The 57,671-nt window shown below is 41.2% G+C and carries 53 protein-coding genes (1 of these 53 running past the window's edge); 31 read left to right on the plus strand and 22 right to left on the minus strand.

Annotated elements, in window-relative coordinates; translation table 11 throughout:
• The first annotated feature begins 389 nt into the window (after positions 1-389).
• Positions 390-1,142 carry an ABC transporter substrate-binding protein gene (locus tag AN394_RS14100; protein ID WP_054563247.1) on the plus strand — a complete coding sequence of 251 codons (753 nt, stop codon included), beginning with the start codon at positions 390-392 and terminating at the stop codon, positions 1,140-1,142.
• An 18-nt stretch (positions 1,143-1,160) separates the two neighbouring features.
• Here AN394_RS14100 and AN394_RS14105 read toward each other — a convergent pair whose 3' ends face one another.
• The 3 genes from AN394_RS14105 to AN394_RS14115 all read right to left on the minus strand — a co-directional run bounded on the left by AN394_RS14105 (position 1,161) and on the right by AN394_RS14115 (position 7,317).
• Positions 1,161-2,666, minus strand: a complete 1,506-nt coding sequence (locus AN394_RS14105; RefSeq protein WP_055021824.1) for a DUF2235 domain-containing protein — start codon at positions 2,664-2,666, stop codon at positions 1,161-1,163.
• A 126-nt stretch (positions 2,667-2,792) separates the two neighbouring features.
• Entirely contained in the window at positions 2,793-6,314 is a 3,522-nt protein-coding gene (locus AN394_RS14110; RefSeq protein WP_055021825.1) for an ATP-binding protein, read from the minus strand.
• A gap of 52 nt (positions 6,315-6,366) precedes the next feature.
• On the minus strand, positions 6,367-7,317 hold the full coding sequence (locus AN394_RS14115; RefSeq protein WP_235575503.1) for a diguanylate cyclase: 951 nt from the start codon (positions 7,315-7,317) through the stop codon (positions 6,367-6,369).
• Between the two features lie 146 nt (positions 7,318-7,463).
• On the opposite strand from AN394_RS14115, the gene AN394_RS14120 reads away from it, so the two are divergent.
• The gene (locus tag AN394_RS14120) at positions 7,464-9,911 is read left to right on the plus strand and encodes an EAL domain-containing protein (RefSeq protein WP_054563297.1); all 2,448 of its coding nucleotides are present in this window, start codon (positions 7,464-7,466) and stop codon (positions 9,909-9,911) included.
• Here the strand turns inward: AN394_RS14120 and AN394_RS14125 are convergent.
• From AN394_RS14125 to AN394_RS14135, 3 genes are all read right to left on the minus strand, one after another.
• Positions 9,908-10,480 (minus strand): manganese efflux pump MntP family protein, encoded by a 573-nt coding sequence (locus tag AN394_RS14125; RefSeq protein ID WP_054563298.1) that lies wholly within the window; start codon positions 10,478-10,480, stop codon positions 9,908-9,910. The genes AN394_RS14120 and AN394_RS14125 overlap by 4 nt on opposite strands.
• A gap of 85 nt (positions 10,481-10,565) precedes the next feature.
• Entirely contained in the window at positions 10,566-12,695 is a 2,130-nt protein-coding gene (locus AN394_RS14130; protein ID WP_055021826.1) for a hypothetical protein, read from the minus strand.
• 120 nt (positions 12,696-12,815) lie between these two features.
• The gene (locus AN394_RS14135; protein ID WP_054563253.1) at positions 12,816-14,120 is read right to left on the minus strand and encodes an NAD(P)/FAD-dependent oxidoreductase; all 1,305 of its coding nucleotides are present in this window, start codon (positions 14,118-14,120) and stop codon (positions 12,816-12,818) included.
• Between the two features lie 259 nt (positions 14,121-14,379).
• Here AN394_RS14135 and AN394_RS14140 point away from each other — a divergent pair, with 259 nt between their 5' ends.
• Positions 14,380-16,314, plus strand: a complete 1,935-nt coding sequence (locus tag AN394_RS14140) for an ATP-dependent DNA helicase RecQ (RefSeq protein WP_054563254.1) — start codon at positions 14,380-14,382, stop codon at positions 16,312-16,314.
• A 51-nt stretch (positions 16,315-16,365) separates the two neighbouring features.
• Here the strand turns inward: AN394_RS14140 and AN394_RS14145 are convergent, their stop codons facing one another.
• Positions 16,366-17,733 carry a TrkH family potassium uptake protein gene (locus tag AN394_RS14145; protein WP_054563255.1) on the minus strand — a complete coding sequence of 456 codons (1,368 nt, stop codon included), beginning with the start codon at positions 17,731-17,733 and terminating at the stop codon, positions 16,366-16,368.
• A complete protein-coding gene (locus tag AN394_RS14150) occupies positions 17,730-18,389 on the minus strand; it encodes a TrkA family potassium uptake protein (protein WP_054553462.1) in 660 nt (219 codons plus the stop codon). The genes AN394_RS14145 and AN394_RS14150 overlap by 4 nt, the downstream gene beginning before the upstream one ends.
• A 177-nt stretch (positions 18,390-18,566) precedes the next feature.
• Between AN394_RS14150 and AN394_RS14155 the strand changes: the two genes are divergently transcribed.
• The 3 genes from AN394_RS14155 to AN394_RS21715 all read left to right on the plus strand — a co-directional run bounded on the left by AN394_RS14155 (position 18,567) and on the right by AN394_RS21715 (position 21,530).
• Positions 18,567-19,871: a DUF4118 domain-containing protein gene (locus AN394_RS14155; protein WP_054563257.1), complete on the plus strand. Its 1,305-nt coding sequence runs from the start codon at positions 18,567-18,569 to the stop codon at positions 19,869-19,871.
• On the plus strand, positions 19,864-20,532 hold the full coding sequence (locus AN394_RS14160) for a response regulator (RefSeq protein ID WP_054563258.1): 669 nt from the start codon (positions 19,864-19,866) through the stop codon (positions 20,530-20,532). The genes AN394_RS14155 and AN394_RS14160 overlap by 8 nt, the downstream gene beginning before the upstream one ends.
• Before the next feature lie 95 nt (positions 20,533-20,627).
• Positions 20,628-21,530, plus strand: a complete 903-nt coding sequence (locus AN394_RS21715) for a diguanylate cyclase (protein WP_082401700.1) — start codon at positions 20,628-20,630, stop codon at positions 21,528-21,530.
• A gap of 73 nt (positions 21,531-21,603) precedes the next feature.
• On the opposite strand, the gene AN394_RS14170 is transcribed toward AN394_RS21715, so the two are convergent.
• Positions 21,604-22,221, minus strand: coding sequence for a glutathione S-transferase family protein (locus tag AN394_RS14170; RefSeq protein ID WP_054563259.1), 618 nt, complete (start codon positions 22,219-22,221; stop codon positions 21,604-21,606).
• Between the two features lie 48 nt (positions 22,222-22,269).
• Positions 22,270-23,301 carry an NADP-dependent oxidoreductase gene (locus AN394_RS14175; RefSeq protein ID WP_054563260.1) on the minus strand — a complete coding sequence of 344 codons (1,032 nt, stop codon included), beginning with the start codon at positions 23,299-23,301 and terminating at the stop codon, positions 22,270-22,272.
• A 186-nt stretch (positions 23,302-23,487) separates the two neighbouring features.
• Between AN394_RS14175 and AN394_RS14180 the strand changes: the two genes are divergently transcribed.
• Together AN394_RS14180 and AN394_RS14185 are read left to right on the plus strand one after the other, a co-directional pair.
• Positions 23,488-23,895 carry a hypothetical protein gene (locus AN394_RS14180; RefSeq protein ID WP_054563261.1) on the plus strand — a complete coding sequence of 136 codons (408 nt, stop codon included), beginning with the start codon at positions 23,488-23,490 and terminating at the stop codon, positions 23,893-23,895.
• Between the two features lie 11 nt (positions 23,896-23,906).
• Positions 23,907-24,749, plus strand: a complete 843-nt coding sequence (locus AN394_RS14185; RefSeq protein ID WP_055021827.1) for an SMP-30/gluconolactonase/LRE family protein — start codon at positions 23,907-23,909, stop codon at positions 24,747-24,749.
• On the opposite strand, the gene AN394_RS14190 is transcribed toward AN394_RS14185, so the two are convergent.
• Together AN394_RS14190 and AN394_RS14195 are read right to left on the minus strand one after the other, a co-directional pair.
• Positions 24,746-24,979, minus strand: a complete 234-nt coding sequence (locus AN394_RS14190; protein WP_054563262.1) for a helix-hairpin-helix domain-containing protein — start codon at positions 24,977-24,979, stop codon at positions 24,746-24,748. The genes AN394_RS14185 and AN394_RS14190 overlap by 4 nt on opposite strands.
• 143 nt (positions 24,980-25,122) lie before the next feature.
• Positions 25,123-27,858, minus strand: coding sequence for a TonB-dependent receptor domain-containing protein (locus AN394_RS14195; RefSeq protein ID WP_054563263.1), 2,736 nt, complete (start codon positions 27,856-27,858; stop codon positions 25,123-25,125).
• 259 nt (positions 27,859-28,117) lie between these two features.
• Between AN394_RS14195 and AN394_RS14200 the strand changes: the two genes are divergently transcribed.
• Complete coding sequence (locus tag AN394_RS14200; RefSeq protein WP_055021828.1) at positions 28,118-29,323, plus strand: anhydro-N-acetylmuramic acid kinase; 1,206 nt, start codon at positions 28,118-28,120, stop codon at positions 29,321-29,323.
• An 11-nt stretch (positions 29,324-29,334) separates the two neighbouring features.
• On the opposite strand, the gene AN394_RS14205 is transcribed toward AN394_RS14200, so the two are convergent.
• On the minus strand, positions 29,335-29,811 hold the full coding sequence (locus tag AN394_RS14205; protein WP_055021829.1) for a hypothetical protein: 477 nt from the start codon (positions 29,809-29,811) through the stop codon (positions 29,335-29,337).
• Between the two features lie 180 nt (positions 29,812-29,991).
• Positions 29,992-31,824, minus strand: a complete 1,833-nt coding sequence (locus tag AN394_RS14210) for a GGDEF domain-containing protein (RefSeq protein WP_082423000.1) — start codon at positions 31,822-31,824, stop codon at positions 29,992-29,994.
• Between the two features lie 248 nt (positions 31,825-32,072).
• Between AN394_RS14210 and AN394_RS14215 the strand changes: the two genes are divergently transcribed.
• Together AN394_RS14215 and AN394_RS14220 are read left to right on the plus strand one after the other, a co-directional pair.
• Complete coding sequence (locus tag AN394_RS14215; RefSeq protein ID WP_235576269.1) at positions 32,073-32,894, plus strand: hypothetical protein; 822 nt, start codon at positions 32,073-32,075, stop codon at positions 32,892-32,894.
• Positions 32,895-32,934: 40 nt separating this feature from the next.
• Positions 32,935-33,411: a hypothetical protein gene (locus AN394_RS14220; RefSeq protein WP_055021831.1), complete on the plus strand. Its 477-nt coding sequence runs from the start codon at positions 32,935-32,937 to the stop codon at positions 33,409-33,411.
• A gap of 34 nt (positions 33,412-33,445) precedes the next feature.
• Here the strand turns inward: AN394_RS14220 and AN394_RS14225 are convergent, their stop codons facing one another.
• From AN394_RS14225 to AN394_RS14235, 3 genes are all read right to left on the minus strand, one after another.
• Complete coding sequence (locus AN394_RS14225; protein WP_055021832.1) at positions 33,446-33,781, minus strand: hypothetical protein; 336 nt, start codon at positions 33,779-33,781, stop codon at positions 33,446-33,448.
• A 497-nt stretch (positions 33,782-34,278) separates the two neighbouring features.
• Positions 34,279-35,307, minus strand: coding sequence for a methionine synthase (locus AN394_RS14230; protein WP_054563269.1), 1,029 nt, complete (start codon positions 35,305-35,307; stop codon positions 34,279-34,281).
• Between the two features lie 11 nt (positions 35,308-35,318).
• Positions 35,319-36,296, minus strand: a complete 978-nt coding sequence (locus AN394_RS14235; protein ID WP_054563270.1) for a DUF1852 domain-containing protein — start codon at positions 36,294-36,296, stop codon at positions 35,319-35,321.
• A 387-nt stretch (positions 36,297-36,683) separates the two neighbouring features.
• Here AN394_RS14235 and AN394_RS14240 point away from each other — a divergent pair, with 387 nt between their 5' ends.
• Positions 36,684-37,493: a sulfite exporter TauE/SafE family protein gene (locus AN394_RS14240; protein WP_054563271.1), complete on the plus strand. Its 810-nt coding sequence runs from the start codon at positions 36,684-36,686 to the stop codon at positions 37,491-37,493.
• Between the two features lie 37 nt (positions 37,494-37,530).
• On the opposite strand, the gene AN394_RS14245 is transcribed toward AN394_RS14240, so the two are convergent.
• Entirely contained in the window at positions 37,531-38,445 is a 915-nt protein-coding gene (locus AN394_RS14245) for a LysR family transcriptional regulator (RefSeq protein ID WP_200910016.1), read from the minus strand.
• 97 nt (positions 38,446-38,542) lie between these two features.
• Here AN394_RS14245 and AN394_RS14250 point away from each other — a divergent pair, with 97 nt between their 5' ends.
• The 13 genes from AN394_RS14250 to rsgA all read left to right on the plus strand — a co-directional run bounded on the left by AN394_RS14250 (position 38,543) and on the right by rsgA (position 50,186).
• The gene (locus AN394_RS14250) at positions 38,543-38,959 is read left to right on the plus strand and encodes a hypothetical protein (protein WP_054563273.1); all 417 of its coding nucleotides are present in this window, start codon (positions 38,543-38,545) and stop codon (positions 38,957-38,959) included.
• Between the two features lie 11 nt (positions 38,960-38,970).
• A complete protein-coding gene (locus AN394_RS14255) occupies positions 38,971-40,074 on the plus strand; it encodes an alkene reductase (protein WP_054563274.1) in 1,104 nt (367 codons plus the stop codon).
• Complete coding sequence (locus AN394_RS14260; RefSeq protein ID WP_235575506.1) at positions 40,071-41,018, plus strand: polysaccharide deacetylase family protein; 948 nt, start codon at positions 40,071-40,073, stop codon at positions 41,016-41,018. The genes AN394_RS14255 and AN394_RS14260 overlap by 4 nt, the downstream gene beginning before the upstream one ends.
• Complete coding sequence (locus AN394_RS14265) at positions 41,015-41,260, plus strand: hypothetical protein (protein ID WP_054563275.1); 246 nt, start codon at positions 41,015-41,017, stop codon at positions 41,258-41,260. Before AN394_RS14260 ends, AN394_RS14265 begins: the two co-directional genes overlap by 4 nt.
• A gap of 186 nt (positions 41,261-41,446) precedes the next feature.
• Positions 41,447-42,592, plus strand: coding sequence for a serine hydrolase (locus tag AN394_RS14270; protein ID WP_054563276.1), 1,146 nt, complete (start codon positions 41,447-41,449; stop codon positions 42,590-42,592).
• Positions 42,593-42,734: 142 nt separating this feature from the next.
• Complete coding sequence (locus AN394_RS14275; protein ID WP_054563277.1) at positions 42,735-43,499, plus strand: metalloregulator ArsR/SmtB family transcription factor; 765 nt, start codon at positions 42,735-42,737, stop codon at positions 43,497-43,499.
• 9 nt (positions 43,500-43,508) lie between these two features.
• Entirely contained in the window at positions 43,509-44,531 is a 1,023-nt protein-coding gene (arsB, locus tag AN394_RS14280; RefSeq protein WP_054563278.1) for an ACR3 family arsenite efflux transporter, read from the plus strand.
• 13 nt (positions 44,532-44,544) lie between these two features.
• Entirely contained in the window at positions 44,545-45,045 is a 501-nt protein-coding gene (locus AN394_RS14285; RefSeq protein WP_054563279.1) for a dual specificity protein phosphatase family protein, read from the plus strand.
• 2 nt (positions 45,046-45,047) lie between these two features.
• Positions 45,048-46,058 carry an ArsJ-associated glyceraldehyde-3-phosphate dehydrogenase gene (locus tag AN394_RS14290; protein ID WP_055021834.1) on the plus strand — a complete coding sequence of 337 codons (1,011 nt, stop codon included), beginning with the start codon at positions 45,048-45,050 and terminating at the stop codon, positions 46,056-46,058.
• A gap of 5 nt (positions 46,059-46,063) precedes the next feature.
• Positions 46,064-47,272: an organoarsenical effux MFS transporter ArsJ gene (arsJ, locus tag AN394_RS14295; protein ID WP_055021835.1), complete on the plus strand. Its 1,209-nt coding sequence runs from the start codon at positions 46,064-46,066 to the stop codon at positions 47,270-47,272.
• A gap of 144 nt (positions 47,273-47,416) precedes the next feature.
• Positions 47,417-48,598 carry a MerR family transcriptional regulator gene (locus AN394_RS14300; RefSeq protein WP_055021836.1) on the plus strand — a complete coding sequence of 394 codons (1,182 nt, stop codon included), beginning with the start codon at positions 47,417-47,419 and terminating at the stop codon, positions 48,596-48,598.
• Positions 48,595-49,134, plus strand: a complete 540-nt coding sequence (locus AN394_RS14305) for a GNAT family N-acetyltransferase (RefSeq protein ID WP_055021837.1) — start codon at positions 48,595-48,597, stop codon at positions 49,132-49,134. Before AN394_RS14300 ends, AN394_RS14305 begins: the two co-directional genes overlap by 4 nt.
• Positions 49,135-49,139: 5 nt before the next feature.
• Positions 49,140-50,186, plus strand: a complete 1,047-nt coding sequence (gene rsgA, locus AN394_RS14310; protein ID WP_055021838.1) for a ribosome small subunit-dependent GTPase A — start codon at positions 49,140-49,142, stop codon at positions 50,184-50,186.
• 161 nt (positions 50,187-50,347) lie between these two features.
• On the opposite strand, the gene AN394_RS14315 is transcribed toward rsgA, so the two are convergent.
• On the minus strand, positions 50,348-51,106 hold the full coding sequence (locus tag AN394_RS14315; RefSeq protein ID WP_054563285.1) for an AAA family ATPase: 759 nt from the start codon (positions 51,104-51,106) through the stop codon (positions 50,348-50,350).
• A 76-nt stretch (positions 51,107-51,182) separates the two neighbouring features.
• Between AN394_RS14315 and AN394_RS22050 the strand changes: the two genes are divergently transcribed.
• Together AN394_RS22050 and AN394_RS14320 are read left to right on the plus strand one after the other, a co-directional pair.
• Entirely contained in the window at positions 51,183-51,344 is a 162-nt protein-coding gene (locus AN394_RS22050) for a hypothetical protein (RefSeq protein ID WP_161805758.1), read from the plus strand.
• A 37-nt stretch (positions 51,345-51,381) separates the two neighbouring features.
• The gene (locus AN394_RS14320) at positions 51,382-51,789 is read left to right on the plus strand and encodes a hypothetical protein (RefSeq protein WP_152968937.1); all 408 of its coding nucleotides are present in this window, start codon (positions 51,382-51,384) and stop codon (positions 51,787-51,789) included.
• A 66-nt stretch (positions 51,790-51,855) separates the two neighbouring features.
• Here the strand turns inward: AN394_RS14320 and AN394_RS14325 are convergent, their stop codons facing one another.
• Positions 51,856-52,191, minus strand: coding sequence for a zinc ribbon domain-containing protein YjdM (locus AN394_RS14325; RefSeq protein WP_054553514.1), 336 nt, complete (start codon positions 52,189-52,191; stop codon positions 51,856-51,858).
• 75 nt (positions 52,192-52,266) lie between these two features.
• The gene (locus tag AN394_RS14330) at positions 52,267-52,833 is read right to left on the minus strand and encodes a DUF3365 domain-containing protein (protein WP_055021840.1); all 567 of its coding nucleotides are present in this window, start codon (positions 52,831-52,833) and stop codon (positions 52,267-52,269) included.
• A 155-nt stretch (positions 52,834-52,988) separates the two neighbouring features.
• On the opposite strand from AN394_RS14330, the gene AN394_RS14335 reads away from it, so the two are divergent.
• The gene (locus tag AN394_RS14335; RefSeq protein WP_054563289.1) at positions 52,989-53,453 is read left to right on the plus strand and encodes a thioredoxin; all 465 of its coding nucleotides are present in this window, start codon (positions 52,989-52,991) and stop codon (positions 53,451-53,453) included.
• Here AN394_RS14335 and AN394_RS14340 read toward each other — a convergent pair.
• On the minus strand, positions 53,428-55,857 hold the full coding sequence (locus tag AN394_RS14340; protein ID WP_152968938.1) for an EAL domain-containing protein: 2,430 nt from the start codon (positions 55,855-55,857) through the stop codon (positions 53,428-53,430). The genes AN394_RS14335 and AN394_RS14340 overlap by 26 nt on opposite strands.
• Before the next feature lie 255 nt (positions 55,858-56,112).
• Here AN394_RS14340 and AN394_RS14345 point away from each other — a divergent pair, with 255 nt between their 5' ends.
• The 3 genes from AN394_RS14345 to AN394_RS14355 all read left to right on the plus strand — a co-directional run.
• Entirely contained in the window at positions 56,113-56,700 is a 588-nt protein-coding gene (locus AN394_RS14345; protein WP_055021842.1) for a DUF4202 domain-containing protein, read from the plus strand.
• A 20-nt stretch (positions 56,701-56,720) separates the two neighbouring features.
• Positions 56,721-57,236, plus strand: a complete 516-nt coding sequence (locus AN394_RS14350) for a zf-TFIIB domain-containing protein (protein ID WP_055021843.1) — start codon at positions 56,721-56,723, stop codon at positions 57,234-57,236.
• 188 nt (positions 57,237-57,424) lie between these two features.
• Positions 57,425-57,671 carry the 5' portion of a hypothetical protein gene (locus AN394_RS14355; RefSeq protein WP_150114727.1) on the plus strand. The gene runs 17 nt beyond the window's last position, so only the first 247 of its 264 coding nucleotides appear in the window; its start codon is at positions 57,425-57,427; its stop codon lies off the right edge, out of view.

A 57,671-nucleotide genomic window follows, 5' to 3' on the forward strand; every position in this document is an offset into this window, starting at 1 on the left:
CCCCTTGAAACTCGCTAACTTAAGACATTTCCCGGCTAAAGCCAGTCCTACGGGGGAAACATCAGGCGCTAGGTTCTGGGTGCTAGGACCCGATGTAAAATCGCTGCTACAGACTCGTATCTCGCACCTCGAATCTCGCACCTCGTACCTCGCACCTCGTATCTCGCACCTCGTATCTCGCACCTCGTATCTCGCACCTCGAATCTCGTACCTCGCACCTCGCACCTCGAATCTCGAATCTCGCACCTCGTATCTCGTACCTCGTAACTTTACTCTTTCCCCTTGAAACTCGCTAATTTATGGTTTCCCACTTCACACATTGGTCTTTCAGACATTATCAACCATACTTGAATAATATGATCTGTAAGTATTTAAACTAAGGTGGCTTAATGGGGTTAAAAGCGCTGTTTTTACTTGTTGTTGCTGTATTGAGTAACTCGGCTTTTAGCTGCGATAAAACCCTAAAAGTGGGGATTAGTCAGCAGTGGGCACCTTATGCTTTTAAGCAAAATGGCAAGCTCACCGGAATTGATATTGATGTGGTTAATTTAGTGCTAAAAGAAGCAGGATTTTGCGCTAAATATGTTGTTATGCCTTCATCTAAACGGGGCTTTGCAGAGCTTAAGCACGGTAAAGTCGATTTACTACCTGCAGCAAGCTATAGCACTGAGCGTGACTCTTTTAGTTTCTTTTCAGAGCCTTACCGTAATGAAGTGATGCGTTTGTTTTGGTACCCGCATGGCCGCTTAGAGTCTCTAGACTTACAAGGACTGCTCGAACATCAGCAAGTTATTTTAACTAATAGTGGTAGTTATTTTGGCCCTGACTTTACTCATTTAAAAGAAGACGCAAAATATAAAGAACAACTCGTTACTGTGTCATCTTTGCGTCAGCGCCTCGCTATGCTAGTTGCTAGGCGGGTCGATTTTTTTGTTGATGATGAACTAGCTGGTTTATATTTAATTCAAAAAAATAATCAGCAGGGTATCGAGCTGCATCCGTATATTGTCAATAATGACAGCGTTTATTTTATGCTGAGTGAAACAACCCTGTTAGCAGAAGACAGAGCGGCTATTAACTCAGCAATTTTAAACAACCAGCAAGCGATAACTGAGATCATCGCTCGCTATGTTAAGCACTAAACTATCCCAAACACTAAACTATCCTAAACGAGTCACCCGCAGTTTAATACGCCCCGCATTCGCCCCATAAAAGCGGTTTAGGTCGTTAGCAAAAGGGCAAAACTCGCCTGATTTAGCAATACGAATATCGGCACCTTCAGCAATTTCAAACAAATGATCGTCGTTGTTATCGATAGCGCCAATCAACGCAAACCATTGTGCGTGGGGTAAACGTCTAAACGGTTCAAGCACGGCCATCGGGATTTCTTTCACCCCAAGTTGGATATTGTCACGGTGCCAGCCGGCAGGGCCGCAACTAATGCCGTCGTCATACCAAGTTTGCTCTGGATAAGGCGTAAATCGGTAAGTACCACCTTGCTCTAACATTAAGCCTGTGTGGTTGTATTTTTCAGCGCCATAAACAAACACATCTTTACTTTCGTCTATGCTCAGCACCGTCATATTTTGTTTATCAAGCGCAATATGCGGGCTTAAACCCTTAAAGCTTAAGCGAGTTTCGTCATTATAAAGTACGTCGTAGTGAAGGCTCTTTAACGATTCAGGGCGATAGCTCGTTAAACGATTAATACGCTCTGCTACTGTGTAGTGAATAGTTGGCGCGAGCTTGCTTTGTTCGTTATCAACTAATACACAGCATTCGCGATCTACCAGTTTAAACAAAGGGTTAAACCAAAAATAGTTTTGCTGATGGCTAAGTGCCAGCGGATCTGGGGTAACGGTAACATCATCTTGAGCAATGAGGTTACGATGCTCTTCTGGGAGCAAGGTGTTGTAATTGATATCCGCACTGGTAAGTAAGTTTAGTGCGACGGTTTGTTCAATCAGCCACTCAATCGCATAGCGTAGGCAAATGTCGGCTAAACCATCACGATAATAGCCGCCACCCACATCTGAATGAGCGCCCGCAAACCAGATCTCTTGTACATGCGGCGCACTATTAATAAGTGTGGGTTCAAATGCACGGCGCTTTTCATCAAGTGCCACGCAATGAAGGGCTGCTTTTATATTGCTTGCAAGTGTGTAGTTTTCAAAAATAACGTGCTCAGCACCGCGAGTTGCTTTTGTTACCTTTGAAAAACCAATTGATGCAACAGTATCAAATACACATAAGTAAACATCATCACTAATAAGTGGCTCTAAACATTTGGCAAAGCGCCTAGCAAGGGCAGCACCGCGGCTAAAACCAGTTAGTAGTATTTTATCACCCACAGTGTAGTAGCTTTTAAAGTCGCTCATAGCACGGTTTAAAATGCTAGCTACATCATCACCTCTTGGTGCAAGGGCTTGATTGAATAAACGTCGAAAGCGGCTACCTTGGGTGCCTATACCCTGATAATAAAAGCTAAGTTGGGTTGGAAATGGTGTTTCGGGTTCGCTATTGAGTGCGCCACCAAAAAGTAAATGAAGTTTAAGAATATTAGAAATACTGGCGTCTTCTTTGAAGTGTGCAGCGCTGAATTGTTCTGCATCACGAGGCTCGCTGCCTGTGCCATCAAAGTTGAAAATCAGCGTTTTAGCGGTCATAGCGTCATTCCTTTAGTGGTTTGTATAAACATACTCCCACTTTATGAAAATTAGAAGACAAATATGCGGCGCTTTAATGAAAAATGGGCTTTGATTTTAAAGCCCATTTATTTGCTATTTATAAAATTAGCCGACTCTGGCTATGGTATGCTTTTGTAAAATTTCTAACAAAATTTCGTAGTCTTTTTCGATTTCGAGTAGCTTAAGTTGAATATCTTTTAGCGTATTGCCCTTACTTGCGGCCAGTACCTCTAGTTCAGTAAAGTGCAGGTGCAATTTGGCTGCGCCCACATCGCCGCAGGTCCCTTTAAGCGCATGGCTGGTGGTTGCAATCGCATGGTAGTCTTTGTCTTTGATTGCTTGTGTTAGCAGCGTTATTTTTTTATGTGAGCTTTCTAAAAACATCTTACTCACTTTGTTTAATAGCACCTCGTTATTCATCAAACGACCGAGGGCTGCTTCGCGATTCCAATGCTGTTTTTCTTCATCGATTAATTCTTCTTGCAGTATAGCGGGCGACTGATTTACCTCAGGCACAGCAATCGTTTTTGGCGCTGTATGATGTTTAGGGTACGTTGATGCAACCCATTTCGCCGTAGTGGTAATCAATTTATCTGCACTGATTGGTTTTGTGATGTAATCGCTCATACCTGCATTTAAGCACTTTTTACGCTCACCGAGCATGGCATTGGCTGTCATGGCAATAATTGGGATCTCGCTATGGTACTCTCCACCAGCCCCTTTGCGTATTTGTGCTGCTGCATCATAGCCATTTAACACGGGCATTTGGCAGTCCATTAACACGCAGTTAAATGGGTCGTTTTCAGGTGCACTGGCCAATATTTCAATGGCTTGCTGACCATTCGACGCCATTTCAAAGCGCAGTGCCAAGCTCATTAATGTGCCTTTGGCAACTGCAGCATTTATATCGTTATCATCAACGATCAGGATTTTTGCTCCAGCAATATCAACATCTATGTGAATTTGCGTATCAGTCTCGCGACGAAGTGGTATTGTGTCTTGAGCAGGCTGCTCTTTTATGAGTCGTTCATCAGCTAGTTTAAGTAAAAACTCAGAGATAAGCACAGGTTTAGATAAGCGCATAAAGGTGCAGAATTTAGCTTGCGGTGGTGGTTCGGTTGGGTTTATAAGCACCACTAATTTAAAGGGCAGGCTATGGTCATAGGTATTTTCACTAAAGCTATCAAGTTTTGCGAGTAACGGATTGCCAGGCTCTAAAATTAGCGTATCAAAGGGCATGTTATCGCTTACTTCAAAGCTTTCTAGGTCAACATTCGTGAGCTGTCCACCGCAATGAGAGATTAGTTTTGTTAGGCTTCTTTCAAGCTCAGGTTGTTTGACCGACACAGCAAAAACGCTGTCTTTAAAGCGGCTGCTTGGTTGGCGTTTTTCTACATTTTGGCTGTCTAACTGAATGGTAAATGTGAAAGTACTCCCTTTACCTTCGGTTGATTCAAAGGAAATTTGCCCATTTAACAAACTAGCTAGCTGCTTACAAATTGATAAACCGAGCCCTGTGCCTCCGTATTGTGCGGCCACACTGTTATCGGCTTGGGTGAAAGCACTAAACAATTTATTTTGATTTTCAGGCGCAATACCAATCCCGGTATCTTGAATTGTGCAGCATAGCTCAACGTTATCATCGCTAAGTCGTTTGCTTGTGGCGGTAAATTTTATAAAGCCCGTTTTAGTAAATTTAATTGCGTTATTAATTAAATTGGTAATCACTTGTGAGTAGCGATGAGGGTCTGTAACAATCGAGCTGTACTCAACATCGGCAATATCTAAAATAAATTCAAGGTTTTTCTCTTGGGCTTTAACAGCCATGCTGCCACTTAAGCTTTCAAAAAACTTAATAGGGTTAAACGCTTTTTTGTCCAAGTCGAGTTTGCCAGCCTCAATTTTTGATAAATCAAGAATGTCGTTAATAAGTACGTTCAAGCTATTAACGCTTACCTCTGTCATTTCTAAATAATGCTGTTGTTGATTACTTAGTGACTCTCGTTTTATTAAATTGAGTGTGCCAATAACACCGTTTAATGGTGTTCGCATCTCATGACTGATATTTGATATAAAAGCGCTTTTAACTTGGCTGGCTTTTTCTAGCTGGGCAGTTCTTTGTGCGACTTTAATTTCGAGTTCGTTATTTATTTGCTTAATTTTGTCGCTCGCTTGCTTTTCAACGGTAGTGTCGCGAATGAGAATGGCTGTGCCGTTGTGTTGATGATGTTCATCAAAAATAGCTGAAAAAGCGAGTGCTAAATGAGTCGTGTGTTGATTGCTTTGCTGATAGTCGACTTCAATTTCATGTTGCTTTCGTCGGCTTTTAACCTCGTTACATACCTCTTTAATGTTAATATTTGGAAATAGATTCAGTTTGTTTATATCTGCCCCTAAGACTTGTTCACGTTGAAAACCAAATAATTCAGTGGCTGCTTTATTCCAACTAGACACTAGGCCGATCTCACTTATTGCAATAATGGCATCTTTTGAGCCGCTAATAATGGCTGAAGATACCGCTCTTGCCTCGGCAAGCTCGCGGTTACGCTTTAAATTTCGATGCAAAAATCCAAGTACAAACACCAAAAAAGCAGATACGCCGAACAAAAATGCATAAGTGCTGATCCTTTGCTCGCGTTCCATCGCATTAATTTCAGAGTGAGGCAGCATAATGTGGGCATCTATAAACCCCGTTTCTAAATCTCCAGTAAATGGAATGCGCTTAGTTAACGCTTCGTATTGTTGTTTACCAGCAAAGTTAGAGCTAATACTGAGTATATTTTCTAAATAGGCAGGTTCAGACTTATACACTGAGTCCCAGCGTTTGTTTGGTGCTAAGTCACGGCTAAAGCGAAAGTCTTCATTAGGGTGAACTAAAAAGTAGCCTTCGCTGTCTGTTAGGATCAATGAGTTTGGTGCTTGTACCATCGCATTAAGAGATGCAAATAACTGAGATGTATTAATGTTTGCAATAATCAGCCCATAGCGCTGCATATTTTCATCAAAGATGGGTAAGGCAATACGTAGCATAGGTTTATAAGGATAATCGAGCTTTCCATATTCTCGGTTAAGTGTTATTGCTGATAAATACATATCACCCTGTGACAATTGCGAACTTTGCTGGTAATAGTCACGGGCACTTTTATCCTGTAACTGATTATCTGCTTTTACAACTATGCCACCGGCAGCTCTGTCTACCCTGATCAGTTCTTGTCCTGCTCGTTGTGTACTGATGATACGTAATTGCTCGAATTCAGAATTTGATTGTAAAAATGCAACGAATATCGTTTCTAAACGTTTTTTCCATTGCTCTGAGGTAGTGTTATCAAGAGGGTCGTTACCACCATTTGCTGCAGCTCTGGCAAGTCCTGATATAGGTGGAGTGGAATATAAAAACTGTAAATCGTTTTTATATTTATTTATTTTTTCATGGACTTGCACATCTACGGTAGCGCTTGATTCTCTCAGTCTTTCTGCAACGCTGTTTTTAATATTTTTATGAAGTTGTAGTTCGAAAAAGAAAATTGCTGAGCACATAATTGCGGCTATAAAAGCAATCGCTAATGGTATTAAAAAGCGTCCTTCAGAGGTTGTCGCTTTTTTCTGGTGTAATACTTCGTAATCCATGGTTTAGCCCTCCATACCGAAAACGTGAGTTGGTAGTAAGGTTTGATTTAGCTCAAAAGCTAAAACTGGGTTCAGCAAGTATGCAAACACAGCGGTTTCTCCCTTGATGCTTGGCTTGATATAGCGCTTTATCGGCACAGCGAATTAGTTCGTCAGTGTCGATGGCTTCATGCCCAGAAAATGTTGCGCTACCAATACTAATAGAGAGTACTCCAGAGGTTGCATGTGGGTGTTCAATATTTAGTTCACGGATGTTTGCCAACAGCTTGTGAGCAATAAATTGTGCCCCTTGAATATCGGTGTCTGGCAAAACACATAAAAATTCTTCACCACCATAGCGAATAGTGGTATCAGTTGGGCGATTAACACTTTTTTTGATTTCATCAGCAACGCGTTTTAGGCATTCGTCACCTTGTTGATGACCAAGAGAGTCGTTGTACTGTTTAAAGTAATCAATATCGAGCATTAATACCGAAAGAGCTTTATCGTTTCTGACTGCTAATCGAATGTTTTGATCAAGGGTATTTTGTAAAAATCGTCGGTTGTTTAAACCAGTGAGGCTGTCGTGCTCACAAAGACTTTTGAGTAAATCGGCTTGTTTTTTTAAGGTCAAATGCGCTTTTACGCGATTAAGTAATGTGACGCCATAAACCGGTTTTGACACAAAATCGACAGCACCTGCTTGCCAACAGCGATTTTGGTCATCTTGATCCATAATGGCGGTAATAAATATCACCGGAATATCTTTGTATTGGGAGTGTTTTTTTAATTGCTTGCAAACATCAAGGCCGCTCATGGTGCCAAGCATCACGTCAAGCAGTATTAAATCAGGCTTAACGGTCTCGCACAGGTGCAGTACGTTTTCACCGCAATCTGTTGTGTGGGTTTTATAGAAGGGTGAGAGCAAACTTTCTATTACGGTTGTATTAATTGGTTCATCATCAACAATTAAAATAACAGAATCTTTAAGCTTTAAATCTGTGCGACTAGCTACCGGTTGCAAACTATTCCCTCCAAGCGATGAATAAAGCATAGACTGGATTTTGGGATTTTCTACAACTTAAGAATTAAAAAGTTATTTTTTATATTGGCGCGTCTGGTGAGATAGGACTAGAGTTTTTTTATGTACTACTTGCAGAGGCGATGGATATGCTTTTTTCTCATCATGAAAATTCACACAACAAAGTGCTTGTAGTGGATGATGAGCCTACTAGTTTGATGATTATGGCAGAGTCGCTTAGCGACCTTGGTGAGATAGTTTGTTGCGATAATGGTGCTCAAGCAATTGAAAAAGCAACTTTCTTTCAGCCTGATGTTATTTTACTAGATATCGAAATGCCTGGTATGAATGGCTTTGAGGTATGTAAAAAGCTTAAAAACAACCCAAAAACAGCACAGAGCCATGTGATTTTTGTTACTTCTCACAATGAACAAATTTTTGAGTATCAAAGTTTTGCAAGCGGCGGGATTGATCTTATTCATAAGCCCGTTGATTTGAATATCTGCCGGCTCAGAGTACAAAACCAGTTAAAGCTTAAACACCAAGAAGCACAGATATTAGCTGCAAGAAATGATATTTCGACACTCGTTGCTCAAGTACCTGTGTATATATCTTACTGGTCAAATACCGAGGAAAACCTTTTCAGCAATGATGAAACCAGCCATTGGTTTTCAAAAAGCAGCGAGCAAATGTTAGGTTGTTTCGCCAAAGATGTATTACCTGATGAATTGTATGAGGCTTTTCATCGCTGCTTGACTGAGGGAATAGAGCAAGAAGTTTTAAATATTCAGTTGCCTAGCCCTCGCAATAAGATTGAATATGTTAGAGCGCAAATAAGTTTAAGAATAAAAGAGCGAGAAGTTGTAGGTGTTATTCTTACTCTTTCGGACATCACCTCAATTACCCATACAAAAAAACTGCTATCGAATGAGTCTGAACGTTTACGGGTTATGCTTAATTCTATTGGTGATGCCGTAATAGCCACGGACAACAACGCAATTATTAACTTTATGAACCCCATTGCTGAGCGATTAACAGGTTGGCTCGTTGAAGAGGCAAAAGGGCGCCATATTGAAGAGGTAATGAAGCTCGTTGATGCAACATCGAACAAAACACTCGTCAATCCTATATCTGTTGCTTTAAAAGAGCAGCGCATTGTTGCTATGGCGTTAAACAGTCAATTAACCGGGCTTGATGGGCGAGTTTATAGGGTCGAAGATTCAGCTGCGCCAATACGAGATATTGAAGGTAACATCATCGGCGGTATTATCGTGTTTCATGATGTCAGTGAATCAATCGCGATGGCCGTGAAAATGAGTCATTTAGCAAATCATGATTTACTAACCGATTTGCCTAATCGGGTGTTGTTACATGATAGAGTCACCCATGCATGTAAAGTTGCTCGTAGTATGAAGAAAAAAGTGGCTTTAATGCTGATTGATATTGACCACTTTAAGTATTTAAACGATACCCTAGGTCATCATCAAGGCGATTTAATTATTAAACATGTGGCTAAGCGCCTTGAGTCTCTCATCGATTTAAACACCACGTTAGCTAGAATTGGCGGTGATGAATTTGTGATTTTATTACCTGACGTGCAGAGCACCTCCGCGATAGATGCCATTGCCAGCGACATTATTAACACCATGAATGAGCCGTTTCGTATTGATAGCCAAGAGTATATTTTATCGGTCAGTGTGGGGGTGAGTGTTAACCCTGCTGACTCTACTCAAGCAGAAGAAATGATGACTCATGCAGATGCAGCCATGTACCGTGCGAAAGAGCAGGGGCGTAACCGTTTTTGCTATTACTCCGATGACTTAGAGTATCAATTTAAGCAGCGGCAAAGCGTTGAAAAGCTCTTAAGACATGCTATTGAGCAAGATAAGATTGAGGTGTTTTATCAGCCGAAACTAGCTCTCGCAACCCGGAAAATCATTGGTGTCGAAGCCTTAGTACGGCTTCGAGATAACGACAATAAACTTATTTCACCACTGGATTTTATACCCCTTGCAGAAGAAACAGGTCTCATTCATGCTTTGGGTCAGTCAGTGATTAAGCAAAGCTGTAAAGCGGCTAAAGAGTGGGCCGACAAAGGGCATAACATAAAGGTTGCCGTGAACATTGCAGCAAAACAATTTACCGATGGTAATTTTTGTAATCTCGTTGCTGATACGATTGAACAAGCGGGGCTTGCCAGTGAACTGTTAGAGCTTGAAGTAACCGAAAGCGCGTTGATGCATGATTTTGAAGAAATAAAAATCATGCTTAATAAACTCTCTGATTTGGGGTTAACCATTGCTATAGATGACTTTGGTACGGGCTATTCAAGTTTGTCTTATTTAAAACTCTTCCCCGTTGATGTACTCAAAATAGATCAATCTTTTGTGAGAGATATGCTCACTGATACGCAAAGTATGGACATTGTTAGAACCATCACCAGTTTAGCGCATACCTTGAATTTGCAAATTGTGGCTGAAGGTATTGAAGAAAAACAGCATTTGAATAGTTTAATCGATTTAGGCTGCGAACTTGGGCAAGGGTACTATTTTCATAAGCCCATGCCCAAAGAAGAGTTTGATAAGCTATTAGGTTAAGCCATGGTGTGGCTGTACAGGATTCCACAACCAATAAAGATAAGTGCAACACCGCCGATTGCTTCGGCTTTTTTGCCAACCCAGCCACTTATTACGTTACCAAGTAGCGCGCCGATGGTAACCATAATTGTGGTTGCTAGGCCTATCATGGCGGCTGCTAAGTAAATATTTACTTTCATGAAAGCTAGGCTAATACCGACTGTCATCGCATCTATACTGGTGCCAATAGCGGTTAGTAATGTGGCAATGAAAGAGCGCTTAGTGTTAGGTGTAACTTCTTCTTCATCGTCGTCATCTTCTTTACGACTCTCAAGCAACATATGGATGCCTAAACCCACTAACAACACAAAGGCAATCCAGTGATCAAACGCTTCAACGTAATCTGCACCGGCACTGCCAATTAGCCAGCCAACAATCGGTGCGATAGCTTCGATACAGCCAAACAATAAACCAAGCTTGATTGCACTCAGAACGCGAGGATTTTTAAGCGTACTGCCTTTGGTGATTGAAGCTGCAAAAGCATCAGTCGACATAGCAAGCGATAAAACGCTTAGGGTAATAATATTCAATTTTTGCGCCCCACAAAAAGTGGGCATTATACGCGGCTGAGCCGTAAACAGATAGGTTAATTTACGGCTCAAATAGCTAAGGAGCTTAATAAGCGCTGTACTGATAATTATTCATTACAGTGCCATCTTTGGGTGCAAGTTTTGGCTCAAGTTTAATAAGCTCTTCATAAACATCAGGGACAAAAACTTTTAGACGCTGGGCACGACGAAAGTGGTTAGGCTCATATTGCTCAACAAGTTTTAATGCGCTTGGCATATAGTCTGCGAGGGTTTGTGTGTTATAGCTTTGCTCCAGTGCTTGGTCGAGAATATCAAGCCCAGGCTTAGAAAAATCATGCGTAACTGCAAGGCTCATTAAAAACTCAACTGCTGCATTTGAATGCATGCTTGCATAAAAATACATATCGTTGTTTTGCATGTCTTTTAATGAAAAATCAAAGCCGTTGTCAGCTAATGTTTGCCATTGTTCTAACGCTAACTTAGTAAATACATAAAGATTTTCTGGTGCGGTTGGGTCGACTCTGTTTTGCCAAATAGACGTCAGTTGTTGAGGGTTTTCTATTGTTGCTGCAAGCAACATATTTGTCTGGTGGGTACTGAGTTTTGCTGTTTGGGTAATCGTTGCAACAGTATTAAGGTCTTTTTCGACAATTGCTTCTTTAAAGGCTTGATACTGCGTTGAGGTTTGATATTTATAATCATTTAAATGCAAGAATTGCCAATTATGAACCTGCACTGGGTCGATTTCTTGAAGCATATTGGGAGTTAGTAAGCCTTGTTGAGCTTCGAGCGTTTCTAATTCTTCGAGTGCTTGAGAGCGTGTTTTTATCGCTTCTAGTGAATTGATCCGCTGATCTATCGTTTCACACTCAGGAGTTATTTTTTTGGCTTGCTGTTTTTGTCTCTCATAGGCACTGAGAGCTTTTGATATTACAGAGTTATCTTTTTCTTTACGTTTAAATGCTTGGTTATTTGGGATTAGCTTTAAATCTTTGAACTGAGAAAAAGCATCATTAGCAACTTGGTCGCCAACAAATAAAAGGCTACTCGGTAAGAATGAAGATTTAAGCATCAGTAGCCTATCGTTCGGTGTGTCGCGCACAAGCTCGCCGTGAGCTCGATAACCTTTATTTTTTAGATAACTTAGTGTTTCTAAGTGTTTGCTCTCTAGTGGCTGTACTTCGCTATTTGAGCTGCCCTTAAGGTTTACAATGGCTATATCCATCGCTGTAAATACATTTGGCTGATTAGTGGGCTCAATACCTCGTTCACTTAACAACTTTAAAATTGGTACGTTAAATTCACTCACAGCCACATCAGCAAGGTTTAAATACAGTTGTTCATCCATAAAGTCATCACTCATTGCTGTAGGCGAGCCGTTTAGCTGTGCTGGTTGAGAGATCAGTGCTGTTAAATAATCATTAGGTAAGTTGCTTTTTAAAGCCACAGCGATATCGTTAACAGTAAACTCTTTGCTGGATATTGCGTTTTCAAACTCAGTCAAACTAAGCGTATGAGCATTAGCAAGAAACAAAATAGATGGTGAAATGAGCCGTGATGGACCGATTTTAAATGGTGTTTTTAAATAGGTATTAAAATCATCGTTGTTATCTAATAGTTTGTACAATGCTGTTTTGTTTACTTGCTCAGGTAATGGAACATTAAACATCATTGAACCTGTATTTTGGCTAAGGGGTCCATTAATTGCCGTTAGTTGATTGATTGTATCTGCATCAAAATAATCAATGACCTCAAGCCCTTGCCAGCTTTTTAATATGTTAACTGATGAGGCATATTGAAATTGCTGTTCTGCATTCTCTTTGATGGCGTTAATAACTAAGGTATTAAATGAACGGTAAGATATTTTCACAAGTTCCGAATAACTTAAAATATCTTCAAGAGAGTCGCCGTCTTTTAATGCTTGTTTAATCGCTGCCTCTATTTGACTGTGATCAGCTGCAACTTGAGTGGCTTTTAAACTTTGTTGCTTACACTGGCGTTTGGCTAGCTTGAGTTTAGCCAGCTCCAATGCTTTACTATTTGGCTGGCTTAATGGTTCAAATAAACTCGTAGCGTTATTTTGTTCAGCGACAGTAGCAGTAGATGTTGAGACTTCATTGCTTATCGCTTCAATGGGAGTGGGGTTATCTAATATCAGGTAGGTACCAAAGGCACAAAACCCTGCAAAAACGGTTAGCGAAATACCTTTTTTCATATTCAATCCATGGATTTATCTTGCCTGAAGTGTATGTCTTTATAGTTTAATGTCAATGACTTGGGGACGAAGTGCACAAGTAGCCGACAAACAACTAATTTGTCGGCTTTATGCCGTAGCTTAATGCAGTTTCATTTTTGGCCTAACAACGCGTAGTACTTTTTCGCTGATCCACAGTGCAAAGGTTTTTGCACTGCCATGAATGGCACGTTGATGCATACGATAGAGCGAAATATACATAAATCGCGCTATTTTACCCTCTATAAAAAAGCTATTGCTGGTTAGGTTGCCCATTAAACTGCCTACCGTGCTGTAGCGTGACAAGTTAACTAAAGAGCCATGATCACTGTAAGTAAAGGCACTGAGTGGCTGGTCTTTGAGTGTAGCTATAAGGTTTTTTTCAACACATTGCGCCATTTGATGGGCCGATTGCGCTCTGGGTGGCACTTGTGTGCCATCTTCTTGAGTAAATGCACAGCAATCACCAATCACAAAAATGTCGTCGTTAACGCTACTTTGCAGATATTGGTTCACCTTAATTTGGTTATTGCGGGTAAGTTCAAAGATACCAATGTCTTTTATGAAATCAGGTGCTTTTACACCCGCAGCCCAAACCATAATGTCGGCTTTGATATGTTCATCGTTTTTGGTGATAAAGCTGTTTTCTGTGGCCTCTTTTACTTGCGTTCCTTCGCGTACTGTTACCCCTAATTTAACCAGTTCACGCTTAGCTGAGTTTGCAATGCGCTCTGGTAACGCGGGTAAAATTCGCGGCCCTGCTTCAATTAAATCAATATGTAAGCGTTTAGCGGTCATTTTATTCAGGCCATACATTTTTAGCATGTCTGATACATGATAAAGCTCTGCCGACAGCTCGACCCCAGTTGCACCACCCCCCACTATGGCAATGGTTAAGGAGTGCTGTGGGTCATCATCTTGATGTAAGCGGGTGAAGTTATCGAGTAGAGCATGCTGAAAGCGCTCAGCTTGCTGGTTTGAATCAAGGTAAAAACAGTGCTTGTTAACACCTGGGGTATTAAAGTCGTTACTAACACTGCCAATGGCAAGTACGAGGTAGTCATAACTGACTTGGCGCTCAGGTAAAATACGGTGGCCAAGCTCGTCTTTTAACTCGCTTAAAGTAATGGTTTTGTTGGTTTGATCTAAGTGGCAAAAGCTGCCGAGTTGAAAATTATAATGGTGTTTTGCTGCATGAGCTGAGTATACAACGCCGTCTAAATCGGCATCAATCGACCCCGTCGCTACTTCATGAAGTAACGGCTTCCAAATATGGCTGCGGTTTTTATCGATTAAAAGTATCTCTGCTTGGCGTTTTTTCCCGAGTTTGTGTCCTAATTGTGTTGCTAGTTCTAAGCCACCAGCGCCACCACCGACTATCACGATTTTAGGAGGTTGGTTAATCATTACGTTGCCCTCAAAAGTATAATACCTAAACACTCTTGCGAAAAAGCGCTTAGGTATTGCAAGTCCATCCTTCAATACCCCATGGCAACGTGCTCATTGTGCGCCTTTTTGATGATTTTGTCAGTACCTGTTAAGAACAATATAGTGCGCTTAGTTATATCAACGGCCTTGGGAGATTGAGTTAAACAGGTTAACATGGCTAATTCGCAGTAAGAGACCTATCATTACCTGAAAAGGGAAATGACAGTGAGGGATCAGGATGACTACACCACTACACACTTCGTTGAATCAATACTTTGGCTTTAATGAGTTTCGCCAAGGTCAGCAACAAACCATTGAGCAGTTATTAAATCAGCAATCGTCGTTGGCAATTTTTCCAACTGGCTCGGGTAAATCCTTGTGCTATCAATTAACTGCAATGCACCTACCTAATTTGACCTTAGTGGTTTCGCCATTATTGGCGCTGATGAAAGACCAGATCAGCTTTTTAAATAGCAAAGGTATTTACGCGGCAAGCCTTGATTCAAGCCAAACCAGTGAGCAAAGTCATACGGTAATGAGTGATGTACGAGCAGGAAAGGTGAAAATTTTAATGGTCTCAGTTGAGCGTTTTAAGAATGAGCGCTTTCGTGAATTTATTAAACAAGTGCCTATTTCGATGCTGGTGGTTGATGAAGCGCACTGTATATCTGAATGGGGTCACAATTTTAGGCCTGATTACCTAAAACTGCCGCGCTATCGTGAAGAGCTTAATATTCCACTGGTATTACTTCTCACTGCTACAGCGACTAAAAAAGTAAAGCGCGATATGTGTGAGCGTTTTGCTATTGCCCCAGAATGTGTGGTGCAAACTGGCTTTTACCGAAGCAACCTCGACTTATCAGTGCTCAGTGTTGCAAGCCAAGAAAAACCTCAGCAATTAGCCAGTATTATAGCCAGCCAACAAGGTGCTGGGATTGTTTATGTCACCTTACAACATACCGCTGAGCAAGTAGCAGAAGGTTTGGCAAGAGCCGGCTTTGATGCGGTGGCCTATCATGCAGGCCTTGAGGATGATAAACGCTGGCAAATTCAAGATGATTTTATGGCGGGTAAAATCAATATCGTCGTGGCAACTATTGCTTTTGGGATGGGTGTTGATAAGTCTGATATTCGTTTTGTGATCCACTATGATTTGCCAAAATCGATTGAAAACTATAGCCAAGAGATTGGCCGTGCAGGGCGAGATGGTGCGCCGTCAAACTGTTTTACCCTAGCAAACCTTGATGGCTTGAATACCGTTGAGAACTTTGTTTATGCCGACACTCCCGAGCAAAGTGGGATTGACTATGTCATTAATAACATTCGCAACGAGCAAACGAACAACCAGTGGGAAATGCAAGAGTACAGCTTATCGAGCGAAAGTAATATTCGTGCTTTAGCGTTAAAAACCTTACTAGTACAGTTAGAGATGCAAGGGGCTATTACGCCTTTATATGCCTATTATGCCGATTTTAAATATAAGTTTTTAACGGATCAAAATGAGCTTCTTAGCCAGTTTGATGCTGACCGACAAGCGTTTTTACAACAGGTATTTAAACATACTGAGTTTAAGAAAATTTGGGGCACACTTAATTTTGATGCATTAACCAGTGCTACTCAAGTAGATAGAAAGCGCGTAGTTGCAGCGCTCGATTATTTGGCTGAAAAGGGCCACATAGCCCTTGAAACCAAACGTATTACGCAAGTGTATGAGGTGAATAACTCGGTAATAAACCACGCTGATTTAGCACAGCAACTTCACCAATATTTTATCGAAAAAGAGCAGGCCGAAATTAAACGTATCGCCACTTTAGTACGCTTTTTTGAACTTGATAGCTGCTTAAGTTATAACTTAGCTCGCTATTTTGATGACCAGAATGCACCCCAGCAATGTGGCCATTGTTCAGTGTGTAGAGGCCAGCAGGTAAAACTTAGTTACTCATTAGTGCATCAAATGCCTGAGCAAAATGTGATTGCTAGCAAAGTTGCTGAGCTTAAACAGCACTTAGCTGCTAAAGGGATTAGTGATGTCAGCATCGATACTCAGTGCCGCTTTTTAGCGGGCATGAGCGTGCCTTTATTTACCCGCAACAAAGTCAGGCAGCTATCAGGTTTTGGCCTTTGCGAGCAACAACGATACAGTGACATTAAAGCCCTGCTACAGCAGTTGTAGCAGGGCTTTAGGTGTAGAGTTTTGCCATTAAAAAGTGCCAAAACTGTACACTTAACCAATTTGAATACTGGTAGTCGGGTAGGTCAAAGGTTGGCTGTGCTGGCGAGCAAAACAATAAGCAAACGTTAATGGCCCAACCCGACCTATCAACATCAATAGTATGATGATGAGCTGACTAGGCGCACTTAAATCCCCAGTTATACCACGTGAAAGGCCCACGGTACTCAGTGCCGAAATTGCCTCAAAGGTGATATCAAGTAACGACCCTTGTTCAAGCTTGGTGATGATCATAATGCTGGTAAAAGCGATAAATAAGTACAGTATCATGACGCTTAGTGCCTTGATCACCAACTTGTCGCTCAGCTGGCGGTTAAACACGGTGACCGTGGTTTGCTGTTTTAAATAGCTGCGCATCGCTAAAATTAGGATCACAAAGGTGCCGAGCTTTATGCCACTTGCCGTACTAACTGAACCACCGCCAATCACCATCAGCAGCATAGTCAAAAGCGTTGAATCTTGACTCAAACCATCAATTGGCAGGGTATTAAATCCTGCGGTACGAGGTGTCACCGCTTGAAACCAAGCCGTTAATATTTGCTCAGACGTTGATAGCGGCGCTAATGTCGCCGGATTGGCGTGTTCAAAGAAAAAAATCAATATAAATGCGATGCAGTTGAGCATTAAGGTGGCAATTAACACCAAGCGGGTATTGGTTGATAGTAACGACCAGCGCTTTTGTTTGTAGATATCAATCAGTACAGTAAACCCTAAGCCGCCGATGATAAACAAAGCGGTGATCACCACGTTTACGGTTATATCGCCTTTGAATGCCGATAAGCTATCGCCGCTTAACGCAAAGCCCGCATTATTGAACGCCGAAATCGTATAAAACAGACTGTGATAGGCGCTTTTTAGTACACCGTAGTCATCGAACCAACTAATAAAGAGTAAGCAAAATGCCACCGACTCAATCACTAATGAATACACTAAAACATACTTAGCAACCTTGATCACCGAGGTTAAATCGTTAGTGTCAAAAGCGCGACTGGCTAGTAAGCGTTGCTGTAAGCCTAGAGTTTTTCCTAAACTTAATATTGAAATCACCGCCACGGTCATAAAGCCAATGCCACCTATTTGAATCAGCAGCATGACCACGCTTTGACCAAATACAGTCAGATCAGTACCGGTGTCGATGACCACCAGCCCTGTTACTGTAACCGCAGAGGCTGCCGTAAATAATGCATCGAGCCAGCTGATCGGTTGGGTGCTTGCCATTGGCAGCATGAGTAAGCCTGTGCCAAGCATAATTAACACAATAAAGCCGATAGTGAGCACTAAAGGTGGGTTTACTTTTTGCCGCTTACGACACTTTACACCGCTAAATTGTTTAGGGTAAACATTGGCTTGCCAGTTAATCATAATGCACGAAACCGTTTTGCTAATTTAGTTAAGTAAGTCTTAGAGCCCAGTAGCACCAGACTATCGCCGTGGCGCAGTTCGGTGTCGTTAGTCAGCTCTGTATTGAAGTAGTCATCACGGCGAAGTGTTAGCGGTTTTATATCGCTATTACGCTCTTTGAGGAGCCAGCCAATTTTGCGACCTGAAAGCTGCAGATCAATGCCTAGTTCAACAATAAACGTGGATTGGTTAAGCGGGAAATATTGATTAACCATCGGGTAGTTTAGCGCTTGTGCAACCCTTACGCCCATTTCTTCTTCAGGGTGAATGATACGGTCAACGCCGAGTTTACTTAGAATTTGATGGTGGCTTTTGGTACAGGCCTTTACCCAAATTTGCTTTACACCTAAGTTCTTTAAATGCAATACACATAAAATACTGGCTTCAATATTCTCGCCAATGGCCACCAATACGGCTTGGCAACTGGGTAAATCGAGCCGTGCTAATTGTGTTTCATCACTGGCATCAACCACTACGGTAAAACTGAGTTGGTCGGCATAGTGATTAACGGTGCTTTCGCTAATATCGGCGGCACATACTGTATGACCTTGTTTTGAAAGTTCTAAACAGGCGGTTACGCCAAAACGTCCTAATCCGATTACTGCAAACTGAGCCATTGTCTTTCTCGCTATTGTGGGTACGCGCTAAATGCTAATGGCAAAAAAACAGAAGTCTTTAGAGAGCTTGAAAGCTTTATAAAGATTTTATGCTGAGATAAAAAAACTTTATAAAAACTTTATAGTGACAAAATTAAAAACCCTTTAATCTAATAGGGACAAACGATAAGTGAAAAGATGATGCAGTCAGTATTCAAAATACAGTATTTAAAAGCCGCATTTTTAAGTGTGTTGATGCCACTTGTGGTGGTGCTCGCGATATTTCCATTTCGAGAACTGTTTACAACCACCGATATTGTGATGCTACAGCTGCTGTGGGTGACATGGGTTGCGGTGCGCAGTAATCGTCGTGTTGCAGCGCTTACCACCTTGGTGAGTGTTGCCTGCACGGACTGGTTTTATGTGGTGCCTTACTTTACTTTTCATATCGAAAATATTGAATATGTGGTCACTTTTTTGGTGATGTTGATTGTGGGTTTAGTGATAAGCCACTTAGCCGGGGAGCTCAATACCAAGGTTCGCGATGTGCAAGCCCATGCTAGTAATAGTCGCTTATTGTATGAGTTAGCTAAAAAGCTTAATGATCTCGATAGCCTTGAGGAGCAAAAGCAGCTGTTTTTAACAACCATGGCCGCGCATTTAAAGGTTGCGTGTGATTGGCAGCTAGCAGCCTCTAAGCAGTTTATTTATTTAAATGAACAACAAGCTGAATTTGGCGGCATCGCGTTTGCTAAAGCGCTTAATGCCGAGCAACTTGCTTTGGCGAATACAGCGTGCTCTTTACTGTATCAGGTTCAAGAAAAAACCTTACTACGCGAGCAATCAGCGGCGATTAAAGTACAGGCGGAGTTAGAGAGGTCAAAAAACACCTTGTTGCGCAGTTTATCCCATGACTTACGAACACCATTAGCGACTATTATGGGTGCATCAAGCATGTTGGCTGATGATGATATTCAACTAAGCTCTGAGGTTATCAAAGAGCAAGCTGCTAATATTTATGAGCAAAGTAAAATACTTAACCAGCACTTTGATAAAGTCATGGAGCTCAGTAAAGTGAATAAGTTAGCTGAGAATATTAAATGGCAAAAACTACCCATTTTGACCTTAATTAGCGAAGCTAAATCACGCCGTCAGCAACAACTACAAAACTTTAAACTGCATATCGAAGCTCAGCAACAAAGCATCTGTTTTGGCGATGAAACCTTACTTGAAATTGCCTTTGCCAATATGCTCGAAAACGCAGCTCGTTATGGAGATGGTTCGGCGAACATGCAATTTATTGAAACACTGGATGAATACCAAATTGTGTTAACTAACCCTTTTGCTAATAAGCACGAGACGAGTCAAGATGAAGGCGTTGGCCTAGGGAGTGTTATTTGCGATGTGGTTGCTAAATGTCATCAGGGGCGCTTTGAATTAACCCTCAATGAGCAGACAAAGCAGGCAACAGCTATATTAATTTGGAGTAACAGCCGTGGCTAATATTTTGGTTTTAGAGGACTCACCGCCTCTGCAAAGTTTTTTAAAAACACTGCTCAAAGCAAGTAACCATGAAGTCAGTGTGTGCGCGAAAGGGCTTGATGCGTTTGCACTTTTAAGCCAGCAGCAGTTTGATTTAGTGCTGCTTGATTTAGGTTTGCTCGATATGGATGGGCAAGATTGGCTGGTGGAGTTTAGGCAGTGGAGTTTACTCCCTGTTCTGGTACTTTCTGCGCGCGACGGCGAAACAGAAAAAGTCACCGCCCTTGATAACGGCGCTAACGATTACCTAACTAAACCATTCAGCGCAAACGAATTACTAGCACGTATTCGGGTGCTACTTCGCACACAAACAACACCAAGCCTAACGTTGCAATGTGGCGATATTCACATAGACCCGCATAAACATGTGGTGCGTAAAGGTGCTGAAGAAGTCAAACTAACTAAAAAAGAGTACGCTATTTTGCTGTTGTTATTTCAGCAAAAAGATAAGGTGTTAACGCATAACGCCATATTATCTGAGGTGTGGGGCGAGCAGTATATTAATCGCCCTGAATATGTGCGTGTACATATTGGTCAGTTAAGACAAAAGCTTGAACAAAATGCGGCGAGTCCTAAACATATCTTAACCGAGCCCGCCGTAGGTTACCGCTTAGTTGAATAAACTATCGCTTAACAACGCTTTAAGTTGTGTTTGTAACAGACCTTAGGTACTGTTTTAGGAAATAAAATAATAAAGCGGAAGTCTTTTCATTGGCTATGCATCAAAATACCGGACACGGCATTAGTTCACTGTCGAATACACAGCTTGAAGAGGTTATTGCAGAAATCGAGCAAGCCATTAAGTGGCACCAGTCATGGTATAGAAATTTATTAAGGTGCTTAATTGCAGACATACCTGCAGATGAACAAGACTTAGCAGATAATGCTCATAACCTTTGTCGTTTTGGGCAATGGTTTAATAAGCTACCCGAGCAGACCATAAATCTTCACCCTTACTTTTCTGAAATCGCTTGTGCGCATCAAAAGATGCATCAAGGTGCCAAAGTCCTGTTATCGTTAAAAGAGTCTAAGTCTGTTATTCCGGCTAATTTATTGGACCAGTTTCATGCTGATTTAGATAGCTTGCATGAATTTTTTGAAACTCTTATCGATGAATTCTCTGAGCTGCTTCACACAAGAGATCCTTTAACGGGGGCATCGAACCGAACAAACTTAGTAGAAAACCTGCAAAAAGAGCATGAGCTGTGCAAGCGTAAATCGCTGAGCTGCGCGCTGGTAATGATCGACCTTGATCACTTTAAGCAAGTGAACGATGAGTTTGGTCATGCTGCGGGTGATAAGGTATTAATCGCCCTGGTTAAATGCATTAAATCTCATCTAAGAGAGTACGATCAACTATATCGCTATGGCGGCGAAGAATTTTTAGTCTGCTTACCCCAAACAGAGCTAGAAGGTGCCAAATCATTTTCTGAGCGATTAAGAGCAGGCGTTGAAGCTTTAAAAATCGAAATCGGTAATGATCAACACATTAATGTAACAGGCTCATTTGGCGTTGCGCTAATAAATGCTGAAGATGATATCGAAAAGGCAATCGAGAGGGCCGACCAAGCCATGTATCAAGCTAAAAAGTCAGGCCGCAATCGAGTGTCTGTGGCTTGATTAGTAGCTTTGGAGCTTTATTTTATTGAACAGGGAAACAGTGACAGTGTACACACTGTCACTGCACATCAGGTCAGTCGTATTTCGCTTCTAACTCGTTTGCTGTGTGATAACTTTCGTGAGTTTTTAGCTGCTCTAAATAACGTTTAATTTCAGGGAAGTGCGCAAGCAGACCTGCCTCATCAGCTTTTTCTACAACAAAAGACATCATGAAATCAGCACCGGTCAATTCCTCATTTACTAAGTACTGCTTACCTTTTAATTGCTGGTTTACATAACTCAGTATCTTGCCAATTTCATGGTCAGCATAATCACCAATAAAGTTGGTTTTACAGCCATCTTTTGTAATAAATAATTTTAATAAAAAAGGGACCATTGCTGAGCTTTCTGCAAAATGAAGCCATTGCTGATAGTCAACATAGCTGTCGCTTTGCTGGCTCGGCATATACTTGCTTTTGCCGTAATTACTAATTAAGTAGTCGGTAATTGCGCCAGACTCAGTAATTACTTTGCCGTTATCTTCAAGAACGGGCGCTTTGCCCAGAGGATGAATTTGTTTTAATTCATCGGGTGCTAAAAATGTTTCTTTATTGCGTTGATAAGCAACAATGTCGTAATCTACGTCTAGCTCTTCGAGTAACCAAATAATTCGTTTAGAGCGTGATTTATTTAAATGGTGTAATTTAATCATTTGTTATCCTGAATAGTGACGCAACACTGTTTACTGCGCCTAAAAATTTTAAATTGGTTGCTGAACTTGCACGACCGTTTTACCGAAGTTTTCACCATTTAACATTGCATTAAAGGCGTTTAGGGTATTTTCAAAATCAGCTTCAAGGTGTTCTTTATATTTGACTTTTCCCTCGCTTAGCCACGCTTGCATGTCTTTTGCGAATTCATCATAACGGTGAGCGTAATCATCAAAAATTATAAAGCCTTGCATTTTAATTCGTTTGGTAAGGATTTGACCCATAAGCATCGATAAACGGTCTGGACCTGGGGGTAATTCGGTCGCATTATATTGCGACACTAGCCCACACAATGGCACCCGTGCTTTTGTATTCAACAGGGGTAACACGGCATCAAATACATGGCCACCGACATTTTCGTAATAAACATCAATACCATTATTACACGCTGCGCTTAACTGCTCTGCAAAATCATTTGCTTTGTGATCAATACAAGCATCAAAGCCTAGGTTTTCAACAGCATGTTGACATTTTTCTTTACCGCCAGCTACGCCAACGACCTTACAGCCTTTTAATTTAGCTATTTGCCCTACAGTTGCACCGACAGGCCCTGTAGCTGCAGCAACCACTACTGTTTCGCCCTGTTTTGGCTCACCAATATCTAAAAGCCCCATGTAAGCGGTAAAACCAGGCATACCCATAATACCAAGTGCATACGAAGGGTTTTCAGGGTTTTTCCCCAGTTTCATTAAGCCTTCAGTGTCGCTTATTGCGTATTCTTGCCAGCCTGTGTATGCCAATACCCACTCGCCCTTTTGATAATCAGGGTGGTTCGACTGCTCAACTTGGCATACGGTTGCGCCTACCATCACATCACCAATCTTTACAGGATCAGCGTATGATTCAGCATCGCTCATTCGTCCTCGCATGTAGGGATCAAGTGATAGATAAATTGTTCTAAGTAATACCTCACCATCTTTTGGCGCAGGTACTGAGTTTGTTTTTAATACAACATTGTTATCATTCGCTACGCCATTTGGACGCGATTTAAGAATATATTGACGATTTTGAATATCAGACATACTAAGCTCCTTTTGCCAGCAGTAAATTAAGATACGCCTTTAACGTTTTGCGGGCATAACATTAAAAATCAATACTAAAATTGTAATTGCTGAGTAACACGCTCATTATAGGGTTATTCACGGTTTTGAACTGGTTATAGGAACGGTGTATGCTAAATCTAGTTTAAGCTTATCAAAAGGATTGATATGAAGCGTATTTTACTATTGATTGCAGCGGTTTTTGCAACCTCTTTGCAAGCCAACACTGATGTACTATCGGTGGATCCGGTCATGCTCTCTGGCAGTGCTTTTTCATTTGAGAATGATGCCAAGCGTTACCCTAAGCAAAGCCAATTTAGCATTGTCCATAGTGTATTAATGAGCAGTGAAAGTGGTCGCCGTTTAGCGGTTGTGACGATTGAAAATAAAGCATCGGGATCGCGAATTCTTCAGGCTGACCATATTATGGCGCTGTTTGCCGATGGGCGTCGTGTTCATCCTCAGAGCTTTGACGAAGGTATTAAGTTAGATGATGGCGAAAAGCGTTCTTTGACCTTATCTTTTGGCGAAAACGAATACCCGATTTTAGCGGTATACACGAGTTTAAATGAGTAAAAGGAAGTCCTATGAAACGACTAAAGCCACTGGCAATAACACTACTTTTAAGCTCACCGTTAAGCTTTGCAGTTGATAGCCAAGACTTTGTTAAAGATAACGTTTTTACGCAAGGCGTTGAAGGGCCAACCATGTATAACGGTGCCTTATACGCGGTGAACTATGCCCAGCAAGGAACCATTGGCCGCGTTGATAATATGGGCAAAACATCTTTATTTGTGCGGTTGCCGAATGACAGCGTTGGTAATGGCCTCCAGTTTGACTCACAAGGTAATTTGTTTATTGCGGACTATGTTAACCACAATATTTTAAAAGTCCCTGCTGGCAGCAATAAAGCAGAAGTGTTTGCCCATAATAGTAAAATGAATCAACCCAATGACATTGCTATCACTAAAAACGGGGCGCTGTTTGCAAGTGACCCTAACTGGGCGGAAGAAACGGGTCAGCTGTGGCGTATAAATGCAGATGGCAGCACCCATTTACTCGAAAAAAACATGGGAACCACCAATGGGGTAGCGGTTAATCACGACAACACCAAGCTTTATGTGAACGAGAGTGTGCAGCGAGTTGTTTGGCAATATGACTTAGATGAGAACTTAAACATTAGTAATAAAAAAACTTTGATTAAGTTTGCTGATCATGGCTTAGATGGCATGCGCGTTAATAATCAAGGGCATGTGTTTATTACTCGCTACGGCGCAGGGAAAGTGCTTGAAGTATCGCCTACGGGCAAGCTCTTAAATAGCTACCAATTAAAAGGCCAGCATCCAACGAATTTGGCTTTCAACGAAACGCAAAACAAAGTGTATGTCACCATGCAAAAGCGCGGTGCAATAGAAGTCATTGAGCTTTAGCCTTGTTTTGCTCGCGCAATCGCGGCAGTGATTGCCGCTTTTGCCTGCGGACTATTCTTCCAGCAATTTGAATGTAGCATCGACGCGACTCGCTCAGCAATGGTATTTGCATCAAACCCGGCTAACTTCTCAAACGATTCAATACCAATTTCTTCAAACCGTTTTATCACTGTTGGCCCAACACCTTTGAGTGCTAAAAGCACGCTGCGCTCTTGCTCGTTAAATGGCATGTGTTACTCCTTATAAATCCTTTTTTTGGTACTTTGCCATATTAATTGTGCATAGCAAGTCTAATTTTTAGGTAATAAAAAAGCGCACCGGGCAGGGTGCGCTTGAGGGGATCAATCCTGTGTAGCTAAAACAGTAGGATTAATTAAAAGCTTGGGGCATATCTCAGTGAAACACCGACTGAGCGGCCAATCACACTATAATCACTTACGGTGTTAAAGTGGTTTGCGCCTACTTCAGGTGTTGGTGGTTCACGGTCTAATAAGTTATCGACACCAAAGTTAACAGCAAGTTCCTCATTAACTTGCCATGCAGCAGCAAAATCTAAGTAATTTTGTGCTGAGATTGTTTCTGAACGGTCGACAGCATACTCTACTTCACCGATTCTGCGCCAGCCAAGTTGGAAATTCATGTTATCTAACTGCCAATCAATGCTTGCGCGGTGTTTGTAGTCAGCTTGCAAGATACTCGCAAAGTCACCCGAACAGGCGCTGCCATAAGTTCCTTTACAGTCTACTTCAGGTACAGTGCTGTTGTTCTGACGGGTTTGTTTAGTAACAAAGTTACCTTGGTACGAAAACCTAAAACGACCACCCATTTGCTCTGGTGCATCAATCACATAATTTGCTGCAACGTCGATACCTTCTTGCTCAATAGCGGCTAAGTTAAAGTCATTAACGATGGCTGTGCTAATAAAGCCAGTGTTTGGATCGCGAAGTACCGCACCACACAGTGGGTTGTTTGGATTCGGGTCATCAACATAACAGCTTTGCAGTGCTGCACCAGGTTGAATTTGGCTTACCGCATCAGTTACGCGAATACTGTAGTAATCAAGTGATAAATCAAAGCCTTCTAAATAGCTAGGTGTATAAACAATGCCTAATGTATCTGATTCAGCTTGCTCAGGTTTAATATTCGGGTTACCACCATAGGTGTACTCTGCGGTACTTGAATCAAACTCGGTGCCAACAGGCGGCGCACCAAACGCAGCACATTGAGTTGCATCACCGGTGCCCAGTAAACATGGATCGCCGTTATAACGCCCTGCTAGTCGTGGCACAAACTGGTCGCTATTTTGGTCGAATAACGATAACGATAGCGCTGTGATTGGGCTTGCAAACTCACCTAAGTTAGGTGCTCTAAATGCGGTTAAGCGGTTGGCGCGAATACGAATGTCGCTGTTTATTGCCCAGTTGATACCTAGTTTGTAAGTGTCTTCTGCTTCGGTATTTGAGTAATCAGAAATACGGTAGGCACCTTCAAAGCTAAGCTCTTCAGCAAAAGGTTTATCAACTAAGATAGGCACTAAAATTTCAGCATAGAACTCTTCAGAGCTAAAGCTTGCATCCATATCAAATGCGCTGATAGACGCAAAGCTGGTGCCGTTTCTAAATGCATCACCTGGAGTTTGTTTTCCGGTTTCTTTACGGTATTCATAACCAATTGCAAAATCGATAGCACCGGCTGGTAATTCAAATAAGAACCCAGAATCACCTGATAGTGTTGCTGAGATCACACTTTGTGTACGGTCGCGAGTCGTATAAAGCAGCGGATCGCTAAAGTCGCTGAAATCATGGTTTGGATCAAAAATATCCACTGAATTTGCAAGGGCAGCAAAGCGACTATTACCGCTGTTATCATTACGGTATGCGTTGTTGTAAATGGTGGCTACTTCGTCAGTTTTGCCATACTGGCCATATACGTCATAACGTAAGTAGTCAGTAATATCACCTTTTAAACCCAGCTGAAATTGCATTGAGTCACGCACCGCTTCGGTGTGTTGCACACCTAAACCTAGGTTACGTTCAACATTAACAAGGGCATTGCCTTCGCTATCAAACGTAAGTTGGTCACGTAGTTCATCAGGAATATAGGCGTTGTCTTGCGTGAGGGTCACTTGTTCGTTAACAAAAATCGGTGTTTGGCCACTGGCACCCGCACCATTTACGGTCACTTTAGAATACATTGCGCGGCCATAGGCAATGGCACTGTCGCTCACATCGACGTCAAATAATAAGCCCGCAGAAAAACGGTCCATCGGTTGAGTTAAATAACGGTCAGCTGTGAAATCAGTTGTTTGACGCTCACTTGTTACAGCACCTGAATCAGCAATACCGATGCTGTTGCCAGAGGCAACGTCAGTATAATAACCACCGCTGTTGATCATTGCCGTTGAGTTTTCAAGCGCGTAGTCACGCTCGCCAGCTAACAGCTCTTTTCGTTCGGTGTAACCTATGTAGCCTGTTACATGGCCGCTACCATCTGCGATGTCGCCGCCAAAAATTGCTTCAAAGTTAAGCTTTTCGTTACCGCCGTCGGCACTTTCATAACTGGTTGAGAACTCAGCGCCAGTAAAATCATCGTCTAAAACAAAGTTAACAACGCCGGCTACGGCATCTGCGCCGTAAACCGCTGCTGCACCACCGGTTAATACATCAACGCGTTTTATTAATCCGGCTGGAATGGTGTTCACGTCAACCGAGTTACGAAAACTAAATGGTACTGCGCGAGTACCGTCAATAAGTACCAACGTACGGTTTTGGCCAAGGCCGCGTAAATCTATGGTTGATGAGCCAAATGAGTCACCGACTGTGGCACCGGTGCTGTTGGCACCTGCTGCAGCTTGAGGCAGTTTTGCGGTAATATCTTCAACGTTCACTGCACGGTCTAGGTGAATTTGTGCTTCATCAACGCTCACCACTGGGCTACTTGAAACCAGCTCGGTACGTTGAATACGTGAACCTGTTACGGTGATCACTTCAGGTTTTTTTACTTCAGTAGTTTCTTCTGCGTGGGCATAACTAATTACTGAACTTACAGCGAGAGCTAAAGGTGATAGCAGCAATAGCGAGCGATGCCCTGTTGATGTATTTGCTTTCATGATGATTCCCTTGCGTTTTATCATTTAAATCAACGCAGGTTGGTGTCTGACCTAGACCATTTAGTTAATTTAATGAGTCATACTTTTTGTTATGATGCTTGTGTGTTCTCCTTTTGGGGAGCTCACCGGTACAGTTTTAAAGCAATTTAAAAGTCTTTGCAATAATTATTCTTTAAATCTATTATTTTAAAATATAAACTATTCCAAGTCGTCAACCCGCTTATTTACATCTAATAAGCTGATTTTAAGTGATTTATTTATGCATCAACATATTGAAAAACTGTATTTAAGCGCAAAAAAAGAAAGAAAATTAATAATTGGTCTAATGAGTGGTACCTCGTTAGATGGCCTTGATATCGCGCTATGCGAAGTATCAGGGCAGGGCATGGATACTCATGTAGAAGTATTAAAGTTTACTACCGTTGATTATGACGATGATTATAAAACACGTGTAAAACGAGTATTCGCCAAACGAGAATGTGACCTTGAAGAAGTCACTTTGCTTAACCCTTGGATTGGCCAATTACATGGTGAAATGGTTGCCAAAACGTTAGCCAGCTGGGGAGTAGCAAAAGAACTTGTTGATGTGATTGCCAGCCACGGGCAAACCATTTATCACTGCCCAAAAAACCAACACAAGCGTGCAGAATATGGTAATGCAACACTACAAATTGGTGACAGCGATCACCTAGCCGTGACTTCTGGCATTACTACCATAGGTGACTTTAGACAAAAGCATATTGCAGCGGGTGGCGAAGGCGCACCGCTTGCGGTATATGGTGACTATTTGTATTTCACAAGCACCAGCGAAAACCGAATTTTGCTTAATATGGGCGGCATTGCAAACTTAACCTACTTACCAAAATCAGCAGATGCACGAGCGGTTTTTAGTTCTGATATTGGCCCAGGTAATACCATTATGGATGCCTACATACAGCGTTATTTTGCTCCACTTCAATATGATAAAGATGCTGCTATTGCAGCAAAAGGCACGGTAAATGAAACTTTACTAGCTGCGCTGTGTGATGATTCGTTTTTTGCTTTAGGGCTTCCAAAAACCACCGGGCCAGAAGTGTTTAATCTAGAGTATTTAGCAGCAGCACAAGCACGCTCGAATACACAGAGTTTATCGCACTTTGATGTGATGGCAACCTTAGTGCAGTTTTCAGGGGTAATGATTGCTAAAGCAATTAACCAATGCAGCGAAGGCTTGACCGATGTGGCTGTATACGCCAGTGGTGGCGGGGTTCATAACCCATTATTAATGAAAACTATTTTGGCTAATTGCCCAGCGCTTTCTGTGATAAATAACACCGATTCGTTGGGCATAAACCCAGATGCAAAAGAAGCCGTGTTATTTGCTATTTTAGCGAACGAATGTTTGTCGGGTGGGCAGCAACGCTTTGGTAATACCGAGCAAGGGATCCCCGATATTACCATGGGTAAAATTAGCTTTGCTGACTAAGCCAAAACGCTCTAGAAAAAAGCTAAAAAGCTTGCGCCAAGATTACTGATGTAATGGCGTAAGCCATTGTTTTTAGATTGATCGCCAGTTAGCAGCTCTGGTGATGTGCTTGCTGCAATGCTGACATCAAATTGGGCGCTGTCTTTAAGTGTTGCATGCATGCCGTGTAGCATTAATTGCAAAACAAATTCACCACTGTGAGTAACACCCTCTAACGTAAGCATAATAACGTGCTGATCTAGATCGTGCTGCGTTAAAGTGTGCGCAGTAAAATAGGCCGATTCACGAGCATCAGGGCGTGTCGCGCTGATAGAGATCACGTCATCTTCATGGGCATCATCTGGCAGCACACAACAAAATACAACACGCTTTTGCTCATTAGCCGCAAAATGCAATTGTTCATATTCCATAGTATGCGCAAGCGCAGCACATAAAGGATCTTCACTAGAGGGGAGTGCAAACGAAAGTTGCACCAAGGCACTGTCCATTACTTCTTCATTACGTTAGCTGATTAAATTAGCGTCAATTATTGATCAATTAGATGACAGAATTATGACTATTGTCATATTGCGGATTATTTATTTCAGAAACAGAGAAACGTTGAATGTTTGATTCGTTTGGTCGGATATAAGTCTGTATCTTTTGGTTGTTGAGCTCCTATTAAAAAGCTAAGAAAAAACAATATTTCGTCCTCTTCTTTTTGCCTCATAAAGGTGTAAGTCGACTCTTTTGGCTGCCTGTTCTGACGTTTCGTTTGGTGCAATTTCTATAACACCTAAGCTTATCGTTGCGCTTATAGACAAAGATGTATGTTCCTTTTCGGCAACTGAAAGTCTAATACGCTCGGCAATATCTTTTGCATGCTCTAAAGATTGATTCTCAAGCACGATTAAAAACTCTTCGCCGCCGACACGACCTACCCGATCAGAACAACGGACTGTTTGTACAATCGTATTGGTTATAGATATGATTAATTCATCACCAATATCGTGACCGTATTGATCATTGACCGCTTTAAAATGATCAATATCGATAGAAATCAAAGAGCTTACTTGCTGATTTAGTTTGTTTTGCACCATGACACTTCGTTTTAAATTCAATATAGCTCTTCGATTTGCTATGCCTGTTAGTTCATCTTTTAAAGCGAGTATTTCAAAGTACTTTTTCTGGCGAACTTGTTTGAATGTATAAACGGCGAATAAGAGTAAGCACAAGCAAGTGACCATCACAGTTAAGCCTTGCCAAAAAGATTTATCTTCGGCCACCGCTAAAAATTTTTGTTGTAGCTTTGACTCATGCTCTAAACGAGAAATCTCAAGGATCTGCTGTTCATAATTAAAGTTTAATCTGGCAGATATAAGCGTGTTATTTGCGATAGCTTGTTGTTTATCTTTAATTAAAGCGATTAATTGTTGTTGAGATGTTATTTGTAAGGAAGTATCTCCTGTTGCAGCTGCAAGCTGCGAGGTTAAATTTAAATAACGCTCCTTTAAGCTCTCGGGCCAATATTGTTGTTGCCCGGCTATCTTCTCATAAGATGTAAGGGCGGCTTGCAACTGATAGGTAGCCAAGTACCATTCTGATTTAGTAAAGTTGTATAGTGTCAAAATCCAGCTGTCAGTAACCGAGAGCGTGTTCAACTCAGTTAGATATGACTCACCCTGAGATAAGCTATTAAGTTTTATATTGAGTTCTGTCAGTTTAATTAATATGTAAGCATAGCCATTTTCGCTTTCGAAACGACGAACATCTTTTTTTATCGACTCGTATAGCTCAACTGCCTTTATTAAGTCGCCTTTTTCTTCATAGGCATACGCGAGTTGATCCGCTACTTTGTACTGCTCTTGCTCATTGAATTTCGTTAACGCTAATTTGGCTCGCTGCAGTTGTTCAATTGCAAGTTCATAGTTGTACAACGCTATGTGAATATCGGCAATTTCTTTTAATGCGAGTGCTTTTTCGTAGTCATTACCTGCTTTTTCAAATAACTGATAAGCCGTTTTAGCAGAGTCGAATGCCTCTTGATAGTCGCCTTTAGTTAACTGAATACGGTTAAGTACTATGTGAGCAAGAGCAATGATTGACAATTTTTTTGAAGAGGTTATTTCGTCTACTGACGGCGTGTTAATTATTGGTTTTAAGTGTTCGAGAGCTTTCTGGTAGTTACCTTGCGTATACTCTTGGTTTGCTTCACAAACAGCAAGTTCCTGTATTAAGTTTAAATTGTTTACTTGTTGAATGATTGGTTTGGCTGTTTCTAGAAATTTTTTATATTCATTAATCCCGTTTGGGGTTGATAGATTAGAAAACCAACATTTAAACGCCATTACTTGCGCATCATCTAGCACATTTTCATAAGGCATTTGCTTTTCTAATCTAGCTAAAATTTCGACAGATTCAGAATATGTTGTATAGCCGTGAAGAGCACGGCTGATTTCACTCTGAACATCCTTTGCTGTCACATTGGTTGCAAATAGCAACAAGCACAATATCCTTATCATTTGAGCATTACTCCATACAGCTACTCTGATGCCAATCAATGATATTTTCTTATAATTGCAGCTAGCTTAGCATAATGAAATTGTTGCTTATAAGATTTTATGTTGAAAAAATATAAATAATTTAATGCTTTAAGCTATGGTTGGTTACTTTTGGGATTTGAAAGCAGCTCAACACAAAGTAATGGAATTGTGTACCTAAAATGATATGGTTACTTTAAATAGTTTTAATTAAAAGGATGTTTTTTTTCATGTTAAACAAAATATTACTTTGTAGTGCTTTGTTATTTTCTGTTACAGCACTGGCTGAAAGACCAGATTATTTTAATGATGAGATAGAGCAAGAGTATCTCGCGGTTTTAAAGCATATGGACGAAATGATGCCGCAAACCGATGTAGAGCTTGCCTATTTACCCTCTTTTTACCCGTTTAGCATCTTTGATATACATGCCACAAAATTTAAAAATGACAAGGATAAGCAAGCGTTCACTAACTTTAATTTAGGAGTGCTTGGTAGTCAGTATTTAAATGTTGAACAGCAGTTCGGAACAAAACTTCCTAATTTATTTATTTGCAAAAAAGATCAGTGTACTGAACAAAGGCTTAAGTTAATTAGGCCGTTTTTAGATTTATCAGAGGAACAAATTTTAGCATTTAAAAATAGCCAAAATTTGAAACTCATACAGCAATCTGCGCCGCACGTTTACCGTGTTAACAATACTTTTTACTCTCCTACTCAATTGTTAAGCTATACACCATCAACATATGCGGGGTTTGTACCATCTGCCGATTATAAAACTCTATCACCCGGTGAAGCCCCTAGCTTGATGGAGCTATCAGCCGATTCACAAAAACTCAGAGATTTAATGGTTAAATTTAAGGTTGCAGCAGTAACAAAAGATGAGTATGACAACATTAATGTGATTTTCGGTGGTCTTAGTGATAATCATTGGGGAGTGGTCCTTTTAGATAAATATAGTATACCTAGGGAAGGCGATAGGAATGCTTTAGGCCTTGAGTACGAAATAATCAAACCACTCTCCAAGACAAGTTTTTATTATCAAACTAATTAAACCAAGTTTTATCAACAAACAGTTATCAATGGAGTAAACAATGGGGTTGTCTGAAAATAACAAACCAAAGCCCCATAGTTTTGTGTTGAAAAGTTTTGGATTAATAGCACTTTTTGTATCTTTAACAGGATATGCCACCGAGCAGCAAATTCAGCAGCACGTAGATGCGTTTATTCAGAGCCAATATAAAGATCACTTCACAGAGTTAGTTTCTGATGATGAAATTGGCCAATTAAAGCGTTTTTATGAGCATAGTGATGGTAGAGTCTCTATATTTTGGACTTATCAAACAGGCAATGTTTGGTTAGAAAAACTGACTCTCATTAAGGTGCAAGATGATGGATATAGCGAGTTGTCGTCTATTTCTTTTAACGGCGTAGTAGATAGTACGAAAAAGATTGGCGAACAGCTTGTTATACAATTAAGTACATATGATGAGAGTGATCCTCGTTGCTGCCCCAGCAAGAAAATCACTTTACGCTACCGTATTTATAATGGTGAGTTAGTTAAGTTATAGCCAGATTGTTTTTCATCAGGCTATAAATTAAGAATTAGCAAATATGGTATTCGCCACGGTGTTTGTTGCTGAACATAAAGGCTTGTAACTCAGATTTAAGTACCTCGACAATATCCGTGGTAAAGGGCGTTCTGATTTCACCAGAGTCTAAATATCTCAGTAAATCAATTTCATGTTTAAGTGCTGACTGAATCGAATAACTAATTGGGTAGGTTACTTTAAACTGTTTATGCGATATCACATTGTCGTGGTTTTCAATCTCAACATAGAAAGTTAATTGCTCATCTTCTTCGCAAATGTCGCTACAGGTGCCTTGCTCACGAATACAATCCAAGACAATATTTCTGATGAAAATATCAAATTCGTTCATATTAATCCCTCAATTTTTGCCCATCCACTGGGTACAACTGAAATCTAGCAAAAAATAATTAATCTAGCCAACTCAATTTTGCATCTTTTGGATTAACTCTTTCTGGGTAGGTTGATTTAAAAGTGCTAGGGGGAGGGGCGTGGTCAGTTTATAGGGGGTAATCCTTAGGGATTGGTCGTTAGGGGATAGGATGCGCGAAACACGTTTCACGCCTACGTTGTAGCAGCGGCTTTATGCTGCGTCATTGATAAATTTTTAAGAGAAACGAGATACGATGGGCGAGGTAAAAACGCGATGTAAAATCGCTGCTACACAATCAGGTTCAGACTAAATTTAAAAACTGACGGGCTAAAGCCCGACCTACAATGTAGGTCGTCATTTATGGCGATAAGGGTTGAGGTAGACGTGCACCTCGCTCCTCGCACCTTGACCCTCGCATCTCGAACCTCGAACCTCGATCCTCGCAACTTTCCCCTTTCCCCTTGAAACTTGCTAACTCAATTACTAATTTCCCCCCTAACAATCTCTGCGCCTTTACTTAGCGCACTAAGCTTGGCGCTTGCTATGTGGCGAGGGAGAGGGGCCATACCGCAGTTTGTGCATGGGTAAAGCTTGTCGGCATCAACATATTTTAGGGCTTCGCGTAATGTGTGTGCCACTTCATCAGGGGTTTCAATTTCATTGCTTGCTACATCAATGGCACCCACCATCACCTTTTTACCGCGAATGAGTGCTAATAGTTCAATGGGCACGCGAGAGTTGTGACACTCAAGAGAAATAATATCGATATTCGACTTTTGAAGTTTTGGGAATACTTCTTCGTATTGACGCCATTCATTGCCCAGTGTTTGTTTCCAATCAGTGTTGGCTTTAATGCCATAGCCGTAGCAAATGTGCACGGCGGTTTCGCACTTTAAGCCTTCGATTGCTCTTTCTAGGCACTTAATGCCCCAGTCATTAACATCATCGAAGAACACATTAAACGCAGGCTCATCAAATTGAATAATATCAACACCCTCAGCTTCGAGCTCTTTCGCCTCTTGGTTGAGAATTTTGGCAAATTCCCACGCTAGTTTTTCACGGCTTTGATAATGCGCGTCATACAAGGTGTCGATCATGGTCATAGGCCCTGGTAATGCCCACTTTATAGGTTGCTTGGTCTGCGAACGTAAAAACTTGGCGTCTTCAACAAACACGGGTTTGCTGCGTGACACCGGGCCAATCACACTTGGTACACTGGCTTCGTAGCGATTACGAATGGTCACTGTTTTACGGTTCTCAAAATCAACGCCATTTAAGTGTTCGATAAAGGTCGTTACAAAGTGCTGGCGGGTTTGCTCGCCGTCGCTCACGATATCAACGCCAGCTTGTTGTTGCTCTTGTAAGGCAACGCGCAGCGCGTCTTGTTTGCCGTCGATAAGTTCTGCACCTTGCAATTTCCAAGGTGACCATAAGGTTTCAGGCTCAGCAAGCCAAGCTGGTTTTGGTAAACTGCCTGCTGTCGATGTAGGTAATAACTTTTTCATTTTTACTCTCATTAAATTGCGTAGTTGGCAGACCATTTTTCAAGTACTGATTGATAAGGCTTAATAAAGTGTTGCTCAGTAAACTTACCTTGCGCAATCGCCAGTTGGCTGCGCTCTTCACGGTCGTAAACAATTTGCGTGATAGAGTGATCAGCATTTCTTAAATTTGGTTGATAGCAACTACCCGCCACAGCATTGGCGTTATAAATTTCTGGACGGTAGATTTTTTGGAATGTTTCCATAGTGCTAATCGTGCTGATCAACTCTAAGTTGGTGTAATCGTTCAGCAAGTCACCAAAGAAATAAAACGCCAGCGGAGCAACAGTGTTTGGTGGCATAAAATAGCGCACCTGCAAGCCCATTTTTTTAAAGTATTGCTCGGTTAATGACGACTCATTTGGTAGGTACTCTGCACCTAAAATTGGGTGTTGGTTTTCTGTACGATGGTACGTTTTGTTATCAGACACGCTTAAACAAATAACCGGTGGTTTTTTAAAGTGCTGTTTGTAAGTCTCTGAGTCAATAAAGTATTTAAAGAGTTTGCCGTGTAAGTCGCCAAAGTTTTCGGGAATGCTGAATTCGCTTTTCGCTTTATTATGATCAAGCAACAGTACACTAAAATCATAATCACGCACGTAAGATGAAAAGTTATTACCAACAATACCTTCGATACGTTCATTAGTTTGGTGATCAATGATATTAGTTTTTAGCACTTCAATTGACGGGAATGCCTCTGTGCTATGTGCAATTTCTAGATCAACTGAGATGATCTCAAGCTCTACTGAGTAGCGGTCGCTTTGCGGGTTATCCCAGTTAGCTAGCGCATTAAAGCGGCTATCAATCATTTTTAATGCGTTACGTAAATTCTGTTGGCGACTTTCACCGCGAGCTAGGTTTGCAAAGTTTGTGGTAAGTCGTGTGCTATTTGACGGATGATAATTTTCGTCTAGGCAAATGCTTTTAATTGTAAATCTGAAATCGTTGTTCATGGCAATGTATCCAAAAGTCCTGAGATAAATGATTGCTGCTCACCTTCCTTAAATCGCTAGGTCATTAACCTTAGGTTGCTCTGCAGCGTAAAATACTAATAAATTTATACGTGCTCAGTATCATGAAGAAAAACGTTTTTATTTCAGGTAAAACATGAGACAGATTCATAAATATTTGCTGTTTTAGTAAAACATTTAGGAAGGGATAGTGAAAAAATACTTCAAAGCCATTTTAGACGTCTGGATTTCCAAATCGGTTTGTTGGAGTTGCAGTAATTTCATATAAAACGTGAGTAATATTCACTACTTAACCCTACTTTTGAGAACAACCCCGTACTTTATTGTTGTTATACTCGGTTCCCTAAACCAACAAAGCAGACAAATACAATGAATGAATTAATCGTGCTTATTATTGCTTGCGCCATACTTGGTGGCGGGGTAGGCTTTTTAGCTGGGCTCTTAGGAATTGGTGGAGGCCTAGTTATTGTGCCCATATTAAGCATGATCTTGCTGCACTTTCAGGTGTTACCTGCTGAGCAAGTTGTGCTGGTGGCGATTGCTACATCGCTTGCCTCAATTCTTTTTACTTCAACGTCATCAGCTATCGCTCACCACAAAAATGGTAATGTGCCTTGGCAATTGGCTCCGTGGGTGATGACTGGGGTTGCACTAGGCGCTCTTATCAGTGGCTTTTTGGCTTCGCTATTACCTGCAAATGTGGTGCGAATTGTGTTTGCTGTGAGTGTAGTGCTTATTGCATTAAAAATGATTTTCAGTAGTAAAAATGACAGCCAATCAACACGAATGCTACCCAATAAAGGCCTTTTGACACTTTATACAACCATCACGGGTGGTCTATCAGCCATGATAGGTATTGGCGGTGGTGCGGTACTTGTGCCGTTACTAACATTTTTCTCGGTCGATATGAAAAAAGCCATTGGTTGTGCTTCGGCCTGCGGTATTGTCATTGCGCTATTTGGCTCAGTGGGTTACATCAGTTCAGGCAGTCAGTACTTTACATTAAAAGAGGGCTTTGCCGGTTTTGTTTATTTACCGGCCTTGTTTGGTATTGTTTGTACTTCGTGGTTTACCGCACCATTAGGTGCAAAAGCAACGCATCATTTGCCTGTGTCTACCATCAAGAAAATCTTTGCAGGGCTTTTGGTTATTATGGCTGTGAATATGCTTACTAAATAGTGTTAACTATTAAATCTACTTTGCGATTTATTTAAAGTTAGGAGTGCTTTTTAAACCAACACTCAAAAAACTCTATAAACGCTTTCACTTGCCGAGGTTGGAATTGCCTGCTTGGATATATCACCTGTAGGCCGACACTTTTTTTATCGCTGTGGCTAAAGCCTCGAACATACTCATCTAGTATCAAATTAAGGTCGCCTGTTTTGAGGTCATTTTTGATATCAATGTATGATTTTAAGGCTATGCCATGGCCTTGATTTGCCCAGCGTCTTACCACCTCACCGTCTGAGCATGAAAGGTGGGGAGCTACTTTAATAGAAAAGTGCGTGTTATCTACCCCAAAATGCCAGTCATTTAGCGGTTGCCCAAGTCGCTCAAGTACAAGGCAACGATGATTTTTTAAATCTTCGGGATGCCTTGGCAAGCCAAACGATTCTATATAGCTAGGTGAGGCGCAAAGCACACGGCGGTTATTACATAGCGGGCGGCTAATCAAGTTACTATCAGGCAAATTGCCGAATCTAAATGCCAGATCAATACCTTCCTCAACAATATTGGCAACCCCATCTGTCAGTACTAAATGCGGTTTAACATTTGGGTGGTTATTGATGAATTCTGCTAATGCGGGTGCAACAAACTGGCGACCAAAGTCAGATGTTGCAGAGAGTTTCAGCTGGCCTCTTAGGCTTTGTTGCGACTCTTGAAGTATGTTTTCTGTGTTTTCGACTTCTGCTAATACTCTTAAACAGCCACTATAAAAACGTTCACCTGCATCTGTTAAGGCAATACTGCGCGTATTACGCGTTAACAATCGCGTATCGTAATTTTGCTCAATTTTATTAATTCGTGCTGTCATGCTTGCAGGCGAAAGCCCCAATTTTCTTCCCGCAGCGGCTAAACCTCCCGCTTTTACAACGTGAACAAAAAGTGCCATATCATCAATTTTTGACATTATTCTTCAGTTTTAATGAATACTTATTTAACTCTAAGGCTAATTATCAATTTAGTCAAAATAGTTAAACTCATTTCATCACTTGAAGGAGATAGAAATGCAGCTTAATCACGCTCTGCTTTTAGCAACGAATATCCAGCACATGGCTCAGTTTTTAGAGTCGTCGTTAGGCCTTAAAAAGGGGCCAAGGCCAGCATTTGGTTTTGATGGTGTTTGGTTATATGACGACTTGGATACGCCATGCATTCATATAGCAGCTAAGTTTGGGGTAAATGAATCGCAGTCTAATTACTTAACCCAAGCTTCGGTATCAACAGAAGCAGTTGGCTTATCAACGGTTGACCACCTTGCTTTCTTTGCAACTGATTATCATGAAGTTAAAGCACGGCTAGAAGCAACTTCAATACCATTCGTTGAGCGGGAAGTGCCGGCAGCGAATGAGCATCAAGTGTTTATTCAAGGGCCTGATGGCTTAAAAATAGAAATTTTATTTACACGCAGCGAGCTTATTTAAAAGGTATACATATGAAAAATAGAATATTTAATACAGACCAAATTGGTCATCATAAAACCGCAAATAAAATAGTGATGGCTCCAATGACCCGTTCACGTACGGCTCAACCAGACGATATTCCGACAAGTCTAATGGCAGAATATTATGCGCAACGAGCCAGTGCGGGTTTTATAGTATCAGAGGCGACGCAAATTTCTGCACAAGGAAAGGGCTACTCATTTACCCCCGGGATTTATACTGAAGAGCAAATCAATGGATGGCGCAAAGTAACGCAGGCTGTTCATCAGCAAAATGGACTCATTTTTTCTCAGTTATGGCATGTTGGCAGAATGTCGCATAGTGTCTTTCATCCAGACGGCTTGCCGGTTGCGCCAAGTGCTATTGCTCCCAATGCGCAAGTGTGGGTGGTTGATGAAAATGGCGAAGGCCAAATGCTTGATTGTCCTACACCACGTGAATTATCGACCAATGAAATTAAGGGCATTGTTGAAGACTATAAACAAGCTGCTTTGAATGCGATTGCAGCAGGGTTTGATGGCGTTGAGGTACATGCAGGCAATGGCTATTTAATCGATCAATTTCTAAGACAAACATCAAACAAACGTACCGATGAATACGGCGGTAATATTGAAAATAGAGCAAAGTTCGCGCTGCAAATCATTACCGCAATTAGCCAAGCTATCGGCCCAGAAAAAACGGCTATTCGATTAGCTCCTTTTATTACACAAAGAGGCATGGATGATCCGCAAGCAATCGATGCCATTTTATATCTAGCTAAAAAGTTTGATGAACTTGGCATTGCTTATGTGCATTTAGCGGAAGCTGATTGGGATGATGCTCCCCTCGTAACAGATGAGTTTAGAGTTAAATTACGTGAAAGCTTTGGTGGCAAAATAGTGGTTGCAGGAAATTACACATTAGCAAAGGCCGATAAACTAATAGGTGAAGGCTTAGTTGACTATGTTGCATTTGGCAGAAAGTTTATTGCAAACCCTGATTTACCTTATCGTTTAGAGCACAATTTACCTTTGAATGAAATATCAGATCCTACTACTTTATTTGGTGGTGATGAGCGAGGTTACATAGACTACCCAGTATATCAGGGAAATAAATGATGAAATTTTTAAAGCCAATTTTAATTGCGTCGGTGTTTGTTCTAAGCTCCTTAGGTGTAGCTCAAGCTAAGGAGGCAACATCTGTATTTTGGCCTGATGATGCTCAACTTGTGATCTCAATTTCGATGCAGTTTGAGGCAACAGCGCAAGACCAATCAGATCCAGGCCCGTTTCCACCGCAAGAGCTGGGTTATCCAGACACTATTTCACCCTCTTGGTACCAGTACGGCATGAATGAAGGCATACCTAGGCTGCTAGATTTATGGGATAAGCATCATATTAAAGTAACCTCACACATGGTTGGCCGAGCGGTTGAATTAAACCCTGAGTTAGCAAAAGAGGTCGTGCGGCGCGGGCATGAAGCATCAGGGCACGGACAAACATGGACCCCTCAATACTCTATGAGTGAAGAGCAAGAGCGACAGTCATACATAAAAAGTGCAAATATCATTGAAAAAGTAACAGGGCAGCGACCTGTGGGGTTTAATGCTTTTTGGATGAGGCATTCAAAAAATACACTCAAAATCCTTAAAGAATTAGGTTTTATTTATCATATAGACGATTTATCTCGTGATGAGCCATCGCTAACACCTGTTGGAAGTGACGACATTGTTGTTGTTCCATACACTTTTCGAAACAACGATATAGTTCGATACACTGGCAGCACAGCCATGACTGGTAAGGCGTATTTACAAGAGCTTAAAGACGAGTTTGATGTGCTCTACAAGGAAGGCAAACAACGCAGAAGAATGATGTCTATCAGTGCTCACGATAGATTAGCGGGCACTCCCGCTAGAGTGAAAGCGTTGGATGACTTTATAACCTATGCAAAGCAGCACAAGGGGGTTAAGTTTATGCGTAAAGATGACATAGCAAAATGGATTTTACGCCAAGACAATGTGCCAAAAAACTCACCTCGAACTTTTGAAGAGAATTTGTTATGAAATACACACTAACCTTTATTGCATTACTTTTATCTGGCTGTGCCTCACAGCAGCAAAAGGGTGAATTTGAGGATGTAGTAATCGCAGATCATCACTGCCCAGGGGAAATAGATCGAAGCTATAACACCACGATTTATAGCTCAGACGAACCAGAAAAAATTGGCAAAACTGAAGTCACTACACATTGCACTCCAGTTAAAACAGAAACTGAATTTGAAAGAGACTTAAGGGAGCATCAGTAACTTCTTAAAACGCCTCAAAATATGTTTGCTAAGGCTGCAATTATGCTTACTAAATAGTGTTAACGTATTAATTCGACAACACGAAAGCCGTTTGTTAATGTCAGTTAAGCAGTATTTAGGCTGCTTAACTGCCTTTTTTCGAAAGCTGTATGCGCTAATTAAGGACTATTTTTTAAGGAAAATGTTATGGAACGTTGGTGCTTTCAAGCGAGTAAAAAAACACTAAGCTCTTTATTCGTTGCTCTATCACTAATGGCTTTGCCAGTGACTGCTGAGCCTACAAAACCTCTCGAAACTCACCATGCTTTAATGGGCCAAGTTCTCAATGCAAACCAACAAGCTCCCCTTACAGGTTTTGCACTTCATGTGCTTGTTGATGATGGACATGCTTTTTCAACGGTAAAGCAAAGTAAAGAAAATGCGCCGCAAGTTATCAACCCAAATAGTTTATTTAGAATTGCCAGTGTGACCAAAACCTTTACTGCGGCAACGGTGTTACGTTTGCACGAGGAAGGAAAACTAAGCCTTGATACAACGCTCGATAAGTTAATTTCTGACGACTTTTTTGCGCTTCTTGAAAGCGATGGTTATGCCCTAGATAAAATGACGCTTAAGCAAGTGCTGAGTCATACGGCAGGGCTATACGATCACGCCCAAAGCGATCAGTATTTAGCTGGCATAATGGCACATCCGCAGCAAGATATTACGATGCGCGAGCAAATTAAAGGGTGTGTAGAGTGGGGCGACCCAATTGGTAAACCTGGTGAGCGTTTTTCATATTCAGATACCGGTTATGTGTTACTCGGCCATATTATTGAAAGAGTGACAGATTTACCGCTACCTGAAGCGGTTCGCCAATACTTAAGTTTCGATAAAAATCATATCGAAAATGTGGTCTGGGAACGGGGGGATTCGGTTGCTGTGGATGAGTCTCGACGCGTACATCAATACTTGCATGGCACCGATACTTTTAATTGGAGCCCAACTGTCGATTTATATGGTGGCGGTGGGCTTGTTGCCAGCCCAATCGGTATGGCTAAATTTTATCAGGCTTTATTTTCAGGTAAGGTCTTCAAACATCCAGAAACGCTCAAACTCATGCTATCGGTTAAAGGCTTACCAGCAGATAGCCCTTACCGTTTAGGTGTATTTGCAAAAGAATATAACGGCACCTTGGTTTATCAACATGGTGGCTTTTGGGGCACTTTGGTGATGTATGAGCCAACAACGCAGGTGGTGGTCGCAGGGGCTGTTACTCAGCAAAAAGACTACGCCCAGCTTGAAAAAGTAATGAGTGACTATTTAATTTTACAAGCAAAATCAGCACTCTAAACACGCCAAAATCTAAACTGGCGCACAGATGCGCCAGATTCTTCCTTTAGCTCAACTTTAGCTAAGTTATTATAGAAAATAAATGACTTGCGTACTTCATATAACAAAAATATTATATAACTAAATTGTTATGGAGTAAGTCGTGAAAGTTCTCTTTTTATGTACAGAAAATTCAGCCCGTTCAATTATGGCTGAGGCGCTGCTTAAACATCATGGTAAAGGTGAGTTTGAGGTGTTTAGTGCGGGTACTGAACCTTATGCGGTAGACCCTCGTACGCTTGCGGCGATTGAGCATTTTGGTTTAAAAACCGATGACTTACACTCAAAGCACTTAAACGATGTAACTAACCTGAATTTTGATTACGTCATTACCTTATGTGATGACGCTGCCAAAGAATGCGCCAATCGCGTCGATGGCAGCCATTGCCTTGCATGGGATTTTATCGATCCTAAAACGCGTCCTGAACCTCACGCCTTTGAAAAAACCTTGCAAGAGCTCAATGAGCGAATCAAACAGTTTGTGCAATCCCATAACAAAGAAAAACCAGTATCGATTTCGCCAACCATATTTTATAAAGCCCTTGCAGATGATATTCGTTTAAAAAGCTTATTGCTTATCGCCGTTGAGCAAGAGGTTTGCGTATGCGAACTAATGACGGCACTTAACGAGCAGAGCCAACCAAAGGTTTCAAGGCATTTAGCGCAACTTAAAAAACAGGGCATTTTGTCGGATAGAAAACACCAGCAATGGGTGTTTTACTCTTTAAACCCGACCTTACCAATGTGGATGAAACAAACAATTACCTCGACCGTGGTAAACGAACCAAATTTCATAGAAAACGAGTTAGCAAGGCTAAATGCGATGGGCGATGATCGCCCAACCCGTGTTGCTCGTTGCTGCAATTAAGGACTGAAAATGGGTGTTTTTGAACGATATTTATCTGTATGGGTTGCTGCTGCTATCGCCATCGGTGTGACGCTTGGGGTGATGTTTCCGCCTTTATTTGAGCTAATTGCCAAAGCCGAAGTGGCGCATGTAAACATTGTTGTTGCACTGTTTATTTGGGTAATGATCTACCCGATGATGGTGCAAGTTGATTTTTCAACAATCAAAGAAGTCGGTAAAAACCCTAAAGGGCTGATGCTCACTTTAATCATTAACTGGCTTATCAAACCGTTTTCAATGGCCGCATTAGGTTGGCTATTTTTTGAAGGGTTATTTGCTGATTTCGTTAGCCCTGAAACTGCGCAAGAATATATTGCTGGGATGATTTTGCTTGGTGTTGCACCTTGTACGGCAATGGTGTTTGTGTGGTCACAACTGACCAAAGGCGATGCAAATTACACCTTAGTGCAAGTGTCTGTGAACGACATCATTATGATTTTTGCTTTTGCACCTATTGCGGGGTTATTGCTGGGTGTATCTGATATTCATGTGCCTTGGCTTACACTGATGATTTCGGTTGTGCTGTATGTATTGCTACCACTCATTGCCGGGGTATTAACACGAAAAGCTCTTAATAATTCAGCACAAAATGAGGCTGCTGTGCAGTCATTTTTAGAGAAAATTAAACCTTACTCAGTTATTGGTTTACTGGCCACAGTGGTCTTGCTATTTGGGTTTCAGGCGAACACGATTTTAGCCCAACCGCTTAACATTGTACTGATTGCCATTCCGCTTGTTTTGCAAACCTACGGTATTTTTGCAATCACCTATTTCATTGCGTTAAAGCTTAGGCTTAAGCACAACATTGCAGGGCCTGCATGTTTAATTGGTACTTCTAACTTTTTTGAGTTAGCGGTCGCAGTGGCTATTTCATTATTTGGTTTGCACTCGGGTGCAGCATTAGCAACCGTTGTTGGGGTGTTGGTCGAAGTACCTGTGATGCTGTCGTTGGTTGCAATCGTTAATAAAACAACACATTGGTTTAAAGAGTAATTGGGGAATCATAATGCAATCACATCCATTTGATATTTTACAGCTAGAAACTGGGGCATTTATTTTTACCCCTTGCCCTGGCACAAAAGGCGTTGGTTTATCGCAGTCTGTAGCAGATTTAAAAGCGGCAGGTGCAAAAGCCATTATTACTCTAATGTACGATGAAGAGCTTATTAAAAATGGCGCGCAGCAGCTTGCAATCGAATGTGAGCAAGCCTGTCTTAGCTGGTTTCAATTACCTATTGTTGATGATGACGCGCCAAGCGAAGCGTTTAGTCTCGCTTTCAACAAACACCTTAACGAGATTCTTGCCATCATAAAAAGCGGTGGTAGCGTGGCTGTGCACTGTAAAGGCGGCTCAGGCCGTACAGGCTTAGTTATTGGTTTATTAATGCATGAGCTTGGCTATGCTAAAAACGACATAGTTAATCAAGTGCAGGCTATTCGCCCTAAATCGTTGCATAACCAAGTACAACGTTCATTTTTCGACAATTTTCAAAAAGTAGGAGCTTAACAATGGCAATTAAAGTAGGCATTAATGGTTTTGGCCGTATGGGTCGTTTATCGCTAAGGGCAGCGTTTGCATGGGACGACGTTGAGTTTGTGCAAATTAATGACCCAGCGGGTGATGCAGCAACACTCGCTCACTTACTAAAGTATGATTCGGTACACGGTATTTGGCCTCATGAGGTTGAAAGTAACGACAACGCTGTGATCATCGATGGCCACGAAATTAACGTTACGCAAAATAAAACGATTGCAGACACTGATTGGTCTGGTTGCGATATTGTTATTGAAGCCTCTGGTGTGATGAAAAAAACCGAGTTACTGCAAGCTTATCTTGATCAAGGTGTGAAGAAAGTTGTTGTCACTGCCCCTGTAAAAGAAGACGGTGTGCTGAACGTTGTAATGGGTGTAAATGATGATTTATACGATGTACAGCAGCACGATATTGTGACTGCTGCATCATGCACTACCAACTGTTTAGCGCCTGTGGTTAAAGTTCTGCAAGAGAAAATTGGTATCAAACATGGTTCAATGACCACTATTCACGATATCACTAATACGCAAACTATCTTAGATGCGCCCCATAAAGATTTACGCCGAGCTCGCGCATGCGGCATGAGCTTAATTCCAACTACAACGGGCTCTGCAACAGCGATTACACATATTTTCCCTGAACTTAAAGGCAAATTAAACGGCCACGCGGTTCGTGTGCCGTTAGCCAATGCATCAATCACTGACTGTGTGTTTGAAGTTGAAAAGCCAACCACCGCTGAGCAAATTAACCAATGGATGCAAGAAGCCGCAGAGGGCGAGCTAAAAGGCATTTTGGGCTATGAAGAAAAGCCACTTGTTTCTATCGATTACAAAACAGATCCACGCTCAAGCATTGTTGATGCGCTATCAACCATGGTTGTCAACGAGACTCAAGTTAAGCTGTATGTTTGGTACGATAACGAATGGGGTTACGCAAACCGCACCGCTGAACTTGCCCGTAAAGTTGCGCGATCACTACAAGGTTAAAAGCAATGACGCGTTTTGCTAATCTTCCCGCAGATATAAAGCAGTACTTAATTGTCACCGGGAATTACTGGGCATTTACGCTAACAGATGGCGCATTGAGAATGTTGGTGGTACTGCATTTTCATGCGCTTGGCTACTCGCCTTTGAGTATTGCCATGCTGTTTTTGTTTTATGAGATTTTTGGTGTTGTCACTAACTTAGTGGGCGGCTATTTAGGCGCAAGGCTTGGTTTAAACAAGACCATGAACATTGGCCTTGCCATACAGGTTGCAGCCTTGTTCATGCTGGCAGTCCCTCCTGAATGGCTGAGTGTTGCCTATGTGATGCTGGCGCAAGCGCTGTCGGGCATTGCAAAAGATCTCAATAAAATGAGCGCTAAAAGCTCAATTAAAATGCTGGTTGCTAGTGGCCAAGAAGGCACCTTGTTTAAATGGGTAGCGATACTAACAGGCTCTAAAAACGCCTTAAAAGGTGTGGGCTTCTTTCTAGGTGGCTTACTACTGACATTAATGTCGTTTAAAGGCGCAATGCTAACCATGGCTGCCACTTTGCTGGTGGTGTGGTGTTTTAGTATTTATGCACTTAAAAATGATTTAGGCAAAGCTAAAAACAAACCTAAGTTTAACGAGATATTTTCAAAAAGTAGTTCAATCAATATCTTGTCAGCCGCGAGGTTGTTTTTGTTTGGTGCGCGTGATGTTTGGTTTGTAGTTGCACTTCCGGTGTTTTTATCACAAGCCTTTGGTTGGGATCATTGGACCGTGGGGGCTTTTATAGCTGTGTGGATCATTGGTTATGGGGTAGTGCAATCTTTTGCACCTAAAATCATTAAGCTTAATAAGCAAACATCACCAAGCGCAGAAACAGTTAAGTGGGCATCCTTGCTTGCTGTAGTCACCTTAGCCATTGCCCTTGCTATTGGGTTTGACTGGGCAGTAAAACCAATGCTGATAGGCGGACTGATGTTGTTCGGCGTGGTCTTCGCGATTAACTCATCTTTGCACAGCTACTTAATTGTTAGCATGGCAGATGCCGATGGCGTATCACTCGATGTCGGGTTTTATTATATGGCCAATGCCATGGGACGCTTAATTGGTACTGTGTTGTCGGGCTTAGTGTTTCAGGTGTATGGCTTAGCAGTCTGTTTGGCTATATCACTGTTATTTATTGTTATTACCGCTCTTATTTCGACTAAATTACCAAAACAAATTTAGTTAAATCTAAACACGCCTTATAAAGGTAAGCATACTTTCTTGCTTACCTTATTTTCTTAAATTATTTTGTAAAAATAATTGACCTGTCTATAGCTTTACACTTCATACTTATTGTATTCAAAAGCCTTATAGGCCTATTTCATCATGTATTTAATTTCAGAGTTAGCAGCAAAGCTTGGTTTGTCGCGCACGGCTGTGTTGTATTACGAGAAGCTTAAAATCATTCAGGGGCGCAGGCTTGCAAATGGTTATCGCTATTACAGCGAGGCAGATTTACAACGCTTGGTTTTGATCCAGCAGTTACAAAGCGCGGGGTTAACCTTAAAAGAATGTCAGAGTTGTTTAGATGTAGAGCTAGATAAAGCTATTTTGCAACAGCGCTTAGCACAACTTGAAGATGAAATTACCGCTAAGTTACAAGCCAAAGATTTATTACTGAGTTTGCTTGGCGAACGCTCTCAAAAACACTTACATGATGAGCTAAATAAGCGTGCGCCAAGTGCACATTTAAATTGGTTGCTAAAGCAAGGCTACACAGAAAAAGAGGCATTGCGGCTTCGTTGGTTATCAAAAGATATGAGTGACCATGAAAGCTACATGCACGATTTCATGACTGTGTTTAGGCCATTAGAGCGATGGGGGCCTGGTAGTGAAGAAGCCACAGTAAAAGCCATTGCTGCTGTTCCTAACAATGGCAAACAAATTTTAGAAATTGGCTGTGGTAAAGGCTCATCAACATTATTAATAGCCAAGCAAACTGATGCCAAGATCACGGCTTTAGATAATGAGTCATCGGCACTTGCTTATTTACAGGAGCGATTGCACAAAGAGCAATTGGCTGAGCGTGTGTCTTTGACTTGCGCATCGATGACTGCACTGCCTTTTAAAGCAAATTCATTCGATGTTATTTGGGCTGAAGGGTGCGTGTATGTCATGGGGATGCAAAATGCATTATCAAGCTGGAAACCGTTTCTTCGCCGTGATGGGGTAATTGTGGTCAGTGATTTAGTTTGGCTTAACAGCCAGCCTGAAATGGCGGTTAAAGAATATTGGCAAGCGAATTACCCAGATATGCAATCAATCGAAAGCCGCATAGCCTTATTTGATGAGCTTGGATATGAGCTTATAGAGCAGTTTTCGCTTGATCAGCAAGCTTGGCAAAACTATTGGCAACCACTCAAGGCGCGCCTTGCTGAGTTAGCGCCATCGATAAGTGAGTCTCAAGCTGTAAAAGACATACAAACAGAAATTGCTCTTTACGAAAATGAGACTGGGCAAAACTTTACTTATCACTATTTTATTTTAAAACTTAAGGAGTCTAAGTGAATTTTTCAATTTACGAACAGAGCCAAAAAAGCGACATTATTTCGCTATACTTGGCAACATTCAGTGCATCAGAGTCAAAACAAGAAGGCGAGGAAGTAGCCCGTTTAGTCACTGACTTTTTAGCTGAGCCATATCCATCAACTGATTTATATGTGTTTGTCGCGACAGATGAGCAACGGATCGTGGGCGCTATTGTGCTGTCGCGTTTACAGTTTGCGCACGCTAAAGAGGTGTTTTTACTCTCACCTGTTGCAGTGGCAACGGATTGTCAGGGACAAGGCATAGGACAAAAGCTGATCCAATTTGGCTGTGATAAGTTAGCTGAACAAAATGTCAGCCTAGTGATGACCTATGGCGATATCAACTTTTATGGAAAAGTCGGTTTTTCCGTTGTGAGTGAAGAAATTATTCAAGCTCCTCATAACTTATCTTACCCAAAAGGCTGGCTGGCTAAACCGGTTTTAGATGACGAAATTTTGCCAATTACTGGTAAGCCAAGTTGCCTAAAACCACTCGATAACCCTGCGCTTTGGTAAACATAATGCAAGCACCTTCACTGATAGAATTAGGCATGCGACCTTTCTTTCAACAACAGTTGAGTTTAGATGAGCTAGAAAACGGCTACTTAGGGCGTGTTGTTGAGCATCACAAAACAGAGGTCGTATTGCTTGGCGAGCAAGGCTCGGTGCGGTTTGCTTTAACACCGAGTCTTGAACAAATTTGCGTAGGTGATTGGGTGGTATTTGATGAGTCGCGTATTTTACGGGTACTAGAAAGAGCTTCAATCATTAAGCGTAAGGCTGCAGGCTCTAAACACGAGTTTCAATTAATCGCGGCGAATATTGATACCGTGTTTATTGTTACATCGCTTAATGATGACTTTAGTTTAAATCGGATAGAGCGATATTTAGCCTTGGTTAAAAATGCCCACATTGAGCCTGTGGTGGTGTTAACCAAAGCAGATACTTGCCCAGACGTTGAAAAGTACAACCAGCAAGTACAAAACCTAGATTCTCTTTTGAGTGTCATTGCTATTAATGCGTTAAAAGAAGAGGGCTGTGATTTACTTACACCTTATTGCCGAAAGGGACAAACGCTCGCATTTATGGGCTCATCTGGAGTGGGCAAGTCGACCATTGTTAATGCATTACTTGGTTCCGATGAATTAAAAACAGCAGGTATTCGTGAACAAGATAGCAAAGGCCGTCATACAACAACTTTTAGATCGATTAAAAGATTGCCTAATGGTGCGTTATTGATGGACACACCGGGCATGCGAGAATTGCAATTAAGTGACTCAAAGCAAGGTATTGAACGTGCATTTGAAGATGTTGAGCTACTCGCAAGTAGCTGTCGATTTAAAGATTGCCAACACCAAACAGAGCCGGGCTGCGCTGTTATTAAAGCAATTGAAATGGGCTCATTATCAACAAGACGCTTAGAAAATTACCGTAAGTTGTTAGCTGAAAATGAGCACAACAATGCCACCATGGCTGAAAAGCGCGCCAAGCAGCGCGCGTTTTCAAAAATGGTTAATACTGTTCAAAAGCAAAATAGGTCAATTAAAAGCTCTCTTATTGATCAATGAGAGAGTACATAACAATGCTCCTAACTTGGACAAACTTATTTTAGATACAAGCAGGGAAGCTTGAATAGATCATAAAGACGCTGCGGTGATAGCTGATATTCTGAGATAGCAACTGCTTGGTGAACAAACTTAATTCTGTTGCGAATCTCAAACCTAAAAATTTAGTTACCTTCAGGCTTGAAAAGCTCTTCGAGCATTGGCTGTGGGTTGTTTAAAAACGCCTTTGTAATTTGGTAATGCTCAGTATCCTCATAATTTATCTGTTCAATGCCTTGTGCTCCCACTTGGTAGATCCTTGCACCTGGGTACGCCATTAAAATCGGTGAGTGTGTGGCAATAATGAACTGAGAGTTTTGTTCAATTAGTTGAAACATGCGACTTAAAACAGCCAACTGCCTAGAAGGAGAAAGTGCGGCCTCAGGCTCATCTAAAATGTAAAGCCCATTGCCAATGAAGCGGTTTACCATAAGCGCTAAAAAGGATTCGCCATGTGATTGGTGATGTAGGGATGTACCACCATAGGCATCTATCAGCTTAGGTCCTCCAGAAAACCCCGAATCTAAGTCATCAATATTTGATGCAACGTTATAGAAGCTTTCAGCTCGCAAGAAAAAACCATCTTTGTATCTCTTAAACGATTTTGAGAGTAGTAAGTACTTATGAAGTTCTGAATGCGAGTGTTGAGTTTGAAAGTTAAAGTTTTTAGAACCACCTTCGGCGTTAAAACCTAAGCCGATAGCAATTGCTTCTAAAAGAGTCGATTTCCCAGAACCATTTTCACCTACAAATATTGTGACATGTTTCGAAAAGTCTATTTCAAAGAGCTGATTAACCGCAGGAATAGAGAATGGATATGTATCAAAAGAGAAAACCTGCTCTCGTTTGAGTTTTATTTTTTGTAGATACGGTAATGCGTCCATACACAATACTCCTAATAAAGACGAACTAGACCCAATAATAGGCTCTGGTAGCTTACTAAGTTTCTAACTTGCCATTATGGAAATCACGCAAAATAACGATGTGTATAATCGTTATGCGTGGTTTGAGCAAAGACAATACCCGACACTTTCAGATGAAAAGCTGAGTATCGCGAACAATTTGTTTGATCAATGGCTTTTGCAAATAAAGCTAAATGGTACATTATATCCAAAGCACTGAGTACCCAAAGAATTAATAACCCAAAGCAAGGATGGTAATGATGTTTGAACCAAACTATGCAAGTTACACTCTTGATGAGTTATTAGATTGCAAAGCAAATATAGATTCACAAGCATGGCCTGATCGCCTAAAAGACATCGGAAATGCACTCAGTGTTTATGCCAGCCAATCTGCTGAGCACGCAAAACAGTACAAACAAGCAGTTTTTAATGCGTATTGTGAAACGTTACGCCACGATCTAACCATCAGTATCGACGATAATATTCTGTGGTTTTTAAGACCGTTTTCTAAGCAAGCTGAAGATATTACCCCAAGCACTTTTATTGGCGAAGTTTGCCCACTTTGCAAAGCAAAGCTTAACGCAACCACATGGGCTGCTGGCTGGCAGTTGAGCTGCGAACATTGTGAAGTAACGGGGATTGTTGTTGAAAAGTTTGGCTATTAAAAAAGTTAGCTTATTGAAATTGCTGCGTAATTATTCGCAGCAATATATAACAATTTTATAATGTTATCAGGCTTTTTTAACAAACTTAGCGGTAACCATCATTTCACCAACGCCATCAACTTTACAGTCTAATTCGTGGTCTTTTTTATCTAACACGCGGCGGATCACGGCTTTGGTGCCAATTTTAATTACTTGTGAGCTGCCTTTAATTTTTAGATCTTTCGCAACAGTCACTTTATCGCCATCAGCTAATAAAGTGCCGTTAGCATCTTTCACATTGATTACATCATCGGTATCAACCGCATTAGGATCCCACTCATGAGCGCATTCTGGGCATACTAAATTGTTTTGATCTTCATACACGTATTCAGAGTTACATTGTGGGCAAGGAGGAAAAGACATAAATGGCACCATGGTTGATTTTAAAAGGGTATTTTAATGGCTAAGAGCAAACTATGCGAGTACAAGGCTTTTATTTTATGACTCAGGCGTTTCGAGCGTTTTGGTAATAGAGAATATTCCTCTTAGATCACCAAGCCGATAGCCTGTGGCTAAATCATTTGGGTAATGTTCGCTAAGCGCTTGCTTTACTTCTGGCGCAATTGTTTGGCCATGACAATTGAGGCAAACTGGCGCGACTTTTATCGCTTTAGCAAAGCGAAATTGACCATCTTTATTGGTTGAAAAAGTCACATTGTCGATGCTCTCTGTGTTTCTGATCATATCGAGCAGCTGGGCGATTTTTTCAGCTTCCCATTCATCGGGTTGATTATTTGGATTACGGTTTTTAGTGCTTTTACGTGCTACCGTCCAACCATCAGTTGATAAGCTATCGCTAATAGCCGGGGCTTGCATTTTGCACACGTTAATTCCTTCAACTAAACCGCCTTGTTTTATTGCAGCTCCCAATGCTGATTTAAGCGTAGTGGCAAATTCAGTTGCTCGCTCCGCTGCTTGAGTTTCTAGAGTCGCTGATTTTGTTTCGGCATAAAGACTAGGTGAAAGTAACACAGTACAAATCACAATTGTTCTGAAGGAAAACATAGTAAAACCTTATATTAGAGATGTCTAATATAGTAGTTTGTTTTTACTATACATGCCAATTTAACCTGCAAAAAATAACGATTCTTTGCACAAAGCCTGCTGGAGTGTTGTTGCTAAATTGGTTAAGGTGAAGAAAATATCTTGAGAACTAAAAAATGAAAAAACTAATTTATATCGCCGCTTTGTTATTCTCTGCCCTGACATTTGCAGGTACCGCTCCATACAGTGGAGAGATAAGTCGTGATGACTTACTTAAAGACTACTCTGCGTTTAGTGAAGAGTACGATGAATACTCACCGAGCAAAGAAGAGTTAAGCACTATAAAAGCACTGCAAGGTAAGCAGGTTTTGGTGTTCTTGGGCACTTGGTGTCATGACTCAAAACGTGAAGTGCCTCGATTTTTGAAGCTTCTCGATACTGCAAAGGTGCAGTTAGGCTCACTTAAACTAGTGGCCGTTGGCTACGACAAGCTAGACCCTGCAGGGTTAGCAAAACAGTATGACTTAATGTATACGCCAACCATTATAGTCCTTGATGGTGAAAAAGAGCTTTCCCGTATGATCGAAAAGCCAAAACAAAGCTTGGCAGTGGACCTTACGCAACCGGGTCAAACGCTATAAAATCATCAATAGATAAGGGCATTGATATTAAGTAACCTTGAATATAATCAATACCTTTATCACTCACCAACTGCCATTGCTCTGAGCTTTCGACCCCTTCTGCAGTAATCGTTAAGTCTAGTTGATGGGCTAAATCACTCATCGTTTGTAAAAATAAACCATCTCGTGGGTTATCCACGCAGTTACAAATAAAGGCACGGTCAATCTTAACGTTATCTAGCGGAAACTGCTGAATTGACGACAGTGATGAATAACCCGTTCCAAAGTCATCAAGTGATAAATTAAAACCTGCTAATTTAAGTTCATGCATTAGGTTTATGGCGTACTGGGTATTTTGAAATAGGGCGGATTCGGTGATCTCAAGATTAATTTTTTGATTAGCAGGAAATAGCTTAGCTTTTTCTTTACTGAGTCGTTTAACTAAATGCACATCAGAGAACTGCTTACGCGACAGGTTGATCGACACTTTAATACGAATATTGTTATCAACCATGCGGTGGCAATCTTCCGCAACCTTAGCAACAATCCAACGTGATAATAAATTAATGAGCTCTGATTGCTCAGCGATGGCAATAAACTCAACAGGTGACACAAAGCCTCTAACAGGGTGCTGCCAACGTACAAGCGCTTCACAGCCAATCAGTGTGCCATCTAGAGTGTTTACAATTGGCTGATACACCATACTTAGCTGTTCGTTGGCCGCAAGCGCATGGCGTAGATCACTTTCGAGGTTACTTTGTGCAATAAGCTTATCTTTTAGAGATTGGCTATAAACTGTGAACGGTTTTTGTGTGCGAGGGCATTCATTCATCGCAATGAGGGCTGTGTTGATTTGCTCAGCCGCATCGATGTTTTGTAAATGCGGATAGCCCACGCCAATGTATAAGTGGTAAAAATGAGCGCTACCAGCGGTTTCAATAATACCGCCGACCTGATGCTGTAATCTATCTAATAGGGCGGCGAGTTTTTCATCAAAAATGGCTTCTTTTAGTAATATTAAAAAACAGCCAGGTTTTATATGAGCGCAAAACGCTTGATGTAAGTCAGAAAATTCAATTAGCCGGTTAGCTAGCGTTGTCTGTAGTTCATTTAAGTAATCTTGACCGTAAATATCTTCTAATTGACGATAGCCTTTGATCTCGGCACACAATAAAGTAAGGCCGCTACTGTATTGGTCTTCAGGGCATAAACTAGCGATATATTTTTCGCTGTAATGGCGATTGGCAAGGCCGGTGACCGAGTCAAAATGTGCTTGCTGGTAAAGCTCATGTTGGCGTTGTTTTTCAGCACTGATGTCTTTAATCGTACCAACCAAGGTGTTGGTTTTAGGGTTCCATTCAGCGTGTTCATGAAACCAGTGTTTTTCTCCATTGAGTTTAATCGTGTATTCAATTTCAGTCGGGCTACTAGGCTTAGTATGAATAAAATTTAAAAACGAATTTTTATAAAAACTATCGATTTTTTTACAGACATCAGTAATTGATTGCGCTTTGCTTTGTTCTTTGAATAGCGATTTAGCTTGTGATGATAATTGCCTAATGCTTTTATCAGGCGACAGATGCCAACTGCCTACGCCACTGAGTGACTGAGCTTGTTTTAATTCAAGTGCCTGTTCAGACAGCTCTAAGGTTTGCTTTTGCACAAGTTTTTCGAGGTTTTGCTCATGCTCACGTAACCGACAAGTAATCGTAATCAAATAGCAGCTAACCGATGAAAGTAACAGAGCTATGAGTAGTAATACTAAAAATTCAACATGCGCTCGATAAGCAAACTCGTCTTTAATACCCACAACCCAATGTTGATTTTCAACATCGAGGTTGTAAGTTGACCAGTGGCTTTGCTCAAAACCGTTGTTATTTAAAAGCGGCGCGTAGCTATTCGCTGTTTTTTGCCAAACCTCATAGAGGTGAGGGTGTGAAGTAGTTTTAGGGCTCAAATTTGCTATAAATTCTGGAAAACGCAGCACCGCGATTGCAAACCCCCAAAACTCATTTTGATCAAAAATTGGTAATCGAGCGACTAAGCCTTGACCACCTTGAGCCAACTCTTTAGGTCCATCGATTTGCATTTTTTGAGTATCAATGGCTGTTTGTAATGACTTTTCAATACTTTGCATCTTGAATAAGTCGACACCAATCACACTCTCGTGACTGGTTAGCGGGTAGCTGTATTGAATAACCCCTTTTGGTGCAAGTTGAATAGTTTGGCTACCATCACTATGAGTTAATATCTCAGTGGCAAGGGTTTCGAATTCAGTTTGTGAGTATGTAAAGTCACGCATCGCGGCGCGAACAAGGTAAGGACCAAGGAGTGCGCTATCAAGTGCTTTTTCAAGGTTACTGCTGTAACTGTTAAGTGCTGCATTTTGCTCAATTTCATGCATTTCTTGTCTATCGTAAAACACTTTTAGTGCGATCGCCGAAAATAAACAGAAACTGAGAAAAAAAGAAGTAAATAACAACGAAAAATATGTAATATTACGCAATGGCGTCTCTGAATTAAGTGGGTATTTAAGTACTAAGCTTGCTTTTAAAAATACTAGTTTAGGGTTAGCTGGTTGTCTAGCAAATATCTAGAATTTTAGTTGAATTTTTAGCAAGTTAAAAAAATAATTGTACCTAAATACAATGAATTGCAAGCACAAGTAAGATTAAACACTATGTACCAAGCCGTTATAAAAGCGATAGATGCAGCGAATGCTGTCGACCCAAATCGTGTAAAACAAGATGATCAAGAGCTAGCAAAAGAGTCTTTATATGCAATGCGTATGACCGATATGCTAAACCGTTTCAACCCACAAGCCGATGAGTTGATGCATATTGCTGCGCGAGGCCAACATATTGAGCGTTGGCGCTCTCCTCGCAGTGATTTTCCTATGGGTAAGCAAGGTTATTATCAATGGCGTACGGCTTTATATGACTTTCATGCCGAGCGTGTAACAGCCCTTATGAAAACGGCGGGTTACGCACCGGAAGAATGTGAGCGCGTATACGCAGCCGTTGCTAAAAAGAACATAAAACGAAACCCTGATAGCCAATTGATTGAAGACATTGCAAGCCTTGTGTTTATTGAGCATTACATGCTTGATTTTGCAAGTAGTAAGCCTGACTACGATGAGCAAAAATGGTTGGGTATTATTCGTAAAACATGGCAAAAAATGTCAAACGAAGCACATGACTTTGTATTAGCTGGTAACATCAGCTTACCTGAGCCGCTTAAACCGTTAATTACAAAAGCGCTAAATTAATTATAAAACAAGGATGGTCTATGTTTTGCCCGCGTACTAAAACAGCCCTTGAAGCAGTGAGCATTGGCGACGTTAACGTGTATTTATCAAAATCTGGTGGCGTATTTTTTGATAACCGACAAATATTTCACTTTAGCGATCCAAGTTTAAAACCCGCGCAAGTGCTGGTGGCTCATTTACAAACCCTGCCAACAGAATGTGTTGATTTAGCAAAGCGAATTAATTGCCCGAATTGCCCTGACGTGGTGATGATGCGACGCTTTTTTACGCCACTAAAAGTGGTTGAAATAGATGAATGTCCAAATTGTGCAGCTATATGGCTTGATCATGGTGAGCTTGAAAAGATCCATGAAAATCATTTAACGCCAAAAGAACGTGAAATGCTGCGTATTGATATGGCCAATAATCATGGTTTTATTCAAGTTAAGATCCCGAAAAGGCGTTATTCTGTTCATGCTGAAAAGCCTGAGCCTAAAGCAACGTCATCATTAGAAAAACTAGCAGAACTTGCGTATTTATCGATTTTGAATGACTGATAATTTATATAAAACACCTGACGCTGAACTTACTCGCGGTTCTGTCTATCTTTCGAAACTTTAAGATTTAAAACTGTTTACAGAGTTGTGATTTATAGGCGATGGCATACACTTTAAACCTAACGAAATAAATTGATCGGTAACCTATGCTAATAACAATAATATTGGTTTCAGTGTGGGCGCTGTTAATGCTTTATGCTGCGAGCGCTGAATATAAATACTATCAATCGGTTAAAACTTTAGAGCCGGAACTGTGGCAACAGCTAGGTGCACCGCGATTTTTAAAAGTACCTATGGTGTTTGTATCTAAAAAGGGTTTAGCACTTTTAAATTCCATAGAGAACGAAACTGTGCGAGCGAATGCAAAAAAACATCGCCAAGCTGGGATTTTGTTTCTTTCCTATGTGGGGTTGGTGCTTGTTTCGGCAATCGTAT

Source organism: Pseudoalteromonas sp. P1-26, assembly GCF_001401795.1.
Classification (GTDB): domain Bacteria; phylum Pseudomonadota; class Gammaproteobacteria; order Enterobacterales; family Alteromonadaceae; genus Pseudoalteromonas.

Bases quoted from the DNA above. Each gene is read 5' to 3' on its own strand.
- AN394_RS14100 (WP_054563247.1), top strand. From the start codon at position 390: ATGGGGTTAAAAGCGCTGTTTTTACTTGTTGTTGCTGTATTGAGTAAC.
- AN394_RS14105 (WP_055021824.1), bottom strand. From the start codon at position 2,666: ATGACCGCTAAAACGCTGATTTTCAACTTTGATGGCACAGGCAGCGAG.
- AN394_RS14110 (WP_055021825.1), bottom strand. From the start codon at position 6,314: ATGGATTACGAAGTATTACACCAGAAAAAAGCGACAACCTCTGAAGGA.
- AN394_RS14120 (WP_054563297.1), top strand. From the start codon at position 7,464: ATGCTTTTTTCTCATCATGAAAATTCACACAACAAAGTGCTTGTAGTG.
- AN394_RS14130 (WP_055021826.1), bottom strand. From the start codon at position 12,695: ATGAAAAAAGGTATTTCGCTAACCGTTTTTGCAGGGTTTTGTGCCTTT.
- AN394_RS14135 (WP_054563253.1), bottom strand. From the start codon at position 14,120: ATGATTAACCAACCTCCTAAAATCGTGATAGTCGGTGGTGGCGCTGGT.
- AN394_RS14140 (WP_054563254.1), top strand. From the start codon at position 14,380: ATGACTACACCACTACACACTTCGTTGAATCAATACTTTGGCTTTAAT.
- AN394_RS14145 (WP_054563255.1), bottom strand. From the start codon at position 17,733: ATGATTAACTGGCAAGCCAATGTTTACCCTAAACAATTTAGCGGTGTA.
- AN394_RS14150 (WP_054553462.1), bottom strand. From the start codon at position 18,389: ATGGCTCAGTTTGCAGTAATCGGATTAGGACGTTTTGGCGTAACCGCC.
- AN394_RS14155 (WP_054563257.1), top strand. From the start codon at position 18,567: ATGATGCAGTCAGTATTCAAAATACAGTATTTAAAAGCCGCATTTTTA.
- AN394_RS21715 (WP_082401700.1), top strand. From the start codon at position 20,628: ATGCATCAAAATACCGGACACGGCATTAGTTCACTGTCGAATACACAG.
- AN394_RS14170 (WP_054563259.1), bottom strand. From the start codon at position 22,221: ATGATTAAATTACACCATTTAAATAAATCACGCTCTAAACGAATTATT.
- AN394_RS14175 (WP_054563260.1), bottom strand. From the start codon at position 23,301: ATGTCTGATATTCAAAATCGTCAATATATTCTTAAATCGCGTCCAAAT.
- AN394_RS14180 (WP_054563261.1), top strand. From the start codon at position 23,488: ATGAAGCGTATTTTACTATTGATTGCAGCGGTTTTTGCAACCTCTTTG.
- AN394_RS14185 (WP_055021827.1), top strand. From the start codon at position 23,907: ATGAAACGACTAAAGCCACTGGCAATAACACTACTTTTAAGCTCACCG.
- AN394_RS14190 (WP_054563262.1), bottom strand. From the start codon at position 24,979: ATGCCATTTAACGAGCAAGAGCGCAGCGTGCTTTTAGCACTCAAAGGT.
- AN394_RS14195 (WP_054563263.1), bottom strand. From the start codon at position 27,858: ATGAAAGCAAATACATCAACAGGGCATCGCTCGCTATTGCTGCTATCA.
- AN394_RS14200 (WP_055021828.1), top strand. From the start codon at position 28,118: ATGCATCAACATATTGAAAAACTGTATTTAAGCGCAAAAAAAGAAAGA.
- AN394_RS14205 (WP_055021829.1), bottom strand. From the start codon at position 29,811: ATGGACAGTGCCTTGGTGCAACTTTCGTTTGCACTCCCCTCTAGTGAA.
- AN394_RS14210 (WP_082423000.1), bottom strand. From the start codon at position 31,824: ATGATAAGGATATTGTGCTTGTTGCTATTTGCAACCAATGTGACAGCA.
- AN394_RS14215 (WP_235576269.1), top strand. From the start codon at position 32,073: ATGTTAAACAAAATATTACTTTGTAGTGCTTTGTTATTTTCTGTTACA.
- AN394_RS14220 (WP_055021831.1), top strand. From the start codon at position 32,935: ATGGGGTTGTCTGAAAATAACAAACCAAAGCCCCATAGTTTTGTGTTG.
- AN394_RS14225 (WP_055021832.1), bottom strand. From the start codon at position 33,781: ATGAACGAATTTGATATTTTCATCAGAAATATTGTCTTGGATTGTATT.
- AN394_RS14230 (WP_054563269.1), bottom strand. From the start codon at position 35,307: ATGAAAAAGTTATTACCTACATCGACAGCAGGCAGTTTACCAAAACCA.
- AN394_RS14235 (WP_054563270.1), bottom strand. From the start codon at position 36,296: ATGAACAACGATTTCAGATTTACAATTAAAAGCATTTGCCTAGACGAA.
- AN394_RS14240 (WP_054563271.1), top strand. From the start codon at position 36,684: ATGAATGAATTAATCGTGCTTATTATTGCTTGCGCCATACTTGGTGGC.
- AN394_RS14245 (WP_200910016.1), bottom strand. From the start codon at position 38,445: ATGTCAAAAATTGATGATATGGCACTTTTTGTTCACGTTGTAAAAGCG.
- AN394_RS14250 (WP_054563273.1), top strand. From the start codon at position 38,543: ATGCAGCTTAATCACGCTCTGCTTTTAGCAACGAATATCCAGCACATG.
- AN394_RS14255 (WP_054563274.1), top strand. From the start codon at position 38,971: ATGAAAAATAGAATATTTAATACAGACCAAATTGGTCATCATAAAACC.
- AN394_RS14260 (WP_235575506.1), top strand. From the start codon at position 40,071: ATGATGAAATTTTTAAAGCCAATTTTAATTGCGTCGGTGTTTGTTCTA.
- AN394_RS14265 (WP_054563275.1), top strand. From the start codon at position 41,015: ATGAAATACACACTAACCTTTATTGCATTACTTTTATCTGGCTGTGCC.
- AN394_RS14270 (WP_054563276.1), top strand. From the start codon at position 41,447: ATGGAACGTTGGTGCTTTCAAGCGAGTAAAAAAACACTAAGCTCTTTA.
- arsB (WP_054563278.1), top strand. From the start codon at position 43,509: ATGGGTGTTTTTGAACGATATTTATCTGTATGGGTTGCTGCTGCTATC.
- AN394_RS14285 (WP_054563279.1), top strand. From the start codon at position 44,545: ATGCAATCACATCCATTTGATATTTTACAGCTAGAAACTGGGGCATTT.
- AN394_RS14290 (WP_055021834.1), top strand. From the start codon at position 45,048: ATGGCAATTAAAGTAGGCATTAATGGTTTTGGCCGTATGGGTCGTTTA.
- arsJ (WP_055021835.1), top strand. From the start codon at position 46,064: ATGACGCGTTTTGCTAATCTTCCCGCAGATATAAAGCAGTACTTAATT.
- AN394_RS14300 (WP_055021836.1), top strand. From the start codon at position 47,417: ATGTATTTAATTTCAGAGTTAGCAGCAAAGCTTGGTTTGTCGCGCACG.
- rsgA (WP_055021838.1), top strand. From the start codon at position 49,140: ATGCAAGCACCTTCACTGATAGAATTAGGCATGCGACCTTTCTTTCAA.
- AN394_RS14315 (WP_054563285.1), bottom strand. From the start codon at position 51,106: ATGGACGCATTACCGTATCTACAAAAAATAAAACTCAAACGAGAGCAG.
- AN394_RS22050 (WP_161805758.1), top strand. From the start codon at position 51,183: ATGGAAATCACGCAAAATAACGATGTGTATAATCGTTATGCGTGGTTT.
- AN394_RS14320 (WP_152968937.1), top strand. From the start codon at position 51,382: ATGATGTTTGAACCAAACTATGCAAGTTACACTCTTGATGAGTTATTA.
- AN394_RS14325 (WP_054553514.1), bottom strand. From the start codon at position 52,191: ATGTCTTTTCCTCCTTGCCCACAATGTAACTCTGAATACGTGTATGAA.
- AN394_RS14330 (WP_055021840.1), bottom strand. From the start codon at position 52,833: ATGTTTTCCTTCAGAACAATTGTGATTTGTACTGTGTTACTTTCACCT.
- AN394_RS14335 (WP_054563289.1), top strand. From the start codon at position 52,989: ATGAAAAAACTAATTTATATCGCCGCTTTGTTATTCTCTGCCCTGACA.
- AN394_RS14345 (WP_055021842.1), top strand. From the start codon at position 56,113: ATGTACCAAGCCGTTATAAAAGCGATAGATGCAGCGAATGCTGTCGAC.
- AN394_RS14350 (WP_055021843.1), top strand. From the start codon at position 56,721: ATGTTTTGCCCGCGTACTAAAACAGCCCTTGAAGCAGTGAGCATTGGC.